At 63.5% G+C, this 57671-nt stretch carries 42 protein-coding genes, 1 tRNA gene, 3 rRNA genes and 4 pseudogenes (2 of these 50 only partly in view); 40 read left to right on the forward strand and 10 right to left on the reverse strand.

Annotation, left to right across the window (positions count from 1 at the left end):
- The 16 genes from ACQCSV_RS08250 to ACQCSV_RS08325 form a co-directional block, all read left to right on the forward strand.
- A protein-coding gene (locus tag ACQCSV_RS08250) for a DNA-3-methyladenine glycosylase (RefSeq protein ID WP_354156100.1) crosses the window boundary here: on the forward strand, positions 1–154 show its final stretch. The gene continues 497 nt to the left of window position 1, outside the view; only the last 154 of its 651 coding nucleotides appear in the window; the start codon falls outside the window, past its left edge; it ends in the stop codon at positions 152–154.
- Between the two features lie 131 nt (positions 155–285).
- Positions 286–2514, forward strand: a complete 2229-nt coding sequence (locus ACQCSV_RS08255; protein ID WP_354159077.1) for an AAA family ATPase — start codon at positions 286–288, stop codon at positions 2512–2514.
- Between the two features lie 79 nt (positions 2515–2593).
- On the forward strand, positions 2594–3907 hold the full coding sequence (tyrS, locus tag ACQCSV_RS08260; RefSeq protein WP_354156098.1) for a tyrosine--tRNA ligase: 1314 nt from the start codon (positions 2594–2596) through the stop codon (positions 3905–3907).
- Between the two features lie 504 nt (positions 3908–4411).
- Positions 4412–5935: ribosomal RNA gene (locus ACQCSV_RS08265) — 16S ribosomal RNA — on the forward strand.
- A 548-nt stretch (positions 5936–6483) separates the two neighbouring features.
- Positions 6484–9632: ribosomal RNA gene (locus ACQCSV_RS08270) — 23S ribosomal RNA — on the forward strand.
- A gap of 215 nt (positions 9633–9847) precedes the next feature.
- Positions 9848–9964 (forward strand): 5S ribosomal RNA (gene rrf, locus ACQCSV_RS08275).
- The 16S, 23S and 5S rRNA genes sit together here, the layout of an rRNA operon.
- A 326-nt stretch (positions 9965–10290) precedes the next feature.
- A complete protein-coding gene (locus ACQCSV_RS08280; protein ID WP_426939462.1) occupies positions 10291–12162 on the forward strand; it encodes a hypothetical protein in 1872 nt (623 codons plus the stop codon).
- A gap of 5 nt (positions 12163–12167) precedes the next feature.
- Positions 12168–13157, forward strand: coding sequence for an HAD-IIA family hydrolase (locus ACQCSV_RS08285; RefSeq protein WP_354154410.1), 990 nt, complete (start codon positions 12168–12170; stop codon positions 13155–13157).
- 9 nt (positions 13158–13166) lie between these two features.
- Entirely contained in the window at positions 13167–13397 is a 231-nt protein-coding gene (locus tag ACQCSV_RS08290; RefSeq protein ID WP_354154409.1) for a hypothetical protein, read from the forward strand.
- Positions 13398–13399: 2 nt separating this feature from the next.
- Positions 13400–14212, forward strand: a complete 813-nt coding sequence (locus ACQCSV_RS08295) for a TlyA family RNA methyltransferase (protein ID WP_354154408.1) — start codon at positions 13400–13402, stop codon at positions 14210–14212.
- A 13-nt stretch (positions 14213–14225) separates the two neighbouring features.
- Positions 14226–15251, forward strand: coding sequence for an NAD kinase (locus ACQCSV_RS08300; RefSeq protein WP_354154407.1), 1026 nt, complete (start codon positions 14226–14228; stop codon positions 15249–15251).
- A 3-nt stretch (positions 15252–15254) separates the two neighbouring features.
- Complete coding sequence (recN, locus tag ACQCSV_RS08305) at positions 15255–16994, forward strand: DNA repair protein RecN (protein WP_354224544.1); 1740 nt, start codon at positions 15255–15257, stop codon at positions 16992–16994.
- Positions 16995–17082: 88 nt separating this feature from the next.
- Complete coding sequence (locus ACQCSV_RS08310; RefSeq protein WP_354224546.1) at positions 17083–18828, forward strand: CTP synthase; 1746 nt, start codon at positions 17083–17085, stop codon at positions 18826–18828.
- 25 nt (positions 18829–18853) lie between these two features.
- Positions 18854–19516 carry an NUDIX hydrolase gene (locus ACQCSV_RS08315; RefSeq protein ID WP_354154405.1) on the forward strand — a complete coding sequence of 221 codons (663 nt, stop codon included), beginning with the start codon at positions 18854–18856 and terminating at the stop codon, positions 19514–19516.
- Entirely contained in the window at positions 19516–20499 is a 984-nt protein-coding gene (gene xerD, locus ACQCSV_RS08320; RefSeq protein ID WP_354224548.1) for a site-specific tyrosine recombinase XerD, read from the forward strand. Before ACQCSV_RS08315 ends, xerD begins: the two co-directional genes overlap by 1 nt.
- 30 nt (positions 20500–20529) lie before the next feature.
- Positions 20530–21015, forward strand: coding sequence for an 8-oxo-dGTP diphosphatase (locus ACQCSV_RS08325; protein WP_282330561.1), 486 nt, complete (start codon positions 20530–20532; stop codon positions 21013–21015).
- 97 nt (positions 21016–21112) lie between these two features.
- Here the strand turns inward: ACQCSV_RS08325 and ACQCSV_RS08330 are convergent, their stop codons facing one another.
- The 4 genes and pseudogenes from ACQCSV_RS08330 to ACQCSV_RS08345 form a co-directional block, all read right to left on the reverse strand.
- Positions 21113–22252, reverse strand: coding sequence for a bifunctional 2-methylcitrate synthase/citrate synthase (locus tag ACQCSV_RS08330; RefSeq protein ID WP_426939463.1), 1140 nt, complete (start codon positions 22250–22252; stop codon positions 21113–21115).
- Positions 22253–22326: 74 nt separating this feature from the next.
- Complete coding sequence (gene prpB, locus ACQCSV_RS08335; protein ID WP_354224552.1) at positions 22327–23232, reverse strand: methylisocitrate lyase; 906 nt, start codon at positions 23230–23232, stop codon at positions 22327–22329.
- Between the two features lie 33 nt (positions 23233–23265).
- Positions 23266–24786: an MmgE/PrpD family protein gene (locus tag ACQCSV_RS08340; RefSeq protein WP_426939464.1), complete on the reverse strand. Its 1521-nt coding sequence runs from the start codon at positions 24784–24786 to the stop codon at positions 23266–23268.
- A pseudogene (locus tag ACQCSV_RS08345) lies at positions 24779–25439 on the reverse strand (GntR family transcriptional regulator). The gene ACQCSV_RS08340 and the pseudogene ACQCSV_RS08345 overlap by 8 nt, the downstream one beginning before the upstream one ends.
- Before the next feature lie 173 nt (positions 25440–25612).
- On the opposite strand from ACQCSV_RS08345, the gene ACQCSV_RS08350 reads away from it, so the two are divergent.
- Positions 25613–27511 (forward strand): AMP-binding protein, encoded by a 1899-nt coding sequence (locus tag ACQCSV_RS08350; protein ID WP_426939545.1) that lies wholly within the window; start codon positions 25613–25615, stop codon positions 27509–27511.
- Between the two features lie 128 nt (positions 27512–27639).
- Positions 27640–28735: pseudogene (locus ACQCSV_RS08355) on the forward strand (pyridoxal-phosphate-dependent aminotransferase family protein).
- Positions 28736–28767: 32 nt separating this feature from the next.
- Here the strand turns inward: ACQCSV_RS08355 and ACQCSV_RS08360 are convergent.
- Together ACQCSV_RS08360 and ACQCSV_RS08365 are read right to left on the reverse strand one after the other, a co-directional pair.
- Positions 28768–29481 carry a response regulator gene (locus ACQCSV_RS08360; RefSeq protein ID WP_354154398.1) on the reverse strand — a complete coding sequence of 238 codons (714 nt, stop codon included), beginning with the start codon at positions 29479–29481 and terminating at the stop codon, positions 28768–28770.
- Positions 29478–31118, reverse strand: a complete 1641-nt coding sequence (locus ACQCSV_RS08365; RefSeq protein WP_354224554.1) for an ATP-binding protein — start codon at positions 31116–31118, stop codon at positions 29478–29480. The genes ACQCSV_RS08360 and ACQCSV_RS08365 overlap by 4 nt, the downstream gene beginning before the upstream one ends.
- Before the next feature lie 146 nt (positions 31119–31264).
- On the opposite strand from ACQCSV_RS08365, the gene ACQCSV_RS08370 reads away from it, so the two are divergent.
- The 10 genes from ACQCSV_RS08370 (at position 31265) to ACQCSV_RS08415 (ending at position 40940) form a co-directional block, all read left to right on the forward strand.
- Entirely contained in the window at positions 31265–32608 is a 1344-nt protein-coding gene (locus ACQCSV_RS08370) for a cation:dicarboxylate symporter family transporter (RefSeq protein ID WP_354154396.1), read from the forward strand.
- A 242-nt stretch (positions 32609–32850) separates the two neighbouring features.
- On the forward strand, positions 32851–33750 hold the full coding sequence (locus tag ACQCSV_RS08375; protein WP_185263190.1) for a ParA family protein: 900 nt from the start codon (positions 32851–32853) through the stop codon (positions 33748–33750).
- A 7-nt stretch (positions 33751–33757) separates the two neighbouring features.
- On the forward strand, positions 33758–34570 hold the full coding sequence (locus tag ACQCSV_RS08380) for a ScpA family protein (protein WP_354224556.1): 813 nt from the start codon (positions 33758–33760) through the stop codon (positions 34568–34570).
- A complete protein-coding gene (gene scpB, locus ACQCSV_RS08385; RefSeq protein ID WP_354154394.1) occupies positions 34567–35217 on the forward strand; it encodes an SMC-Scp complex subunit ScpB in 651 nt (216 codons plus the stop codon). The genes ACQCSV_RS08380 and scpB overlap by 4 nt, the downstream gene beginning before the upstream one ends.
- Before the next feature lie 110 nt (positions 35218–35327).
- A complete protein-coding gene (locus ACQCSV_RS08390; protein ID WP_354154393.1) occupies positions 35328–36617 on the forward strand; it encodes a pseudouridine synthase in 1290 nt (429 codons plus the stop codon).
- Positions 36618–36620: 3 nt separating this feature from the next.
- Positions 36621–37730 carry a prephenate dehydrogenase gene (locus ACQCSV_RS08395; RefSeq protein WP_426939465.1) on the forward strand — a complete coding sequence of 370 codons (1110 nt, stop codon included), beginning with the start codon at positions 36621–36623 and terminating at the stop codon, positions 37728–37730.
- The gene (cmk, locus tag ACQCSV_RS08400; RefSeq protein ID WP_354154391.1) at positions 37730–38443 is read left to right on the forward strand and encodes a (d)CMP kinase; all 714 of its coding nucleotides are present in this window, start codon (positions 37730–37732) and stop codon (positions 38441–38443) included. The genes ACQCSV_RS08395 and cmk overlap by 1 nt, the downstream gene beginning before the upstream one ends.
- Before the next feature lie 31 nt (positions 38444–38474).
- Entirely contained in the window at positions 38475–39155 is a 681-nt protein-coding gene (locus tag ACQCSV_RS08405) for a lysophospholipid acyltransferase family protein (RefSeq protein WP_354154420.1), read from the forward strand.
- Positions 39156–39165: 10 nt separating this feature from the next.
- Complete coding sequence (gene der, locus ACQCSV_RS08410; protein ID WP_193340025.1) at positions 39166–40716, forward strand: ribosome biogenesis GTPase Der; 1551 nt, start codon at positions 39166–39168, stop codon at positions 40714–40716.
- Positions 40717–40863: 147 nt separating this feature from the next.
- Positions 40864–40940 (forward strand) — tRNA-Pro (locus ACQCSV_RS08415).
- A 78-nt stretch (positions 40941–41018) separates the two neighbouring features.
- Here the strand turns inward: ACQCSV_RS08415 and ACQCSV_RS08420 are convergent.
- Positions 41019–41888, reverse strand: a complete 870-nt coding sequence (locus ACQCSV_RS08420; protein ID WP_354154390.1) for a DNA-formamidopyrimidine glycosylase family protein — start codon at positions 41886–41888, stop codon at positions 41019–41021.
- 4 nt (positions 41889–41892) lie between these two features.
- A complete protein-coding gene (locus ACQCSV_RS08425; protein ID WP_354154389.1) occupies positions 41893–42510 on the reverse strand; it encodes a hypothetical protein in 618 nt (205 codons plus the stop codon).
- 118 nt (positions 42511–42628) lie between these two features.
- On the opposite strand from ACQCSV_RS08425, the gene gcvH reads away from it, so the two are divergent.
- The 10 genes and pseudogenes from gcvH to ACQCSV_RS08475 form a co-directional block, all read left to right on the forward strand.
- Entirely contained in the window at positions 42629–43015 is a 387-nt protein-coding gene (gcvH, locus tag ACQCSV_RS08430) for a glycine cleavage system protein GcvH (protein WP_354154388.1), read from the forward strand.
- A gap of 145 nt (positions 43016–43160) precedes the next feature.
- On the forward strand, positions 43161–43637 hold the full coding sequence (locus ACQCSV_RS08435; protein ID WP_354154387.1) for an FHA domain-containing protein: 477 nt from the start codon (positions 43161–43163) through the stop codon (positions 43635–43637).
- 23 nt (positions 43638–43660) lie between these two features.
- Positions 43661–44377: a MerR family transcriptional regulator gene (locus tag ACQCSV_RS08440; protein ID WP_354154386.1), complete on the forward strand. Its 717-nt coding sequence runs from the start codon at positions 43661–43663 to the stop codon at positions 44375–44377.
- On the forward strand, positions 44377–44880 hold the full coding sequence (locus tag ACQCSV_RS08445) for a bifunctional nuclease family protein (protein WP_282330579.1): 504 nt from the start codon (positions 44377–44379) through the stop codon (positions 44878–44880). Before ACQCSV_RS08440 ends, ACQCSV_RS08445 begins: the two co-directional genes overlap by 1 nt.
- 239 nt (positions 44881–45119) lie before the next feature.
- A complete protein-coding gene (locus ACQCSV_RS08450; protein WP_354154385.1) occupies positions 45120–45716 on the forward strand; it encodes a MerR family transcriptional regulator in 597 nt (198 codons plus the stop codon).
- Positions 45717–45940: 224 nt separating this feature from the next.
- Positions 45941–46941, forward strand: a pseudogene (locus tag ACQCSV_RS08455) (IS3-like element ISAar46 family transposase); the annotation flags it as partial.
- A gap of 144 nt (positions 46942–47085) precedes the next feature.
- Positions 47086–48300 carry a tyrosine-type recombinase/integrase gene (locus ACQCSV_RS08460; protein ID WP_426938917.1) on the forward strand — a complete coding sequence of 405 codons (1215 nt, stop codon included), beginning with the start codon at positions 47086–47088 and terminating at the stop codon, positions 48298–48300.
- A 215-nt stretch (positions 48301–48515) separates the two neighbouring features.
- Positions 48516–49256 carry a tyrosine-type recombinase/integrase gene (locus ACQCSV_RS08465; protein ID WP_426938916.1) on the forward strand — a complete coding sequence of 247 codons (741 nt, stop codon included), beginning with the start codon at positions 48516–48518 and terminating at the stop codon, positions 49254–49256.
- Positions 49253–50293 (forward strand): tyrosine-type recombinase/integrase, encoded by a 1041-nt coding sequence (locus tag ACQCSV_RS08470; RefSeq protein WP_426938915.1) that lies wholly within the window; start codon positions 49253–49255, stop codon positions 50291–50293. Before ACQCSV_RS08465 ends, ACQCSV_RS08470 begins: the two co-directional genes overlap by 4 nt.
- 117 nt (positions 50294–50410) lie before the next feature.
- Positions 50411–50848 (forward strand): annotated as a pseudogene (locus ACQCSV_RS08475) (transposase); the annotation flags it as partial.
- Between the two features lie 46 nt (positions 50849–50894).
- On the opposite strand, the gene ACQCSV_RS08480 reads toward ACQCSV_RS08475, so the two are convergent.
- Positions 50895–51716 (reverse strand): ParA family protein, encoded by an 822-nt coding sequence (locus tag ACQCSV_RS08480; RefSeq protein WP_354154384.1) that lies wholly within the window; start codon positions 51714–51716, stop codon positions 50895–50897.
- A 301-nt stretch (positions 51717–52017) separates the two neighbouring features.
- Here ACQCSV_RS08480 and ACQCSV_RS08485 point away from each other — a divergent pair, with 301 nt between their 5' ends.
- The gene (locus ACQCSV_RS08485) at positions 52018–55419 is read left to right on the forward strand and encodes a pyruvate carboxylase (RefSeq protein WP_354154383.1); all 3402 of its coding nucleotides are present in this window, start codon (positions 52018–52020) and stop codon (positions 55417–55419) included.
- 82 nt (positions 55420–55501) lie between these two features.
- Here the strand turns inward: ACQCSV_RS08485 and ACQCSV_RS08490 are convergent, their stop codons facing one another.
- Entirely contained in the window at positions 55502–57310 is a 1809-nt protein-coding gene (locus ACQCSV_RS08490; protein WP_354154382.1) for an AMP-dependent synthetase/ligase, read from the reverse strand.
- 179 nt (positions 57311–57489) lie between these two features.
- Between ACQCSV_RS08490 and ACQCSV_RS08495 the strand changes: the two genes are divergently transcribed.
- On the forward strand, positions 57490–57671 hold the beginning of the coding sequence (locus ACQCSV_RS08495; protein ID WP_354154381.1) for an ROK family glucokinase. Its footprint extends 907 nt past the window's final position; only the first 182 of its 1089 coding nucleotides appear in the window; the start codon lies at positions 57490–57492; its stop codon lies off the right edge, out of view.

Raw genomic sequence — 57671 nt, forward strand, 5'->3', positions numbered from 1 at the left:
CCGGCTGCCTTCGGCGCCGGCTACCGTGTTTAGTTCCGGGCCGAGGGTAGGCGTCTCCGGCGACGGCGGTTCCGCAGAGTATCCGTGGCGCTTCTGGCTGCCAGGCAATCCCACCGTGTCCCGCTACAAGGCGGCTAAGGTGCGCCGGGCATAATCCGTCCCGCACGTGTGGCCGTCCGCCGGAAAATCAACAGCGGACGACTTCCGGGGCAGGGGACCGGCGGGCGCGTTAACCGAAATGGTTGTAGAATGGACGGTCTGTCTTTTGCGATAGGGGAACGTTTAATGCTCGACGCCGATTTGGCCCACGAACGGAACTATGTTGCCGGCCTGTACTCGCGGCTGGAAGAGCTCCGCGCGGAAAAGCGCCTGCAGTTGGCACAGGTCCGCCGGGCCGGTGCCGTGGGCACCATGCAGAATGTCTCCGAACGCGACGCCTTCGCCGCGCTCTACGAGGACCGCCTCGCCCAGCTCGACGCCGTCGATGACCGCTTGGTCTTCGGCCGCCTTGACCTGGATTCCGGTGAGGCCCAGTACATTGGGCGCATCGGACTGACCACCGATGACCTCCAGCGGCTCATGGTGGACTGGCGCGCGCCCGAGGCCGGCCACTTTTATCAGGCAACGGCGTTTGACCGGCAGGGCGTCCGCCGCCGGCGGCACCTGATTCTGCAAGGCCGGGAAGTCAAGGCCATCGAGGACGACGTCCTTGATGCGGATATGCTCGCGGACGATGCCTCGCTGCAGGGCGAAGGCGCATTGCTGGCGGCTCTGGATTCCAAGCGCACCGGCCGGATGTCCGACATCGTCGGCACCATCCAGTCGGAGCAGGACCGCATTATCCGGTCTTCCATGTCCGGCGCCCTCGTGGTGCAGGGTGGTCCCGGTACCGGCAAGACTGCTGTGGCGCTGCACCGGGCCGCGTACCTGCTCTACACGCACCGGGAACGGTTGAAGACTGCCGGCGTGCTCCTGGTGGGCCCGTCGTCGTCGTTTATGAAGTACATCGAGCGTGTTCTTCCCTCGCTCGGTGAGACCGGCGTGGTCATGGCCAGCGTGGGTCGCCTGATGCCGGGGATCAAGGCGGTTGCTGAACCCGAGGCCGAGGTCGCGGCCATCAAGGGGCGGCTGGACATGGTGAAGGTTGTCGCCAATGCGGTGGCGAACCGGCAGCGGATCCCTACCGAAGACCGTGTCCTGGACGTCGACGGCCGCAAACTGGTGCTGACGCGGCGGCAGGTGAGCCGTGCGCGTGAACGTGCGCGGTCCACCGGCAAGCCGCACAACGAGGCACGCCTGACGTTCATCAAAATTCTGCTCCGCGAACTGACCGAGCAGATGACCGATCTCGTGGAAGCCGGAAGCATCGGCAACAACGCCGACCGTTCGTATCTGGCCGAAGATGTCCGCACGGCCCGCGACGTCCGGATCGTCCTGAACCTCTGCTGGATGCCCGTGACTCCGGAGAGGCTGATTACCGAGCTGCTGAGCAAGCCCGCAGTACTGGCGGCCTGCACACCGCACCTGTCCCTTAAGGAGCAGTCACTGCTGCTGCGCCCCGCGGATGCTCCCTGGACCGAGGCTGATGTCCCGCTGCTGGATGAAGCCGCCGAGCTCCTTGGCGACCTGGACCCGGCAGCCGGCCGTGGACTTGCACAGCAGGAGCACGACCGGGCCCGTGACCTTGCCAACGCCAAGCAGACGCTTGTGAACATGGGGGACATGGGTGTCGACGTCCTCATCACCGCCGAGGAACTCGCCGACCAGAACCAGGAGCGCGAGAACCGCCAGACGGCAGCCGAGCGCGCCACCAGCGACCGCACGTGGGCCTTCGGCCACATCGTGGTGGATGAGGCGCAGGAACTTTCGCCGATGCAATGGCGCCTGCTGGTCCGCCGTTGCCCGCTGAAGTCCTTCACCATCGTGGGCGATATTGCGCAGACCAGTTCTGTTGCCGGTGCCAACTCGTGGCAGGGGGCCCTGGCGCCGATGTTCGGTGACCGCTGGCAGTTGGAGGAGCTGACAGTCAACTACCGGACGCCGTCCCAGATCGCCGAGGCCGCCGCCCGTATGGCCAACGCTGCCGGACTGGTGGTTTCCGCGCCGAAGGCCGTCCGCGAGGGGCGCTGGGCCCCGGTCATCGACAAGGTGGACCACGGACACGTGGTGAGCCGTTTGGTGGAGGTGCTCCCCGAGGAACTGGCAGCGCTCGACGGCGGCCTCCTGGCCGTGATTGCCGACGGCGACCTTCTGCCCGCGGCAACGTCAGCCCTTCGTGCTGTATATGGCCGGCGGATCGGCAATGGGGCAGGCAGCTACGAGCAGGACATCGTGGTCATCAGCCCGCGCGAGGCCAAGGGCCTGGAGTTCGACGGCGTTGTGGTCCTCGAGCCCTCCGTCATGCTCAACCACGAGCACGGCCGCGTGGGCGATCTGTATGTCGCCATGACCCGGCCCACGCAGCGGCTCCGGCTGATCGCCGCGGAAGGTATTCCGGCCGGCATCGAAGGCTGAGCCGGTTCGCTTTACCCCTTGACGCCCGGCGCCGTTCATTTCGGCGCCGGGCGTCGTCGATCCTGCTAACTTAGAAGTCGTGTCAGAACTCAACGATTTCGAATCCCAGCAGAACGACCCCACCTTCGCCAATGTCTGGCAGGAGCTGAAGTGGCGCGGCCTGGTCCACGTCTCCACCGATGAAGAGGAACTGGAAAAGCTCCTCGCCGGTGATCCGATTACCTATTACTGCGGATTCGATCCCACCGCGCCGAGCCTGCACCTGGGCAACCTGGTCCAGCTCCTCGTGATGCGCCGGCTGCAGCTGGCCGGGCACAAGCCGCTGGGCCTGGTGGGCGGATCCACGGGACTGATCGGCGATCCGCGGCCCACCGCAGAACGCACACTGAACACCAAGGACACCGTTAACGAATGGGTGGGCTACCTGCAGGCCCAGGTTCGCCGATTCCTCAGCTTCGATGGCCCCAGCGCCGCCCGCATGGTCAACAACCTCGACTGGACCGCACCGCTGAGCGCCATCGACTTTCTGCGCGAGATTGGCAAGCACTACCGGGTCGGCACCATGCTGCGCAAGGATGCTGTCGCTTCCCGGCTCAGCTCGGACGAGGGCATCAGCTACACGGAATTCAGCTACCAGATCCTGCAGGGCATGGACTACCTCCAGCTGTTCCGCGACTACGGCTGCATGCTGCAGACCGGCGGCTCGGACCAGTGGGGCAACCTCACCAGCGGCACCGAACTCATCCGCAAAGTTGAGGGTAAGAGTGTGCACGCCCTGGGCACGCCGCTGATCACCAACTCGGACGGCACGAAGTTCGGCAAGAGCGAAGGCAACGCCATCTGGCTCGACGCCGGCATGTGCAGCCCGTACGCCTTCTACCAGTTCTGGCTGAACACCGCCGACTCTGACGTCGTGGACCGGCTCAAGGTCTTCACCTTCCTGAGCCGCGCAGAGATCGAAGGGTTGGCAGCGGCTGTGGCAGAACGTCCCTTTGCACGGGAAGGCCAGCGGAAGCTGGCGTTCGAAGTGACCTCCCTGGTGCATGGTGTGGAGGCAACGGAGAAAGTCATCGCGGCGTCCGCTGCCCTCTTTGGCAACGGTGACCTGACCGCCCTGGATCGGCCAACGCTGGAAGCAGCCACATCGGAGCTTCCGTCCGCACGCATCCAGGTGGATGGCCTCGGGATCATTGACCTGCTTGTGGCATCTGGCCTGTCGGAGAGCAAATCCGCGGCCCGGCGGACTGTCGGTGAAGGCGGCGCCTACGTAAACAACGAGAAGGTGTCCGACCCGGAAGCTGTCATCTCCGAGTCGGAGCTGCTGCATGGCCAGTACTTGCTCCTGCGCCGCGGCAAGAAGAATCTCGCGACTGTCGAAGTCCTGGTTCCCTAGCCTTCCAAAACGATATTCGCGCTCCTCCGCAGCCGATTTGCAAGGCCGCGGGGGAGCGTGTATTGTTTTCTGAGTCGCCGCCACTGAGTGGCGACAAACCCCCTTCACAAAAGAAGCGATTCATTGTGTGCAAAGCACGATAATGATGAAAAGCTTCACTTTTTTGATGGGCGGATTCGTTCCACAGAGTGAATATCGGGAACATAACCCGGATTTGCAAAGTGAATAAGAATGAAATAAGCTATAAACATCGCAGCGAAGAAAAGCGAAACAAGAGAATTCATTCAATATGAATTGTTTCGAGAATTATTCGAATGTGTCTGTTGTTTGAGAACTCAATAGTGTGCCAAGTTTGTTGATACCAATTGTTTTATTGATTGGTTGTTTTGGCCAGGCCTGTCCACCCCGTGGATTGGGTTTGGTTTTTACAGCTGGTTTCAAATTTTGCAGCTTTCTTCTTCCGTTATTTCCGGGGGTGTTGGTTGTGTTCGTTTTTGTTTTACTTCAACGGAGAGTTTGATCCTGGCTCAGGATGAACGCTGGCGGCGTGTTTAACACATGCAAGTCGAACGATGAACCTCACTTGTGGGGGGATTAGTGGCGAACGGGTGAGTAACACGTGAGTAACCTGCCCTTAACTCTGGGATAAGCCTGGGAAACTGGGTCTAATACCGGATATGACTCCTCATCGCATGGTGGGGGGTGGAAAGCTTTATTGTGGTTTTGGATGGACTCGCGGCCTATCAGCTTGTTGGTGAGGTAATGGCTCACCAAGGCGACGACGGGTAGCCGGCCTGAGAGGGTGACCGGCCACACTGGGACTGAGACACGGCCCAGACTCCTACGGGAGGCAGCAGTGGGGAATATTGCACAATGGGCGAAAGCCTGATGCAGCGACGCCGCGTGAGGGATGACGGCCTTCGGGTTGTAAACCTCTTTCAGTAGGGAAGAAGCGAAAGTGACGGTACCTGCAGAAGAAGCGCCGGCTAACTACGTGCCAGCAGCCGCGGTAATACGTAGGGCGCAAGCGTTATCCGGAATTATTGGGCGTAAAGAGCTCGTAGGCGGTTTGTCGCGTCTGCCGTGAAAGTCCGGGGCTCAACTCCGGATCTGCGGTGGGTACGGGCAGACTAGAGTGATGTAGGGGAGACTGGAATTCCTGGTGTAGCGGTGAAATGCGCAGATATCAGGAGGAACACCGATGGCGAAGGCAGGTCTCTGGGCATTAACTGACGCTGAGGAGCGAAAGCATGGGGAGCGAACAGGATTAGATACCCTGGTAGTCCATGCCGTAAACGTTGGGCACTAGGTGTGGGGGACATTCCACGTTTTCCGCGCCGTAGCTAACGCATTAAGTGCCCCGCCTGGGGAGTACGGCCGCAAGGCTAAAACTCAAAGGAATTGACGGGGGCCCGCACAAGCGGCGGAGCATGCGGATTAATTCGATGCAACGCGAAGAACCTTACCAAGGCTTGACATGAACCGGTAATACCTGGAAACAGGTGCCCCGCTTGCGGTCGGTTTACAGGTGGTGCATGGTTGTCGTCAGCTCGTGTCGTGAGATGTTGGGTTAAGTCCCGCAACGAGCGCAACCCTCGTTCTATGTTGCCAGCGCGTTATGGCGGGGACTCATAGGAGACTGCCGGGGTCAACTCGGAGGAAGGTGGGGACGACGTCAAATCATCATGCCCCTTATGTCTTGGGCTTCACGCATGCTACAATGGCCGGTACAAAGGGTTGCGATACTGTGAGGTGGAGCTAATCCCAAAAAGCCGGTCTCAGTTCGGATTGGGGTCTGCAACTCGACCCCATGAAGTCGGAGTCGCTAGTAATCGCAGATCAGCAACGCTGCGGTGAATACGTTCCCGGGCCTTGTACACACCGCCCGTCAAGTCACGAAAGTTGGTAACACCCGAAGCCGGTGGCCTAACCCCTTGTGGGAGGGAGCTGTCGAAGGTGGGACTGGCGATTGGGACTAAGTCGTAACAAGGTAGCCGTACCGGAAGGTGCGGCTGGATCACCTCCTTTCTAAGGAGCACCTACAGCCACCGCGCCGGATGTACTGTCCGTGTGGTGGGGTTGTCAGGAGTATATGCCCGTTGCGCAGACGATTGTTCTGCGGCGGGTGCTCAAGGGTGGAATATCAACGGATAGCGGCTGCTTGTTTCTTTCCTTGCCTAGTACGGATGTCCTCTTGAGGGTGTCCTGGAACGGTGTGGGTTGGGGGTGGGTGGTTTAGTGTTTGGCACACTGTTGGGTCCTGAGGCAACAGGGCCGGTGGGATGTGCTGCGGCCTTTTGGGTTGTGGTGTGTTTTGTCGGGTTTGTTTGTTTCTGGTTTCCTGGCTGCATCGATCGCATGGTTGACCTTTTGGGGTTGTGTGTGGGGTGTGTGGTTTGGGGTTGTTGTTTGAGAACTACATAGTGGACGCGAGCATCTTTTATAAGAAGCAATTTCCAAGAATATATGAACCTGGATCTGTCCGGGCGTCTGTTGCTGTGGCCTTTTGGGGTTGTGGTGGTGGTGTCCGGGTGGTTTTCGTGGTTCTCTCGAAAATTAGCGTTTTGATCTTTTGTGGTCAAGTTTTTTAAGAGCACACGGTGGATGCCTTGGCATTAGGAGCCGAAGAAGGACGTAGGAATCTGCGATAAGCCTGGGGGAGTCGATAACCGGACTTTGATCCCAGGGTCTCCGAATGGGGAAACCCCGCCAGGGGAGCGATCTGCCTGGTGACCCGCATCTGAACACATAGGGTGTGTGGAGGGAACGCGGGGAAGTGAAACATCTCAGTACCCGCAGGAAGAGAAAACAATAGTGATTCCGTTAGTAGTGGCGAGCGAACGCGGATCAGGCTAAACCGTTCCATGTGTGATAGCCGGCGGGCGTTGCATGGGCGGGGTTGTGGGACTTTCCGTATCAGTTCTGCCGGACTGGTGAGGTGTGATGTGCAGGCATAGGTGAACGGTCTTGAAAGGCCGGCCAGAGAGGGTGTGAGCCCCGTAACCGAAATGTTTTGTGCCGCCTGGAGAGTATCCCAAGTAGCACGGGGCCCGAGAAATCCCGTGTGAATCTGTCAGGACCACCTGATAAGCCTAAATACTCCCTAATGACCGATAGCGGACCAGTACCGTGAGGGAAAGGTGAAAAGTACCCCGGGAGGGGAGTGAAACAGTACCTGAAACCGTGTGCTTACAATCCGTCGGAGCATCTGCAGCTTGTCTGTATGGGTGTGACGGCGTGCCTTTTGAAGAATGAGCCTGCGAGTTAGTGTTACGTCGCGAGGTTAACCCGTGTGGGGAAGCCGTAGCGAAAGCGAGTCTGAATAGGGCGTTGCAGTGGCGTGATCTAGACCCGAAGCGAAGTGATCTACCCATGGCCAGGTTGAAGCGACGGTAAGACGTCGTGGAGGACCGAACCCACTTCAGTTGAAAATGGAGGGGATGAGCTGTGGGTAGGGGTGAAAGGCCAATCAAACTTCGTGATAGCTGGTTCTCCCCGAAATGCATTTAGGTGCAGCGTTGCGTGTTTCTTGCTGGAGGTAGAGCTACTGGATGGCTAATGGGCCCTACAAGGTTACTGACGTCAGCCAAACTCCGAATGCCGGTAAGTGAGAGCGCAGCAGTGAGACTGTGGGGGATAAGCTTCATAGTCGAGAGGGAAACAGCCCAGACCACCAACTAAGGCCCCTAAGCGTGTGCTAAGTGGGAAAGGATGTGGAGTTGCGAAGACAACCAGGAGGTTGGCTTAGAAGCAGCCATCCTTAAAAGAGTGCGTAATAGCTCACTGGTCAAGTGATTCCGCGCCGACAATGTAGCGGGGCTCAAGTACACCGCCGAAGTTGTGGATTTCAGATATTAGCTAAGCCGCCCCTTGTGGGTTGGTTCAGGCGTCTGGAGTGGTAGGGGAGCGTCGTGTGGGCAGTGAAGTCGCGGTGTAAACCAGCGGTGGAGCCTACACGAGTGAGAATGCAGGCATGAGTAGCGAAAGACGGGTGAGAAACCCGTCCGCCGAATGATCAAGGGTTCCAGGGTCAAGCTAATCTGCCCTGGGTAAGTCGGGACCTAAGGCGAGGCCGACAGGCGTAGTCGATGGACAACGGGTTGATATTCCCGTACCGGCGAAAAACCGTCCATGTTGAACAGGGGATACTAACCGCCCGATACCTGCCCGCCCACCCTTTTGGGGTGATGTGGGTTTTGGTGGAGCGCGGGACCTGATCCTGGGAGGCAAGCGTATTAACAGGTGTGACGCAGGAAGGTAGCCAAGCCGGGCGATGGTTGTCCCGGTCTAAGGATGTAGGGCGAACGGTAGGCAAATCCGCTGTTCATGATGCCTGAGATCTGATGGGACCCCCTCACGGGGGGATTTGGTGATCCTATGCTGCCGAGAAAAGCATCGACGCGAGGTTTTAGCCGCCCGTACCCCAAACCGACACAGGTGATCAGGTAGAGAATACTAAGGCGATCGAGAGAATTATGGTTAAGGAACTCGGCAAAATGCCCCCGTAACTTCGGGAGAAGGGGGGCCCCAACCTTGAACACCACATGCTGGTGGGAGGGGATCGGGGCCGCAGAGACCAGGGGGAAGCGACTGTTTACTAAAAACACAGGTCCGTGCGAAGTCGCAAGACGATGTATACGGACTGACTCCTGCCCGGTGCTGGAAGGTTAAGAGGACCGGTTAGCCTCACGGCGAAGCTGAGAATTCAAGCCCCAGTAAACGGCGGTGGTAACTATAACCATCCTAAGGTAGCGAAATTCCTTGTCGGGTAAGTTCCGACCTGCACGAATGGAGTAACGACTTCCCCGCTGTCTCAACCATAAACTCGGCGAAATTGCAGTACGAGTAAAGATGCTCGTTACGCGCAGCAGGACGGAAAGACCCCGAGACCTTTACTATAGTTTGGTATTGGTGTTCGGAGTGGCTTGTGTAGGATAGGTGGGAGACGTTGAAGCCCGGACGCCAGTTCGGGTGGAGTCATCGTTGAAATACCACTCTGGTCACTTTGGACATCTAACTTCGGCCCGTAATCCGGGTCAGGGACAGTGCCTGATGGGTAGTTTAACTGGGGCGGTTGCCTCCTAAAAAGTAACGGAGGCGCCCAAAGGTTCCCTCAGCCTGGTTGGCAATCAGGTGTCGAGTGTAAGTGCACAAGGGAGCTTGACTGTGAGAGAGACATCTCGAGCAGGGACGAAAGTCGGGACTAGTGATCCGGCGGTACATTGTGGAATGGCCGTCGCTCAACGGATAAAAGGTACCTCGGGGATAACAGGCTGATCTTGCCCAAGAGTCCATATCGACGGCATGGTTTGGCACCTCGATGTCGGCTCGTCGCATCCTGGGGCTGGAGTAGGTCCCAAGGGTTGGGCTGTTCGCCCATTAAAGCGGTACGCGAGCTGGGTTTAGAACGTCGTGAGACAGTTCGGTCCCTATCCGCTGCGCGCGCAGGAAATTTGAGAAGGGCTGTCCTTAGTACGAGAGGACCGGGACGGACGAACCTCTGGTGTGTCAGTTGTACTGCCAAGTGCACCGCTGATTAGCTACGTTCGGATGGGATAACCGCTGAAAGCATCTAAGCGGGAAGCTCGCTTCGAGATGAGATTTCCATACACCTTGTGTGTGAGAGGCCCCCAGCCAGACCACTGGGTTGATAGGCCGGATGTGGAAGCGAGGACTAACGACTCGTGAAGCTGACCGGTACTAATAGGCCGATAACTTACACCACACACCAATGCGTGAACGGCATTCAAAAGACGTTCACACCAAGCACTGGTACGAAGATAACAAGACTGCTTGCGTCCACTATGTGGTTCCCAAACAACAAACCCGTCCACGGACGGTTCGTTGCAGGGAACAAAAAACACAACACAATAACAACACCACAATGTTGTAACCAGATTTCCCACACACCCCCTTTTCGGGTGTGACGGGTAGAAGGGTTACGGCGGTCATAGCGTGGGGGAAACGCCCGGTCCCATTCCGAACCCGGAAGCTAAGACCCACAGCGCCGATGGTACTGCACCCGGGAGGGTGTGGGAGAGTAGGTCACCGCCGGAACATCATTACAGGTCGAGAGCCCCCCAACCACCAGGTTGGGGGGCTCTCCCACATTAACCACCCAACCCACAAAACCCACCCACCCAAGACCACAATCCCGTCCAGGGAACGCCGCAGAAACTGTGCGGGCGGCCGCTGGGAGTGTGAACATTCCCACGACGGCGGCCTGGAAACGGATCCATGTCATCTGCCGGTGGGCTCTCGCCTAGAATTGACTGAGATGTACGGACTTCGAAGCGCTTGATTTCGGGTTGCGTAGGATAACGAAACACGGAACGAGCGGCTGCGATTGCGCCAGTGGTCGGCTCATAACAGGAGGAATCCCCATGGCTGAGCACAACGGCGGCAACCGCGGCGGTAACGACCGCGGTCCTTTCCGCGGCAACAACAATTCCGGCGGCGATCCGCGTGGATTCCGTTCCCGGGAAGACCGTAATTCCGAGTCTCCGAAGCGTGCGCCTGGTTCCGGTGAGCGTAAGCCCTTTAGCGGTGGCGGGGAGCGCAAGCCGTTCAGCGGTGGCGGCGACCGTAAGCCGTTCGGTGGTGGCGGCGACCGTAAACCTTACGGCGACCGCGACAACAAGTCCTTCGGTGACCGTCCCCGCCGTGAGGGTGACGGTGAGCGTCGTACCTTCGGCGGTGGTGAGCGTAAGCCGTTCGGTGGTGGCGGCGACCGTAAACCTTACGGCGACCGCGACAACAAGTCCTTCGGTGACCGTCCCCGCCGTGAGGGTGACGGTGAGCGTCGTACCTTCGGCGGTGGTGAGCGTAAGCCGTTCGGTGGTGGCGGCGACCGTAAACCTTACGGCGACCGCGACAACAAGTCCTTCGGTGACCGTCCCCGCCGTGAGGGTGACGGCGAACGTCGTACCTTCGGCGGTGGTGAGCGTAAGCCGTTCGGTGGTGGCGGCGACCGTAAACCGTTCGGTGGTGGCGGCGACCGTAAACCTTACGGCGACCGCGACAACAAGTCCTTCGGTGATCGACCCCGTCGTGAGGGTGACGGTGAGCGTCGTGGATTCTCCGGCAGCGACAACCGCAAGCCGTTCGGCGACCGCCAGGACCGTGCCCCACGCAGCTTCGACCGTGGAGACTCCGGCCCCCGCCAGTTCGGCGGGGAACGTGCCGAAGACCGCCCGGCCCGTGTACCCAACGCGCGCGATCTTCGCAGCGCCAACCGCCCGGACCGCGAGCGTTCGCCGGAAATCGATGAGGATGTCACAGGCAAGGAGCTCGACCGCGCTACCCAGCACCAGATCAAGACCCTTGAGGACAAGAGCGCTGAGTGGGTGGCCCGACACCTGGTAATGGCCGGACGCCTGATCGACGAAGAGCCCGAACTGGCCTTCCAGCACGCCCTCGCCGCGAGCCGGCGTGGTGGCCGCCTGGCTGCCGTCCGTGAAGCCGTCGGCCTGACCGCTTACGCGGCAGGACACTACGGCGAAGCACTGCGCGAATTCCGGACCTACCGCCGCATCAGTGGTTCGAACGTCCATCTGCCCGTGATGGCAGACTGCGAACGCGGACTGGGCCGGCCTGACCGCGCCCTCGACGTAGTGCGGTCCGAGGAAGCCAACGATCTGGACGCGCCCGGCAAAGTCGAGCTGGCCATCGTTGCCGCCGGGGCACGGTCTGACCTTGGCCAGTTGGAGGCTGCCGTGGCGGAACTTGAAATTGCCCAGTTGGACATCAACCGTGCGTTCTCCTACAGCCCAAGGCTCTTCCGGGCCTACGCAAACGCCCTGGCCGCCGTCGGCCGCGAAGATGAGGCAGCAAAATGGCAGAGGCAGGCCGTCGTGGCTGAAAATGCCTTGGGTATTGGTGCCGATGAGGAACCGGACATCGTGGACCTGGGCTGGGACGAGGAAGAGGAAGCCCGCGAGGAAGCACAGCACCGGCGCCTGTTGGAGCGCGCTGCCGCAAGTCCCGAGACCAGCGCGTCCACGCCTGCTGCCCGCTCCCAGGTAGCCTCGGACAAGACTGTCGTTGAGACCGCCGGTGTTGATGTAGCCATCGACGACGTGGAATCGGATTTCTTCGAGTCCGATGACGCCGAGTCTGACGAGGATTCCGTCGAAGCAGACGAGCTGGAAGCCGGTGACGCCAAGCAAGATGAAGAAGAGCGTGACGCCGAGCCCACCGACGCAGACGACAGCACCAACGGCAGCGATGCCCACTCTGATGGACGGGACAACTAGCAGCTATGACTGAAGTTCCACTGATTTCCCTGTTCGACGCCCTTTTGGCGGACCTGGACGGTGTGGTCTACACCGGACAGCACGCCATCCCCGGCGCCGTGGACTCGCTACGGCAACTGGAAGGTTTGGGCATTGGCCTCGGCTATGTCACCAACAATGCTTCCCGCACTCCGGCGCAGGTGGCGGCGCATCTCCGCGAACTGGGTGCGCCCGCCGACGACGAGCAGGTGGTCAGTTCCTCGCAAGCCGCGGCAGAACTCCTGGCATCGCTCTTCGCCCCCGGCGCTCGGGTGCTGATCACCGGCAGCCCCGCTCTGGCACAGGAAATCGAGCTGGTGGGACTCACTCCTGTCTACAGCCAGGATGAGAATCCGGTCGCCGTGGTCCAGGGATTCAATCCCGGGATCGGCTGGAAGGATCTGGCCGAGGCATCGTTCGTCGTGTCGGCCGGAGCCCTGTGGATCGCTACCAACACCGATATGTCCATTCCGCAGGCTCGCGGCATGGCCCCGGGAAACGGCACGCTGGTGGCAGCCGTGGCCGCCGCTACCGGACTGACTCCGAGGGTTGCCGGCAAGCCGGAGGCTCCGCTGTTCCACGCCGCCGCCAAACGGCTCGCGGCTGACCGCCCGCTGGTGGTGGGGGACCGCCTGGACACGGACATTCTCGGTGGCAACAACGCCGGGTTTGCCACGGTGGCGGTGCTGACCGGCGTCGACACCACGGCCAGCATCCTGGCCGCACGTACGGCCGAGCGTCCGGACTACATCATCAATTCCCTCAGCGACCTCCACCGTCCCTACCCGGCCGTGCACCAGACTGACGGCACACACCGCTGCGGGGCGTCCGCCGCGCGGGTCAGCGGTGACACGGTCCAGATCAGCGGCAGCGAGAGCGACCTGGATTCGTGGCGGGCCGCTTGCGCCGCCTGGTGGACTGCGGTTCCTGACGCCGCGCGGCCCACCGAGCCCAAACTCGAGTGGCGCGATCATTAGACTGGCCCGATGACTGAGCTGAACGAAGCGCATCATCCGGAAGCAGCCCAGCCAATGCCGGAATGGCCGGACGCAGCTGCACCGGCAACCACCGATCCGTCCATTGCGGCCCTTGTGGCCGCACTGGGCGGCGTCGAAAAGTTGCCCGTATCGGAGCATGAAGCTGTTTACAGCGACCTCCACGATGCCCTGCTGCACGCGTTGAACGAAGAGGCCCCAAACGGCGAAGGAGAAGCTTGAGCATGGCACGACTTGACCAGGCGCTTGTCGCCCGCGGCCTGGCCAGGTCCCGGACCCATGCTGCATCGCTGATTGCCGAAGGCAAGGTGAGCTCGGCCGGCCAGGTTCTGTCCAAGGCGTCACTCCAGGTCGACGACGGCAAGGACCTGTCGGTCGAGCACACGGAAGCGGACAGCTACGTCAGCCGGGCCGGGCACAAGCTGGCGGGCGCTCTGGACGTCTTCCCGGAGATTACGGTTGCGGGCAAAAGGTGCCTGGACGCCGGGGCCTCCACCGGCGGCTTCACCGAGGTGCTGCTGCGGCGCGGTGCGGCACACGTGGTGGCGGTCGACGTCGGCCATGACCAGCTGGTCGCGCAGCTCCGCGCCGATGACCGGGTAGCCGTTCATGAGGGCCTCAACGTACGGTACATGGCGCCAGCGGACATCGGCGGACAGGCCGAACTCACGGTGGCCGACCTCTCGTTCATCTCGCTGACCCTTGTTGTCCTGCCCCTGGCGCTGTGCACGCAGCCGGGCGGTGACCTGGTGCTGATGGTGAAGCCCCAGTTCGAGATCGGCAAGGACCGGCTGGGCCGCACCGGCGTGGTCACCTCCGAGCGCGAACGCCGGATGGCCGTGGAAAAAGTGGCCAATGCAGCGCTCGACGCCGGACTGGACTTACGCGGCTTAGCGGCCAGCCCCCTGCCGGGCCAGGACGGAAACGTCGAATACTTCCTGTGGATAAAGCGCAGGATGGCCCAAGAACTGCCTAAGATCGAAGAGCGCCCCGCAGCCATTGACGGTTTGCTGGGCCGAATCTGGCCGAACCACTAGAAAGCGGAACCCGATGAGCAGGCGAGTACTTGTCCTTGCCCACACTGGCCGCGAGGAATCACTGAAGGCCGCTTGGGAAGCCTGCGCCCAACTGCATGACTCCGGCATTGTCCCGGTCATGCAGGAGTCTGAACTTCGTGACATGGAAAGATTCTTCGGGCAACTTACCCAGCCGGTGGAGATCCTGCACGACCACGTACAGTTGCCGGACGTTGAGCTGGTAATGGTCCTGGGCGGTGACGGCACCATCCTGCGCGCCGCAGAGCTGGTGCGCGAGGTGGACGTTCCCTTGCTGGGCGTCAACCTTGGCCACGTCGGCTTCCTGGCCGAAAGCGAGCGGGCGGACCTGGCGCAAACGGTGGAATGGATTGCCCGCCGCGACTATACGGTGGAAGAACGCATGACCATCGACGTCCAGGTCTGGGTCCGCGGCCAGAAAATCTGGCACACCTGGGCCCTGAATGAGGCCGCGATCGAAAAAGGCAACCGCGAACGCATGATCGAAGTGGTGACCGAAGTGGACGAGCGTCCGCTGACTTCCTTCGGCTGCGACGGTGTGGTGGTGGCCACCCCCACAGGATCCACCGCGTACGCGTTCTCCGCCGGCGGGCCCGTCGTCTGGCCGGAGGTGGAGGCCCTGGTGATCGTGCCCATCAGCGCCCACGCGCTCTTCGCCAAACCGCTGGTGGTATCGCCTCGGTCCCGGCTGGCCGTGGAAGTCCTCACCCGCACCGGTGCCCAGGGCGTGCTCTGGTGTGATGGCCGGCGTTCCGTGGATTTGCCGCCCGGCGCCCGCATTGAAGTGACCAAGTCCGCCACGCCGGTCCGGCTGGCCAGGACGCACCAGACGCCCTTTTCAGCGCGGCTGGTCCGCAAATTTGAACTTCCCATCCATGGCTGGCGCGGGCCCGTGCCGCAGTCGGAGACCATCCACACCGGACCCATTCCGATCGTCCGGACGCCGCGGCCCATGCCGCCGCTCCAGCTTGCCTCCGGCGACCAGCCGGAGGACGAAACCGATTCCGCGACCGCAAAGTGAACCATGCTTGAAGAACTGAGAATCCGCGATCTGGGCGTCATCACCGATGCCACGCTGCCGCTGGGCCCCGGGCTGAGCGTCGTTACCGGCGAAACCGGTGCCGGCAAAACGATGGTGGTCACCGCCGTCGGCCTCCTGCTCGGGGCGCGGTCCGATGCCGGGGCGGTCCGGAGCGGCGCGAAGAGCGCCACTGCGGAGGCTGTCCTCAAGCTTGACGCCGGGCATCCGGCGATTGCCCGGGCCGTGGAAGCGGGTGCCGACGTGGAGGAGTTCGACGGCGGCGCCGAGCTCATCCTTGCGCGTCGCCTCGGTGCCGACGGGCGCAGCCGGGCCTTCCTGGGCGGGCGGGCAGCCCCGGTGGGCGTCCTGGCGGAGATTGGAGAAACCCTCGTGGTGGTCCACGGCCAGTCGGACCAGATCAGGCTGAAAGGCGCAGCCGCACAGCGCGGCGCGCTGGACAAATTTGCCGGCGATGCGCTGGCGGGCCCAATGACCTCCTACCAGTCGCTCTACAGCCATTGGAAGGCCAGCCAGGCGGAGCTGGAAACTCTGCGCAGCGCCGCCCGCGACAGGCTCCGCGAGGCCGAATCGCTGGAAGTTGCCCTGGCCGAAATCAGCACCGTGGATCCGCAGCCGGGGGAGGACGAGTCCCTCAAAGCCGAGGCCGTGAAACTGGCCAACGTCGAAGAGCTCAGGATTGCCGCGAACACGGCGCACCAGGCGCTTATCGCGGAGGATTACGGTGACTCAGGTGATGCCACCACCCTCGTGGACGTGGCGAAAAGAACCCTGGAGTACGTGGCCGAGCACGACGCCGAGCTGGGGTCCGCCGCAACGCGGTTGGCCGAAGTGGGCTTTCTACTCAACGACATCGCTACGGAGCTGGCCAGCTACCAGGCCGGCCTGGACTCGGAGGGCCCCGAACGCCTGGCCGAGATCGAGGACCGGCGGTCCGCCCTGGCCACCCTGGTCCGCAAGTATGCCCCCAGCATCGACGAAGTCCTGGTGTGGGCGGAAAATGCCCGGGTCCGTTTCGACGAGCTGCAGGACGACTCCACCAGGATCGAAGCCCTGGATGCCGACGTACTCCGGACCGAAGCGGAACTGCAGAAGCAGGCAGCCGCCGTCAGCAAAATCCGGGCCAAAGCTGCCAAGGACCTGTCCGCCCGGGTCAGCGGGGAGCTGAAGGCACTCGCCATGGCCGACGCCACCCTGCTCATCACCCGTGACGCGGCCGGTCAGTTGACACAGCATGGAGCGGACGAGATTACGTTCCTCCTCCAGCCGCACTCCGGAGCCCCGGCCCGTCCGCTGGGCAAGGGCGCCTCCGGCGGCGAACTGTCCCGCGTGATGCTGGCCATCGAAGTGGTGCTGGCCGCAGTGGATCCGGTGCCCACTTTTGTGTTCGATGAGGTGGACGCCGGCGTCGGCGGGCGCGCCGCCGTCGAGATCGGACGCCGGCTGGCCATGCTGGCACAGCACGTTCAGGTCCTGGTGGTCACGCACCTGCCGCAGGTGGCAGCTTTCGCGGACCAGCACATCACCGTCACCAAGACATCCGCCAGAGGGTCCGACGGCGGTACCGCCACCGGCTTCACGTCCAGTGATGTTCGCCTCCTCGACGGTCCCGAGCGCGTGCGGGAACTCGCCCGGATGCTGGCCGGCCAGGAGGATTCAGAATCGGCCCAGGCGCACGCCCAGGAGCTGCTGGACGACGCAAAAATGCTGCCGCAGCGGGCCTGACCGCGGCTGCCCCTTGATCGGAGGGCGCCTTGCCCTGCACACTGGATCATTTGGGGAGACAGTTCCTGATCGGGGAAAGGCTCAATTGATGATAGGCTCGAATTCCGTGGTGCAGCGATCAAATTCCCGTGTAAATTCCCGGTTCCCGGGCTCGTCCAAGACGACCAAACACATCTTCGTAACCGGTGGTGTGGCGTCCTCGCTCGGTAAGGGACTGACGGCTTCGAGCCTCGGTCACCTCCTGCGAGCACGCGGCCTGTCTGTAACTATGCAGAAGCTCGATCCTTACCTGAACGTGGATCCGGGCACGATGAACCCCTTCCAGCACGGCGAGGTCTTCGTCACTGACGACGGCGCCGAGACGGACCTGGACATCGGGCACTACGAGCGGTTCCTCGACGAAAACCTCGAGGGTTCAGCCAACGTGACCACCGGCCAGGTCTACTCCACGGTGATCGCCAAGGAACGCCGCGGCGAATACCTCGGCGACACCGTCCAGGTCATCCCGCACATTACCGATGAGATCAAGCGGCGGATGCGGCTTCCGGCCGAAGGCAAAAACGCGCCGGACGTCATCATCACCGAAATCGGCGGCACCGTCGGCGACATCGAGTCGCAGCCCTTCCTCGAGTCAGCCCGCCAGGTCCGCCAGGACATCGGCCGCGGCAACGTCTTCTTCGTCCACGTCTCCCTGGTGCCCTACATCGGGCCCTCCCAGGAACTGAAGACCAAACCGACGCAGCACTCCGTGGCGGCCCTGCGCTCTATCGGCATCCAGCCTGAGGCAATCGTGATCCGCTCGGACCGCGAAGTACCCGAACCGATGCGCGCCAAGATCGGCCGCATGTGCGATGTCGATATCGAGGCCGTCATCGGATGCCCGGATGCCCCCAGCATCTACGACATCCCCAAGACCCTGCACACCCAGGGACTGGACTCCTACATCGTCCGAGCCCTGGACCTGCCGTTCAAGGACGTTGACTGGACCAGTTGGGACAAGCTGCTCGAAGCAGTCCACAACCCCAAGCACCTCGTGGAAATCGCGCTGGTGGGCAAGTACATCGACCTGCCGGACGCTTACCTGTCCGTGACCGAGGCCCTGCGTGCCGGCGGCTTCGCCAACGACACCAAGGTCAAGATCCGCTGGGTACCGTCAGATGAGTGCGAAACCCATGAAGGCGCCGTGGCGTCCCTGGACGGCGTGGACGCCATCTGCGTTCCCGGCGGCTTCGGCATCCGCGGCCTCGAAGGCAAGCTGGGCGCCCTGAAGTACGCCCGTGAAACCAGGCTGCCGGTCCTGGGCCTGTGCCTGGGCCTGCAGTGCATGGTGATCGAATATGCACGCAACGTGGTGGGCCTGGAAGGCGCGTCCTCGAGCGAGTTCGAACCGGATTCGAAGTACCCGGTGATCGCCACCATGGAAGAGCAGCTGGACATCGTGGACGGCAAGGGCGATCTTGGCGGCACCATGCGCCTGGGCCTGTACGAAGCCAAGCTCGACGACGGCTCGGTGATCGCAGAGACCTACGGCAAGACCACGGTCAGCGAACGGCACCGGCACCGCTACGAGGTCAACAACAAGTACCGCGACCAGATCGCCGCCGAGGGCCTCGTGTTCTCCGGAACGTCGCCGGACGGCAAGCTCGTGGAATTCGTTGAGCTGCCCCGCGAGGTCCACCCGTTCTACGTGGCAACCCAGGCGCACCCCGAACTGAGCTCGCGGCCCACGCGGCCGCACCCGCTCTTCGCCGGGCTCATTAAGGCCGCCCTGGACCACCAGAACGCACAGGACGCGCCGGCAGCCAAGCCGTTGCGTACGGTTGCCGCGAAATAGAACCGACTAAGCAGAGGACGGCGCGATGCCCGGCACACCTGAAACCCCCCTAGCTGCATGGCAGGTTTCGGATGCACCGAGCCCGCGCCGTCTTCTGTCTACGGAGAAGGTCTATAAAGGCCGGATCTGGGATGTGGTCAGCGACAGCTTCCAGCTGAGCGAGACGGGGGAGTCCCTGACGCGCGACTACATCGACCATCCTGGCGCCGTGGCCGTCCTGCCCATGAACGACGCTGGTGAGGTTCTGCTGATCAGGCAGTACCGGCACCCCGTGGGTATGGACCTGTGGGAAATTCCTGCCGGCCTTCTGGACGTGGAAGGCGAGGATTTTGTGGCCGGGGCTGCCCGCGAACTCGCCGAGGAGGCGGACCTTGCGGCCGGCGAATGGAATGTCCTGGTGGACTTCTTCAATTCGCCCGGCTCCTCCAGCGAGGCCATCCGCATCTACCTCGCCCGCGGCCTCACTGAGGTGCCTCACCACGAACGCCACGAGCGGACCGATGAGGAAGCCGAAATTGAATTCCACTGGATCGCTTTGGACGACGCCGTGGCCGCGGTCCTGGAAGGCAGGCTGCACAACCCGTCCGCCGTCGTCGGAATCCTGGCAGCCGCCGCGGCGAAGGCTGACGGCTTTGCGGGGCTGCGTCCCGCGGATGCATCCTGGCCTGCGCACCCCAGCCAGCGGTGATGACGCCGACTGCTGAGGCAGAAGCTCCGGCACCGCCCGTGCGGCCACAGACGGCCATCGACGGCGCCATCACCGAGTATCTGCAGCATATGGGCGTGGAACGCGGCCTGGCCGCCAACACACTCTCCGCCTACCGCCGTGACCTGGCGCGGTACTCCCGCTTCGTGACCTCGGAGGGTTGCCACAGCCCCGGCCAGATCACCCGCCACCACGTGACGGGGTTCGTCATGGCCCTCAACGACGGATCCGACGGCGGCACAGCCCTGGGCGTCAGGTCTGCCGCCAGGACCGTGGTGGCGGTCCGGGGGCTCCACAAGTTCTGGGCCCTGGAGGGGATCACCACGACGGACCCCGCCAGCGACGTCCACCCGCCGATGCCGGGCAAGCGGCTGCCCAAGGCCATCAGCGTGGACGAAGTCACCCGGATCCTTGAAGCCGCAGGCGAGGACACCGCCACAGGGCTCAGGGACCGCGCCCTGCTCGAATTTCTCTATTCCACCGGGGCACGGATCAGCGAGGCCGTGGGCCTGGACGTAGATGACATTGCCCTGCAGGAGGCCGAAGCCGGACCCGCCGTGGTCCGCCTGTTCGGCAAGGGATCCAAGGAACGGCTGGTGCCGCTGGGATCCTATGGGGCAAGGGCTGTGGACGCCTACCTGGTCCGCGGACGTCCGCTGCTGGCGGCGAAGGGCAAGGGGACTCCCGCCCTGTTCCTGAACGCCCGCGGCGGAAGGATCAGCCGGCAAAGCGCCTGGACCATCCTGAAGGCGGCCGCGGATAAAGCCAACATCAGGAAGGATGTCTCCCCGCACACACTGCGGCACTCCTTCGCGACGCACCTGCTCGAAGGCGGCGCGGATGTCCGCGTGGTGCAGGAGCTGCTGGGGCACGCCTCGGTCACCACAACGCAGGTTTACACCCTGGTCACCGCTGACACGCTCAGGGAAATTTACGCAGCAGCCCACCCCCGGGCGCTGGGCTGACGTCTGGGGTCAGGCTATAAGGTTGTGGGCATGACGTTTACCCCTGTCACGTTGTGCTTCCTCACCCGTGAGTCCGCCGGTGTGCCACAGGTCCTGCTTGGCCTGAAGAAGACCGGCTTCGGCCGCGGCAAGGTGGTGGGGCTCGGCGGGCATGTTGAGCCGGGGGAGACGGATGAAGAGGCTGCCTGCCGTGAAGTCCACGAGGAAGCCGGCATTGTGGTCCGGCAGGAGGATCTGCGCGACGCCGGTGTAGTGGCCTTCGATTTCCCGTTCCGCCCGGAATGGAACATGAGCACCCGGCTCTTTGTCGCCGCGCGCTGGACCGGGCAGCCGGCCGAAAGTGCCGAGATCCGGCCGGAATGGTTCGACGTCGGCGCCTTGCCGGTTGACCGGATGTGGCAGGACGCAGCGCACTGGCTGCCGCTGGTCCTTGGCGGCTCCAGGCTGCGCCTCACCATAGTCCTTAATCCGGACAACGAAACCGTCCGCGAAGTGCTGGACTCCTCGAGCCGCTGAGTTTTTGTCCACTTATCGCCGTTTTAGGGCCCGGTTGGGCCCACGCCGGCGAGGGACCCGAACCGAGCTTGCGAGGTTTGGGAGCCGGTGGGGAGGATCAGGGTACGTGCCGTTCTTCCGGTCCGTTGTACTCGCTCAGCGGGCGGATCAGGGAGTTGCTGGCTGCCTGTTCCATGATGTGGGCGGTCCACCCGGTGATGCGGCTGGCCACAAACAGGGGAGTGAACGTGGCAGTGTCGAAGCCCATCAGGTGGTAGGTGGGGCCGGCCGGGTAGTCGAGGTTCGGTTTGATGGCCTTGGCCTCGTCCATGGCCTGCTCGAGGCCGTTGTACAGCCCCAGGAGTTCGGGGCGGCCGTAGTGGGCGATCATCTTGTCCAGCGCGGCCTTCATGGTGGGCACGCGGGAGTCACCGTGCTTGTAGACGCGGTGGCCGAAGCCCATGACTTTTTTCTTCTGGGCCAGGGCGTCCTTCATCCAGGCCTTGGCCCGGGTGGCGGCGTCGTCCAGTGATTCCTCGGGCCGGATGCCGATCTCGTCGAACGTGTGCATCACGGCTTCGTTGGCGCCGCCATGCAGCGGGCCCTTGAGTGCGCCGATCGCGCCCGTTACTGCCGAGTGCAGGTCGGACAGGCTGGACGTGATCACGCGGGCGGTGAAGGTGGAGGCGTTGAAGGAGTGCTCGGCGTACAGGATCATCGAGACGTTGAAGGCGTCCACAACTTCCGGGACCTGGTCTTCGCCGAACGCCATCCACAGGAAGTTTTCCGAGTAGCCCAGGTCGTCGCGGGGCTCAACGACTTCCTGGCCGCGCCGGCGTCGCTGGTCGTAGGCAACAACGGCGGGCATGGCGGCGAAGAGATCCACGGCCTTGGCCATGTTGGCCTCGGGTGAGGAGTCTTCGGCCAGAGGGTGCCGGGCGCCCATGACGGAGGCCGCGGTCCGGCAGACATCCATCGGGTGGGCGCTGGTGGGAATTGTGTCGACGATCTGCTTTACCACGGGATCAAGGGCTCTGCCGGCGCGCTCGCGGGCAGAGAACGCGGAGAGCTCATCGGGGGTGGGCAGTTCGCCGTTCCACAAGAGGAATGCCACTTCCTCGAAGCTGCATTTGGCGGCGAGCTCCTGGACGGGATAGCCGCGGTACAGTAGCGAATTGGTGTCCGGGTTGACCTTCGAAACCGCGGTGTAGTCCACCACGACGCCGGCCAGGCCCTTCTTGATATCAACAGCTTCCATGCTGTCCTCCTTCGTTCATTGGGCAAGCCCGGGTGTGCCGGAATGCTTGCAGTCTCCTCGGTGGCTCCCGGGTCCTAGCGGACGCCGGGAACGTGGAAGTTGAAAACGCCGGTATCGAAGTGGTTGTAGGCCTCATAGTCCACAAGGTCATAAAGCCGCGCACGGGTGAGCATGTTCTCCACCTGTGCTTCCTGCGACCCTGTTGCCTTGATCGATTCCAGAGTACGCTCTGCTGCGCCCATGGCAATGCGTAGCAGCGTGACAGGATAAATGACCATGTTGACGCCTACTCCCTGCAGCTCGTCCACGGTGAACAGGTCGCTCTTGCCGAACTCGGTCATGTTGGCCAGGATGGGCACGTCCACGGCGTCGCGGATGGCCTGGAACTCGGACAGGTCCTTCATAGCTTCCGGGAAGATGGCGTCCGCTCCGGCATCAACCAGGGCCCGTGCCCTGTCCGTGGCGGCTTCGATCCCGTCCATGGCCCGGATGTCGGTCCGGGCCATAATGAGGAAGTTCGGATCCCGGCGGGCATCAGCCGCGGCACGGATGCGCTTGGTTGCCGTTTCCAGGTCCACCACGTTTTTACCGTCCAGGTGCCCGCAGCGTTTGGGGTTGAACTGGTCTTCGATGTGGCAGCCGGCCAGGCCGGCGTTCTCCAGTTCCTGGATGCTGCGGGCTACGTTCATGGGCTCGCCGAAGCCGGTGTCCGCGTCCACCAGCGTGGGTAGATTGGTCATGCGGGCGATCTGACCGGCACGGGTGGCCACCTCGGTGAGGGTGGTCAGCCCGATGTCCGGCAGGCCAAGGTCATTGGCCAGCACGGCACCGGAGACGTAGACACCGGCGAAGCCCTTTTCCTCGATCAGCCGCGCCGAGAGCGGGTTGAACGCGCCCGGGAACTGCTGGATGGTGCCGGACGCGAGCATGTCGCGCAGCGCGATCCTCTTCTGTTCCGGGGTTGTCGTGGAATACAGCATCTGATTCTCCTGTACGGGGTGGGTAGGCAGAGCTTAGAAAAGGCCAGCGGGTGCGTTGCTGAGGTCGATGACGCCCGGGGCGGCCGTGATGTTCAGCTGGTCCAGTTCGCCCGGGCCCAGGTCCGGGAGGCATTCGGCGGCGGCGAGGAAACGCTCTATTTCCGCCTCGGCGACCAGGCCTGCTGCCAGGGTGCGGAACTTATTGATGTACTGCTGGCGGGCGAACGGCCGGGCGCCGAGTGGGTGGGCGTCGGCTACGGCGATCTCATCGGTGATGACGGTGCCATCGTTCAGGGTGATCTCCACGGAACCGCCGAAGGCCTTCTCGGCGATGTCCAGCGAGTGGTAGCGGCGGGTCCATTCGGGGTCTTCCACGGTACTGACCTTGTTCCATAGCTCCACGGTGTCGGCGCGGCCGGCACGTTCGGAGCTGTACGAGTCCGCGTGGTGCCAGGAGCCGTCCTGGAGTGCCACGGTGAAGATGTACGGAATGGAGTGGTCCAGGGTTTCCCGGCTTGCCGTGGGGCTGTACTTCTGGGGATCGTTGGCACCGGAACCGATTACGTAGTGCGTGTGGTGGCTGGTCTTGATCAGGACTGAGGCCACGTTGGCCGGGTCGGGGGCCTCCGGGTGCTCGGTGTGCAGCTTGCGGGCGAGGTCGATCCAGGCCTGGGCCTGGTATTCGGCAGAGTGTTCCTTGGTATACGTGTCCATGATGGCGCGCTTGGCTTCGCCGGCCTCTGGCAGCGGGACCTCGTAGGAGGCGTCCGGACCGTCCAGCATCCAGGCGATCACACCGTCTTCGCCCTCGTAGATCGGCACGGGGGAAGTCTGGCCGCGCATGGAGCGGTCCACGGCTTCGACGGCCATCTTGCCTGCAAACGCGGGTGCGTGGGCCTTCCAGGTGGAGATTTCGCCTTTGCGGGACTGGCGGGTGGCAGTGGTGGTGTGCAGGGCCTGGCCCACCGACTGGAAGATGGTTTCGACGTCGAGTCCCAGGAGTGTGCCGATGCCGGCAGCGGCGGACGGGCCGAGGTGGGCCACGTGGTCGATCTTGTGCTGGTGCAGGCAGATCGCTTTGACCAGATTGACCTGGATCTCGTAGCCGGTGGCGATGCCGCGGATCAGGTCTTTCCCGCTGGATCCGACGTGCTGGGCAACGGCGAGAATCGGCGGGATGTTGTCGCCCGGATGGGAATATTCCGCGGCCAGGAAGGTGTCATGGTAATCGAGCTCGCGGACGGCCACGCCGTTCGCCCAGGCTGCCCACTCGGGGGAGACCCGGTCCGTGATGCCGAAGACGCCGGAGCCCTTGCCGTTGGTGGTCGGTGCGTGGGTCAGTGCCTGGGCCCGGGCAGCGACAATCGGTGCACGGTTCAGGGAGGCGATGGCTACGGAAGCATTGTCGATGACACGGTTGATGACCATCTCGGTGACCTCGGGCGTGACCTCGACGGAGTCAGCGGCAACGACGGCGATCTTGTGCGCCAACTGGTCTTCACGGGCGAGGTTCTCTTCGCTCTTGTAGACGCGGACGTGGTTGAGCTTAACCATGGTGCTCCTTCTTAGTGCTGTGGGTGGGTAGCTTTGACGTGGGAAAGGCTGCGGTGCAGGTGCAGGGTGGTGGCTGCTTCGGCGAGCCTGGCGTTGCCTGCGGCGATGGCCTCGGCAATGGCCGCGTGTTCGACGGCGGCCGCGTTCAGTCGCGGTGCGTCATCGGCCGCGAGGCGGCGGACCCGGACCAGATGGACCCGCAGGCTGCGCATCGCCTGCGCGAGGTAGGAGTTTGAGATGGCAGCGTCGATCGCCTCATCCAGCCGGCCCACCAGGGCGTAGTACTCATGGCGGGCAGGATCGGTGTCGCTGATCAGCTCCTGCGCCCGCAGGAGATCGGCGTGGAGCTTCGCAAAGACAGCGCGCTCGCCGCGTTCGGCAGCGAGGGCAGCAGCCTTGCCTTCCAGGGTTTCGCGGAGCTCGAACATCTCATCGATGTCCTCCAGCGAGATATCGGTGACGACGACGCCGCGGCCGCCCGCCGCCGTCGTCAGCCCTTCTGCGCTGAGCCGGCTCAGCGCCTCCCGGACCGGAGTGCGTGAGACGCCCAGCCGCTCTGACTGCTCCACTTCGGCGAGGACCGTTCCGGGCGTCAGGCGCCATTCGATAATGTCTTCGCGAAGCGTTGCATAGGCTTTGTCGCTGGCCCGCACAGTCCCTCCCGTCAATCTGCTCATAGGCCCCAGTGTATACAAAATTTGCTAAATAGCCCAGTAAAAGCCGGTTAGTGGGGGAAATTATCGCACGTATGTATACATAGGTCTTGTCTGGGGAGGGTTGCCCGCATAGCATGGTGGCAACACAGCGACGTGAACTGGAGCCCATGATGGTCAGCGGAAATTACCGGGAAGCATATTCGCGCAGCATCGAACAGAAGGACGCCTTCTGGCTCGAGGCAGCAGGCGGCGTGACCTGGTCCAGGACTCCGGAAACGGCGCTTGATGGATCGGCCGCCCCGCTGTTCCGCTGGTTTCCCGATGGCATACTCAATACGAGCTACAACGCCCTGGACCGCCACGTTGAGGCCGGCCGCGGGGACCAGGCTGCCCTCATCTACGATTCCGCGATGCTGGGGATCAAGCGCACGTACAGTTACGCCGAACTGACAGACCTCGTGGCACGGTTCGCGGGTGTGCTGCGCTCGCAGGGAGTCCGCAAAGGGGACAGGGTAGTCATCTACATGCCCATGATTCCCGAGGCCGCCATCGCGATGCTGGCGACGGCCCGGCTCGGGGCCGTGCATTCGGTGGTCTTCGGCGGGTTCGCGCCCAAGGAACTCGCCGCCCGCATCAAGGATGCTGGTCCGGCAGCGATTGTGACGGCATCGGGAGGGATTGAGCCCTCACGAAGGGTGGAGTATCTTCCGGCGGTTGCCGAAGCGCTCGAACTCGCCGGTGCCGGGCAGACGCCCGTCATCGTCAAGGGCCGGGAAGGCTTTGCGCACCACGCCTCCGAGTATCCGGACTGGCTGGACTGGGGCCGGTGCATTAAGGCTGCCGCCCCGGCGGCAGCAGTGGACGTCGCAGCAACCGATCCCCTGTACATCCTGTACACCTCGGGCACCACCGGCACGCCGAAGGGGGTGGTTCGGGACAACGGTGGCCATGCTGTCGCGCTCAGCTGGACCATGGCAAACATCTACGACGTCGGTCCGGGTGACGTGATGTGGACCGCGTCCGACGTCGGCTGGGTGGTGGGGCATTCCTACATTGTCTACGGCCCGCTGTTGTCCGGTGCCACCACTGTCCTCTTCGAGGGCAAGCCCGTGGGGACCCCTGATGCGGGAGCATTCTGGCGCGTCGTGCAGGACCACAAAGTCAACGTCCTGTTCACTGCGCCCACTGCCCTCCGCGCGATCCGTAAGGCAGACCCACATGCTGCGGAACTGGCCCACTACGACATTGAAACCCTTCGATCGCTGTTTGCCGCCGGCGAGCGGCTGGACACGGACACCTACCGCTGGGCAGGTGAGGTCCTGGGTGTTCCGGTGGTGGACCACTGGTGGCAGACCGAAACTGGCTGGGCCATCTGCGCCAACCCGCGCGGGCTGGAGGACCTTCCCTTCAAGCCCGGGTCACCGACAGTGCCCATGCCCGGCTTCGACCTGAAGATTGTGGACGGCTCCGGAGCTGCGGTGCAGCCGGGGGAGGAGGGCAACATTGTCCTGCAGCTTCCCTTGCCTCCCGGCACCCTGACCACCCTCTGGCAGAACGACGACCGTTATGTATCCTCGTACCTTGCGGCCTTTGAAGGCAGCTACGCCACAGGCGACAGCGGCTACCAGGATGCCGACGGCTACGTCTTTGTGATGGGCCGGACCGACGACATCATCAACGTGGCTGGCCACCGGCTGTCCACCGGCGCGATTGAGCAGGTCATTGCCAGCCACCCCGCAGTCGCCGAATGTGCCGTGATCGGTGTGGCGGATCCCCTCAAGGGTCAGCACGCCAGCGGCTACGTGGTACTCAAGGCAGGCGTGACCGCCAACGGGAACGAGGTGGTCCGCGAGCTGATCGCCCTTGTCAGGAAGGACATCGGGCCGGTGGCCGACTTCAAGCACGCCGCGGTGGTCGAAGCACTCCCCAAGACCAGGTCAGGCAAGATCCTGCGCAAGACCATGCGCCAGATTGCCGACGGCGACGACTACATTGTGCCCTCAACGATTGAGGATCCGGAGGTGATCGGGCAGTTGCTGGGCGTGCTCCGGCCGGAAAGCGCCGTCTAATACCCGCTGTAATACCCCAAGACCCAAAGAAGTCTAGGCTGTGAGCCCCCGGCAATGTTCTTCTTCGCCGCCATTGTGGTTGTGATCGGCCCGACAGGGGCAAAGCGTCCCCCAACGAAGGAGTTCCAATGCCACAGGCTTTGACGTCGCGGTTCCTGTTCGGTCCGGGACCGAGCAACTGCTACCCGGAAGTGACCGCCGCGTTGGCGCATCCGGTGATTGGGCACCTGGATCCCGTCTTCATTGAACGGCTCGACAACACCTGCGAGGGCCTCCGCACGGTCTGGGGGACTCGGAATGCCCGCACTCTGCCTTTGAGCGTCACCGGTTCCGGTGGTATGGAAGCGGCTTTTGTGAACACCGTGGATGACGGTGACGTGGCAGTGATCGCCGTCAACGGGCTCTTCGGTGAACGCATGTGTGAGGTGGCCCGCCGCTGCGGCGCGACTGTGGTGCGCGTTGACCACGAATGGGGTACGCCCATCGACGTCGAGCGCGTTCTGACCGTTCACCCACAGCCGAAGGTGATTGCGGCAGTCCACGCCGAAACGTCAACGGGCGTCCTGTCCGACGTCGCTTCGCTCGGGCAGAACAAGGGTGATGCGCTGTTGATTGTTGACGCCGTCACATCCATCGGCGGGCTGGAGCTGCGCGCCGACGACTGGGGAATCGACGTCGGCTATGCCGGCACCCAGAAATGCCTCGGTGTGCCGCCGGGACTCTCCCTTCACAATGTCGGGCAGGGCCTTCGAGCGAAGAATCAAGGATCCCCGCTCCTGGTACCTGGACGTCGGCCTGCTGGGCGGTTACGCCGGGGCCGCCACCGGCAGCGGACGAACGTACCATCACACGCCACCGGTGACAATGATCGCCGGATTGGAGGCGGGATTGCAAAGAATTCTGGCCGAGGGACTGGACACGGTCCAGGCGCGCCACCGCGCGGCAGGGGCCGCGTTGCAGGCGGGGCTCCAGGAGATGGGACTTGAGCTGTTCGCGGCCGAGGGCCACCGGCTGCCCAGCCTTACCACTGTCAAGGTCCCGGACGGCGTCAACTCCGCGGCCGTACGCCATTATCTTCTGGAGCATTTCAGCATCGAGATTGGCTCAGGGGCGGGCAAGTACGCTTCCAGCATCTGGCGGATCGGCCTGATGGGCCCCAACGCAAACGCCGCGTCGGTGACCCTGGTGCTGGGGGCTCTGAAGGAAGCCATCTCCGCTGCCTAGCCTGGGGCTCCAGGGAAAACATGCCTGTAGTATCAGGGCCGCTTCCAGGCGTACTCGTTTTCCGGCCGGCCGGGCGTGCCGTAGCGGGGCGCCCGGGAGGCGATGCCGGCGTCGGCGAGGTATTCGAGGTAGCGGCGGGCCGTCACCCGGGACATTCCAAGCGCCACCATGACCTCTGTGGCCGAAACGGATCCCGAGTTGTGTTTCAGGTAGTCCCGGACCGAGCCCAGCGTGGAGACGGAAAGGCCCTTCGGGAGGGGCATTTCAGATGGCGCCCGGAGGCTTGCGAAGGCCTGGTCAACCTCGCTCTGGGATGCGCCGGTCCTCCCGGCTCCGGACCCAGGGGTTGCCAGCTGCTGCCGGAACAACCGGTAGCTCGAGAGTTTGTCTTCGAACGTGGCAAAGGTGAAGGGCTTGATCAGGTACTGCACAACACCGATGGCCACCGCGCTCCGGACAATCGCCACTTCCCGAACCGCGGTGATCGCAATAATGTCCGCGAGGATTCCTGCCGCACGCATCCGCCGGGCGATGTCCAGGCCGTGCAGGTCCGGCAGGTTCATGTCGAGCAGGACCAGTTCCACCGGCTCGCCAGCAGCGGCGAGCTCGCCCAGCAGCCTGAGGGCGGACTGGCCGTCAGGGGCCGTTCCGGCCAGCATAAATCCTGTCATCCTGCCCACGTAGGCTGCGTGCGCGGCCGACGCCACCGGCTCGTCTTCCACAACGAGGACGCGGATATCGGTCACTGGAACTGCTCCTCTTTGTCGGTTCCGGCGGCCATGGCCGGCAGGAAGACCTGGAAGCGTGCGCCATCCGTGCCTGTGATGCTCATGGTACCGTCCAGTCGCTGCACGGCCTGGCGGACGAGGGCCAGGCCAATGCCGCGTCCGAAGGGGCCGGATGCCTTGGTGCTGAAGCCGTGCCGGAAAATATCCTCCACGGCTGCGGGGTCCACGCCCGATCCGGAATCCTCCACGGTGATGTCCAGCCCCTCGGCGTCTGACTCAACGGTCAGTTCCACAGTCCTGGGGGCCGCGCCGTCCGCGGCGGCGTCGATCGCGTTGTCCAGGAGGTTTCCCAGGATGGTGACGAGGTCCTGGACCGCGAGGCCCGCGACGGACGCGGACCCGTCGGTGGAGAGCGTCAGCTTCACCCCGCGCTCGTTCGCTTCCGCAGCTTTGCCCATGATCAGGGCGCTCAGGACGGGTTCGTCCACGGAGCTCACCATCTCGTCAGTCAGTTGCTGGCTCAGTTCGAGATCCTTGGTGGCGAATTCCAGGGCCTCCCGGGTCCGCCCCAGCTCCAGCAGGGAAACCATGGTGTGCAGCCGGTTGGCGTGCTCATGGGTCTGGGCACGGAGGGCGTCGGACAGCGTCCGCATCGTTTCCAGCTCGCTGCCCAGTGATTCGATCTCTGTCCGGTCGCGGATGGTGGCCACGGTGCCGAACACCGGCGCCCGGCGGAGGCCGCGGGAGTCGGGCCCGACGGCCGGGCCCTGGTTCACCACCACAATCCGCGGGCCTGTCAGGTGAATTTCATCGTGGGCTGCACGGCCGGATTCGAAGAGTTCTTTCAGGCTGGGGGCCAGCGGAAGGTTCGTCAGGAAGGGCGGCCGCGACGGGTCGTCTGCCGAATCGCGGGGCTGCAGTCCCAGCAGCTCGGCTGCCTGGTCGTTGTACATCACCACCCGGCCTTTGGTGTCGATCAGGATCAGACCCTCACGCACGGAATGCAGGACCGATTCGTAGTAGGCGAACAGCTGCGCCAGCTGCTCCGGACCCCACCCCCTGGTCACCCGGCGCAGGTAGTGGCCCAGCAGCCAGGAAGCCAGGGATCCGCCTACCAGCAGGGCCAGGCCGAGACCCAGCAGGGCGGGCAGCCGGCCGGAGAGCGCCACGTCCACAGTCCGGACCGTAACGCCGGCAGCGACCAGTGCCTTGACGTTGCCCGCCGCATCCTTAACCGGAACAACCGTGCGTACCGACGGGCCAAGCGTTCCTGCTGTGACCTCGGTGAACACCTCCCCGCGCAGGGGAGCCTCAATCGAGCCGATGTACGGCCTGCCCAGCTCCTCGTTCCGGGGATGCGTCCAGCGCGTCCTGTCCGGCGCCATGATGGTGAGGAAGTCCACCCCGGACCCGGCCATAACGTCCAGGGCGTAGGGCTGGAGCAACGCGGACGGATCCGTCTGGTCTGCGGCCTGGCGGACCAGTGGATTAGCGGCGACGGCGGCAGCAACACCCGTCATCCGCCGGCCGGCTTCCTCATAGCTCCGGTCCCTGGCATCTACGAACGCAACGGTGCCCGCAATCGCAATGAAGGCCAGCACAATGAGCAGATTCGCCACAAACAGCCGGCGCGCGATACTCCAGCGGTGGATCATCAAGCACCTCCCATGACCAATATGAACGCAACCGTGAGCTAAGTCACGGTATGGCCAATGATGGATATCACACCGGACCGACGCGAAGAGCCCAGAGAATGCGCCGCAGCGTCTACCAGATTATCCATATATCAAGGAGACACATCATGGCTTCTCAACGAGGAGAGTCGCTCGGCACCGTGAAAACGCGTCGCAAGGGCCTGGACAAATCCCATTACCTATACATTGCCGTTATTGCCGCCGTTATCCTGGGCGCCGTCGTCGGCCTGCTGTTTCCCGAGGTTGGCAAATCACTGAAGCCGCTCGGCGACGGCTTTATCAAGCTCATTAAAATGATGATTGCACCGATCATCTTCTGCACCATCGTCCTGGGCATCGGCTCCATCGCCAAAGCCGCGACGGTCGGCAAGGTGGGCGGCCTGGCGCTGGGCTACTTCTTGCTGATGTCCACGTTCGCGCTCGGCATCGGCCTGGTAGTGGGCAATCTGATCCACCCGGGTGAGGGCCTCAAGCTCACGCCCTACGACCCCACCAAGAAGGCTGCTACGGACAGCACTGTGGACTTCCTGCTGGGAATCATCCCTTCCGACGTCCCGGTCCTGCCGACGCTGTTCGCAGCGATCCTGGTCGGCTTTGCGCTCCAGAAGATGGGCACGCAGGGCGCCCCGATCCTCAAGGCCATCGGCCACGGCCAGGTGCTGGTGTTCCGCATCCTCATCATGATCATGTGGCTCGCCCCCGTGGGTGCCTTCGGCGCCATCGCCGCCGTGGTCGGTGCGACGGGCTTCCAGGCGATCGTCAGCATGTTTACCCTGATGATGGCCTTCTACATCACCTGCGCCCTGTTCATCGTCGTCATCCTCGGCGGACTCCTGCGGCTGGTTGCCGGTGTCAACATCTTCAAGCTCATGAAGTACCTGGCCCGCGAGTATCTGCTGATCTTCTCGACTTCCTCTTCGGAAGCAGCCCTGCCGCGCCTGATCGCCAAGATGGAACACTTGGGCGTCTCCAAGCCAGTTGTCGGCGTCACCGTCCCCACCGGCTACTCGTTCAACCTGGACGGCACGGCCATCTACCTGACCATGGCCGCCCTGTTCGTAGCCAACGCGATGGGCACCCCGCTGGATTTGGGCGCCCAGATTTCCCTGCTGGTCTTTATGATCATCGCCTCCAAGGGCGCTGCCGGCGTCACCGGTGCCGGCCTGGCCACCCTTGCTGCAGGCCTCCAGGCGCACGCGCCGCAGCTGCTGGGCGGCGTCGGCATGATCGTGGGCATCGACAGGTTCATGTCCGAGGCACGTGCGTTGACCAACTTCACCGGCAACGCCGTCGCCACCGTACTGATCGGCACCTGGGTCAAGGAAATCGACAACCAGCAGGTCGGCAAAGTCCTCTCGGGCCAGGCCCCCTTCGACGAGCAGACAATGATCGCAGGACACGGCGAGCCGTTGTCCGATTCCCCCAAGGCGCCGGCGCTGGCCAACGCGTAAGCGGCCGTCGGCACCGAATCATGAACACGCAGGAATGCCCGCACAGCCCCGGCTTGCGCGGGCATTTTCTGCGTCCGGCGGCCTAACCTTCGACCTCTAGTAGAAGGTAAAGGCTCAGATTCCCGCTAAAGTCAAGTTCCCTCGAATACCGTGTCGGGGCCTGTAGCCTAGGTTGAAAGCAGGATCAGCGCTGGAGCTCCAGCGGCAGGAAAATCACCGTCATCGAAAGTGTGGATAGATACGTGAGCAGCGAACAGGGTTCGGCAACTCTGGAAGGCACGGAACTCGATCTGGAAGACGCCGTGATGGGCCCCACCGGGCGCCCCCACCGCGAATTTCCGGAACCCGCCCCGCTGTCGTCCCACGGTCCCGCGCGCGTGATCGCAATGGTGAACCAAAAGGGCGGCGTTGGTAAGACCACGTCCACCATCAACCTGGCAGCGGCCCTCGCCGAATACGGCCGCAAGGTACTGCTGGTTGACTTCGATCCGCAGGGTGCGCTGTCCGCGGGCCTCGGCATCAACCCGCACGAACTGGACCTGACGGTGTACAACGTCCTCATGGATCGCAAGGTGGACATCCGCGACGCCATCCACCGGACCGGCGTTGAAAACGTGGACCTGCTGCCGGCCAACATCGACCTTTCCGCCGCAGAAGTGCAGCTGGTCAACGAAGTGGCCCGTGAACAGGTCCTGGACAGGGCGCTGAAAAAAGTCGAAGACGATTATGACGTTGTGCTGATTGACTGCCAGCCCTCCCTCGGCCTGCTGACGGTCAACGCCCTGACCGCCGCCCACGGCGTGATCATTCCGCTGATCTGCGAGTTTTTCGCCCTCCGGGCGGTAGCCCTGCTGGTGGAAACCATCGACAAGGTCCAGGACCGGCTGAATCCGGGCCTGCAGGTTGACGGTGTCCTCGCCACGATGTACGACGCCCGTACGCTCCACAGCCGGGAAGTCATCACCCGCCTGGTGGAAGCCTTCGGTGACAAAGTCTTCGAGACTGTCATCAAACGTTCCATCAAGTTCGCGGACGCCACCGTCGCGGCCGAGCCGATCACCAGCTACGCCGGCAGCCACATCGGTGCCGATGCCTACCGCCGCCTGGCCAAAGAGCTGATTTCGCGCGGCGGAGCGCCCTAGCCAGGCCGTGGCCGAGTCCAAACCCGGCTTTGAGGTGCGGCTGGCCAACTTCACCGGCCCGTTCGACCTCTTGCTGGGCCTGATCGCCAAGCACCAGCTGGATATTACCGAGGTGGCCATTGCCACCGTCACTGATGAGTTCATCAAGTACATCAGGAAGCTGCAGAAGCTCGGCGCGGAATGGGAACTGGACGAAGCCAGTGAATTCCTGGTCATCGCCGCCACCCTCCTGGACCTCAAGGCGGCGCGGCTCCTGCCCGCCGGCGAGGTGGAGGACGATGAAGACATCGCACTGCTGGAAGCGCGGGACCTCCTTTTTGCGAGGCTTCTCCAATACAAGGCATTCAAACAGGTGGCGGCCCTGATGGCTGGAACCCTTGAACGGGAAGCCGGCCGGTTCCCGCGTCAGGTGTCCTTGGAGGAGCACTTTGCCGCCATGCTCCCGGAACTGGTGTGGAGGCACTCGCCGGAACAGTTCGCCCGCCTGGCCGAGTCCGCCCTGAAGCCCAAGGCGCCGCGGCCCACCGAGGTGGGCCTTTCCCACCTGCATGGCAGTGCCGTCAGCGTGAAGGAACAGGCCGAGATCCTCGGGCTCCGGCTCCAGCTGGGAAAGCCCCTCTCTTTCCGCGCGCTGATCGCCGACGCCGCTTCCACGATGATAGTGGTGGCCAGGTTCCTGGCCTTGCTGGAGATGTTCCGGGACAGGGCAGTGTCCTTTGACCAGGTGTCGCCGCTTGGCGATCTCACCGTGCACTGGACAGTGGATGGCCGGGAATGGTCAACAGAAAACCTAAGCGAAGAATACGAGGAACTGCCGTGAGCCAAGAACTTCCGGATCCGGGCGTCGACGTCCGGGATCTTCCCGGCGGCGCCGGGGCTGCACTCGAGGCGGTCCTGATGGTCCTGGACCAGCCGGCCACCGCCATCGAACTGGCCGCCGGCCTGAATCTGACCGTCGCCGTCGTCGAGCAGTTGCTGGCGGAACTGCAGCGGGAGTATAGCGGCTATACTGTTAAAGCCCCGGACATGGACGATGCCAGCGATGCTGGTTTCAGCGCCAGCCCCCGGGGTTTCGAATTGCGGAACATCGCCGGTGGCTGGCGGATCTACTCCCGCGCAGACTTCGCCGAGATCGTCGGACGGTTTGTGCTTGAGGGTCAGACGGCCAGGCTCACACAGGCAGCTTTGGAAACACTGGCCGTCATCGCGTACCGCCAGCCTGTCTCCAGGGCCAGGGTGTCCGCAATTCGAGGAGTCAATGTCGATTCTGTCGTACGGACATTGACCCAGCGCGGGCTGATCGAAGATTCAGGACATGATCCTGAGTCGGGTGCCATCCTCTACCGGACCACGTCGTATTTCCTGGAACGGATGGGAATCGGCTCCGCAGCGGAACTGCCTCAGCTTTCACCCCATCTTCCGGGGCTTGAGGGCATCGCGGAGTTCTACAACGCCGACAGAATGTAGGCGGGAAATCCCGCGTGCGCACACGAATATTCATAAGTGCAGATAATTTCTGCATGGCTGGCTAGGGTTGTCCTTGGGCAACCAGCCGGCCAAATAACGAAGGACGGGTCATGACACAGGCGGGACGCCAGGGTTCACCACGTAATAGTTCGGGACGCAACAGTTCAGAACGCAATGCCGGACAGGGCGGCGCGAGCCGCAATCCAGCGGCCAGCCGTAACCCTGCACAGGGCGGCGCCAGCCGTAACCCTGCACAGGGCGGCAGCGGCCGCCCCAGCGCGGCAGGCGGCGGTTTCCGTGCCGGCGCCGGCAAGCGCAATGCTGGATTCGGCGGCGGAGACCGCCCGCACAAGGCCCCGAGGCCGCGCGAGGAGCCATTTGTCGATCCCGGTGATGCCCCGGCGTCGCCGCCGGCCGGCCGCGGTGCCTCCGACTGGAAGCCTGCCGGCAGCACATCAGCGCGCAAGCCTGCCGCCCGCAAGCCGGGCGCCAACAAGGCTCCCGGCACTCCGGGCGCGCTCAAGCCCAAGCCGCGCACCGGCCGGCCCGGAGCCGCGGCCTCCCGCGCCTTTGGCAGCGAACGTTTCGGCCAGAACCTTGGTCCCGTGCGCAAGCCTGCCCGCCAGCGCGGACCCCGCGGCTCGGTTCCGCAGTCTGAAATGCACGACGCCGATGGCACCCGCCTGCAGAAGGTCATGGCACAGGCCGGCGTGGCGTCGCGCCGCGTCTGTGAAGAGATGATCTCCGAAGGCCGGGTGGAAGTCGACGGCCAGCTGGTCACTGAGCTTGGTGTCCGCATTGACCCCAAAACAGCCGTCATCCACGTGGATGGCCTGCGCATCCAGCTGGATGAAAACCTCGTCTACATGGTCTTCAACAAGCCCAAGGGCGTGGTGTCCACCATGGAGGACCCCGACGGCCGTCCCTGCATCAGCGATTTTGTGCGGAAGACCCACCTGGGCGAACGCCTGTTCCACGTGGGCCGGCTGGACGTTGCCACCGAAGGGCTGCTGCTGCTGACCAACGACGGCGAACTGGCCAACCGGCTGACCCACCCGTCCTATGAGGTCCCCAAGACCTACCTGGTCCAGGTCCGTGGTCCGTTCCCGCAGGGCGTCGGCGCCCAGCTCAGGGAAGGTGTGGAACTTGAGGATGGCTTCGCCTCCGTTGACTCCTTCAAGCTGGTGGACTCCACTCCGGGCCACGTGCTGATCGAAGTGGTCCTGCACTCGGGCAAGAACCGGATTGTCCGGCGTTTGTTCGACGCCGTCGGATTCCCGGTCCTGCGCCTGGTGCGCGTCAAGGTGGGCCCCATCGGCCTGGGTGACCAGCGCCAGGGCAGCATCCGCAACCTTGGCAAGCAGGAAGTCGGCCACCTGCTGGCATCCGTAGGACTCTGAGGCATGTCCGCATTTCGTTCCCACGGGCGGGGACACCTCAACGGACCGGTCGTGGTGATTGGCACCGGCCTGCTCGGTGCCAGCATCGGGCTTGGCCTGCGTGGACGCGGCGTGCCAGTGTTCCTGTCTGACCCGTCGCCCACCAACCAGGCGGTGGCCGTCGATATCGGTGCCGGCCAGCCCCTGGACCAGCTCGGGGACGCGGCGCCGGAGCTTGTGGTGGTGGCGGCACCGCCGGACGTGACCGCCGACGTCGTGGCGCGGGCGCTTGCCGACTACCCGGATTCCGTGGTGGTGGACATCTCCAGCGTCAAAGCCGCCATCCTGGCGGAGCTGGGCGGCCGCGGCGCGGGCCTCAGCCGCTATGTGGGCACCCATCCGATGGCCGGGCGCGAAAAGTCCGGTCCGGTTGCGGCCCGCGGCGAGCTCTTCACGTCCATGCCGTGGGTGGTTTGCCCGGGCCCGGAGTCATCCGCAGCGGCCGTGCAGACGGCGCGTTCCTTGGCGACCGACCTGGGCGCTGTGGTTTCCCAGTTCACCGCCGACGAACACGACGAAGCCGTGGCCCTGGTGTCGCACCTGCCCCAGATCATGTCCTCCCTGCTGGCCAGCCGGCTGCAGGGGACGCCGCTCAATGCGCTGTCCCTCGCGGGCAACGGGCTCCGGGACGTCACTCGGATCGCCGCGAGCGATCCCACGCTGTGGGTCCAGATCCTGGGCGGTAACGCGGGGAAGGTCGTGGAGATCCTTTACGGGGTCCGCGCGGACCTGAACCGGCTCATCGGCACGCTCGAGGAACCGTTGGCGCCCGGCGCCAGGCTTGACCTGGCCCAGCTGATCAGCGAAGGCAATGCCGGGCAGGCCCGTATCCCGGGCAAGCACGGTGGGCCGCCGCAGGCCTACTCCTGGCTCACGGTCCTGGTTGATGACCGGCCGGGACAGATCGCGCAGCTCCTCACCGAAATCGGTGAGATCGGCGTGAACGTGGAAGACCTGCGGCTGGACCATTCCTCGGGCCAGAACGTGGGCATGGTGGAACTGTCCGTGCTGCCGAACAAGCATGACCATCTGATCGAAGCACTCAACGACCGCGGATGGCGGGTATTGCAGTAATGACACAAGAACTTCTTGACACCCTTCCGGCCTTGCGCCTCGGCAGACCCCTGGTGGTGGCCATCGACGGGCCGTCAGGCTCTGGCAAGTCCAGCGTGAGCAAGGAAGTGGCCCGCCGGCTGCACCTTGCCTACCTGGACACGGGCGCCATGTACCGGGCCCTGACCTGGTTCTGCGTCACCACCGGAATCGAACTCAGCGACGCCGCTGCCGTGGAGCAGGCTTCCCGGGACCTGGTCCTGGAACTGAGCACCACACCGCGGGAGGACTACGTCCGCGTGGATGGGGCAGATGTTACGGACGCCATCCGCGAACCGGCAATTTCTTCAGCGGTCAGTACGGTGGCCACCACCCTTGGTGCCCGGACCGAACTTATCCGCCGGCAGCGTGAGCTTATTGAAAAGCACCACCGCCGCATCGTGGTGGAGGGCCGGGACATCACCACCGTCGTCGCGCCGGGCGCTGAAGTCCGCATGCTGCTCACGGCCAGTGAGGAAGCCCGGCTTCGCCGCCGCGGCATCCAGCTGGGCGGCACGCAGAATGCGGAGCAGCTCACCGCCCAGGTAACCCAGCGCGACGCCAAGGATTCCACGGTGGTGAACTTCACCCAGGCTGCCGACGGTGTTGTCACCCTCGATTCTTCCGATCTGGACTTCGCCGAGACCGTGGATGCGGCGCTTGTGATCGTCACGAAGGTGCTCAACCGTGACTGACGGCGGCGTGCGTCTTCCCTCCGGCTGGACCATGACCTGGAGCCGGCCCGTCGGCTGGCTGCTTGATCATGTGGTGTACCGGACGTCCGTCACTGGCCGGGACAACGTGCCGACAGGCGGGCCGGTGATTTTTGCAGGCAACCACATCAGTTTCCTGGACGGGCCCGTGATGTTCGGTGCGTCGCCGCGCCCCATGCACATTCTGGTTAAGAAGGAGATGTTCAAGGGAGTGTTGGGAGGGGTCCTTCGGGCCTCAGGCCAGCTGCCGGTGGACCGCTCCGGGGACCGGGCAGCGCTGCTGCTGGGCAAAAACATGCTCGACGCCGGCCGTTGCATCGGGATTCTTCCGGAAGGTACCAGGGGGAGCGGCCAGGCAACGGACATCAACAACGGGGTGGCCTGGCTGGCGCTGAACTCCGGCGCCCCAGTGGTTCCCGTGGCGATCCTCGGCACCCGGACTGGCAACGAACACCTCGACACAGTACCCAGGCCGGGGCGGCGGTTCCACGTCAGCTTCGGCCACGCGCTGACCCTCAGCCGAAACCCCGGCGAAACGGGCCGTGCTTCAATGGACAGGGCGGGAATGGAAATCCGCGCTGCGCTTTCGGGGCACGTCCAGGAGACCATCCAACACAGTGGGCAGCCTTTGCCCCACGCGGATTTCCGCACGAACTTCACAGCAGTAGCCGGGACGCCGGCAGATGACCACTAAGGAAAGTGCAATGAGCGACACGACTCAAACCTCCGGCCACTCCGGCGCCGGCGAAGACGAATACACGCCCACCGGCACGGACCAGGTGGCCGAGCGGCTGGCTGCCCTGGACGACGACGAAGCGGAGCTGCGTGCCGCGTCGCTCCGCGCCGGCCTGGCCGACTACGAACTCGACGACGAAGACGCCGCCCTTCTGAGCGGGGAATTCGACGACGAGGACTTTGACGGACCGGTCAAGCTCGATCCCGTGCTGGCCATCATCGGCCGTCCCAACGTGGGCAAATCCACTCTCGTAAACCGTATCCTGGGCCGACGCGAAGCCGTGGTCGAGGATACTCCCGGGGTGACGCGGGACCGGGTGATGTACTCGGCACACTGGAACGGACGCAACTTCACGGTCGTGGACACCGGCGGCTGGGAGCACGATGCCCGCGGCATCCACGCCCGGGTGGCCGAACAGGCGGAAATGGCCGTGGAAATGGCCGACGCCGTGCTCTTCGTCGTCGACTCCGCGGTGGGCGCCACCGCGACGGACGAGGGCGTCATGAAGATGCTCCGCCGCAGCAAGAAGCCGGTCATCATGGTGGCCAACAAGGTGGACGACTTCGCCCAGGAAGCGGACTCCGCCACCCTGTGGGGCCTCGGCTTCGGCGAGCCTTACCCCGTTTCCGCCCTGCACGGCCGCGGCGTCGCCGACCTCCTGGACCACGTGATGGACACCCTGCCGGAGTTCTCCACGATTGAGGGCCTGGAACGCTCGGGCGGCCCGCGCCGCATCGCGCTGATCGGCCGCCCGAACGTGGGCAAGTCATCGCTGCTGAACAAGCTTGCAGGGTCCGAACGCGTAGTCGTGGACAACACCGCCGGTACTACCCGTGATCCGGTGGATGAGTTCATTGAACTCGGCGACCGCACCTGGCGCTTTGTGGACACGGCGGGCATCCGGCGCCGCCAGCACATGGCTCAGGGCGCCGACTACTACGCCTCGCTCCGGACGCAGGCCGCGCTCGAGAAGGCGGAGGTCGCCGTCGTTCTTCTCGCCGTTGACGAGGTGCTCAGCGAGCAGGACGTCCGCATCCTGCAGCTGGCCATCGAGTCGGGCCGTGCCCTGGTGCTGGCTTTCAACAAATGGGACCTGCTCGACGACGAACGCCGCACCTATCTGGAGCGCGAAATCGAGCAGGACCTGGCCCACGTGGCCTGGGCGCCGCGGGTCAACATATCCGCGCTGACCGGCTGGCACAAGGACCGCCTGGTTCCCGCCCTGGACCTGGCGCTGGAGAACTGGGACCGGCGCATCCCCACCGGCAAGCTCAATGCCTTCCTCGGCGAGCTTGTGGCCGCGCACCCGCACCCGGTGCGCGGCGGAAAGCAGCCGCGCATCCTCTACGGCACGCAGGCGTCCAGCCGGCCGCCGAAGTTTGTGCTGTTCACCACCGGGTTCCTGGACCCGGGCTACCGCCGTTTCATCACCCGCAGGCTCCGCGAAACATTCGGTTTCGAGGGCACGCCCATCGAGGTCAACATGCGGGTCCGCGAAAAGCGTGGCAAGAAGCGTTAATTAGGACACGCGGGGGACGTGCAGGCGGCCAAGTGTCACTTGCACCCTCCGGAATCGTGTAAGCTTTTCAAGGTGGTTCGGCCGGACTGCTGAGTTGAAATCCTGGCTAACATCAGGAGTAAACGCAGCGGAGAACGGCGGAACTAACGGGCTGTAGCGCAGCTTGGTAGCGCACTTGACTGGGGGTCAAGGGGTCGCAGGTTCAAATCCTGTCAGCCCGACCAGAACAGAAGCGTCCCGGAGAATTTTCTCCGGGACGCTTCTGTTTTGTGCCGTCCTTTTTGCATGTCTCGTCGCCTGGCCTATTTCAGGAACTTCGATGTCCTGCGGTCCGCCAGGAGTTTTCCCTTGGTCTGGCACGTTGGACAGTACTGCAGGGACGTATCGGCGAAAGACACCTCCCGGACTGTGTCACCGCACACCGGGCAAGCCTCGCCGGTCCGGGCATGGACGCGCATATGGCCGCGTTTGACGTCCTTGAGCTCGCTGGGTGGTTTCCCCTTGGCTTCAGCCAGGGCGGTTCCGAGCACGCTGTGGATGGCGTCGTACAGCGACTGCACCGTGTCGCGGTCCAAGGACTTGGCGGTAGCAAAAGGGGAGATCCTTGCAGCATGCAGTATCTCGTCGCTGTAGGCGTTTCCGATCCCCGCGATCACGCCCTGGCTCCGCAGGGCTCCCTTGATCTGCTGGGACGTTGAGCCAAGAATTTCAGCCAGCATGTCGGCGTCGAACGCTGCGCTGAACGGGTCCGGCCCGAGGGCCGCGATGCCCGGCACATCCTGGGGATCGCGCACCACGTACACGGCCAGGCTCTTTTTGGTGCCCGCCTCGGTCAGATCCATGCCATGGGCACCGTCCGGCCCGCTGAACGCCAGCCGGGCAGCGATGTAGCCCTTTCCCATCCGGAGCTGGGTGCCGGTGGGTGAGTCCGTGAAACGTACCCATCCTGCCCGGGCGAGGTGGAAGACGAACGAAGGTCCGTCGGTGTCAAGGCTGACAAACTTTCCGAACCGGCGGACGCCGCTGATGGTGCACTCCTCCAACGCGGTGAAGGGCGGATCCGCTGTCTTCAGCACCGCAAAGGAGACGATCTGGATCTTCCGCACCACCGCTCCGCGCAAGTGCTCGTCCAGGAAACCGGCCAGGCCTGCAACCTCGGGTAGCTCCGGCACGGCTTTACCTGCGGTCAGCCTGGCTGTCGGCGGGGGCCGGTGCCTCAGGAACAGGTGAGCTGGCCGCGGTGTCATTGGCCGCCTTCGCCGCCATGGAGCGCTCGGCATCTGCCTTCCTGAGCGCCCTCATCTTTTTGCCGCGCTGCCGCCAGACCCTCCACAGGACCAGGCCAACAACAAAGCTGACAGCGGCGGCGATGGCTGAGATTTGCGTCCACATAGCGAACCAAGTGGCCTCGGTGCCAAGGATCCGCTGTCCGTTGTGGGCGGCCTGCGAGCTGCCGAACATGATTCCGGCGGTCAGCAAATTAGGGGACGCGAGGGCCACAGCGGAGACGAGGATGGTCAGTTTCCAGGGCCAGCTCACCGATTTGCGCGTTGCCTGCCAGGCCACCAGAAGGGGGACGAACGTGAAAACAAACCCGTGAAACATTCCCACCAGGATGCCGGCCCCGAGTTTGCCCTGGACCTGGTTGCGGATAACATTCGCCCACCAGACCGGGAGGATAGCCGCAAAGGCAAAGTAGGCGGCTGTAAGGACCACAAGCGCCACCACAACGAGGATGATCCGCGCAGTCCAGTTCGCCTGTTTCGCGGGCGATTCCTGTGAGTGTGTTCTCATGCGTCTCATCATGTCAGAATCCTCCTCGAACGCCCGTGGAGTTGTGCCTATACTTTCAGCGGCGGCTTGTTTTCCAGGCCCCGTTGACATTGGTGATTGACCCGATGAAAGGCCCCTGATGAGCAACATTCCCGAAGACCTGTCCTACACTGCCGAGCACGAGTGGGTATCCGCACCGAGCGCCGACGGCGTGGTCCGGGTGGGCATCACCGACTTCGCGCAGGACGCACTCGGAGATGTTGTCTACGCCCAGCTGCCGGAAGCGGGTACTAAAGTCACCGCTAACGACGTCGTTGGCGAAGTCGAATCCACCAAGAGTGTCAGCGATATCTATGCTCCGGTGAGCGGCGAAGTCGTCGCACGCAACGAATCCCTCGATACCGATTCGGCTTTGATCAACTCCGATCCGTACGGCGACGGCTGGCTGATCGAAATCCGGCTTGCCGAAGCAGACGCTGTGGAATCCTTGCTCAGTGCATCCGAGTACGAACAGCAGGTAGGCTGAAGCTACCGGGTTCATCCGGTCCGGCCAGCGGGCGTCTTCGCACGTCAGTGGCCGGATCGGTGCCCGGCAACGGATCCGCGAGGCGGGTCCGTCAGGGCAAATATTGATTGCAGGCGTGAGAGCTGCAGCGAAAGAGGAGGAATCCATGGTTGGCCACGAACAGGTCCCTGCCGAAGGCGAGCACGGCACAGGTGCAGCCAGGGCTTCGGAGACCACCTCGATTCATCTCACCCCCGTCACGGACGAGCCCACGATCGCCCCCAAGCTGTCCATGGACGAGCATTCGTCCGTGGAGGCACTGCCGGCCGGTTCCGCGCTTCTGGTTGCCCACAGCGGTCCGAACGCGGGTGCCCGCTTCCTGCTTGATACGGACACCACCACGGCCGGCCGTCATCCTGACGCGGACATCTTCCTGGATGACGTCACCGTATCGCGGCGCCACGTCGAGTTCCGCCGCACAGCGCGGAGCTTTGAAGTGGTGGATACCGGCAGCCTCAACGGCACGTACGTTAACCACGACCGCGTGGACAGTGTTGAGCTGAAGTCCGGGAACGAAGTCCAGATCGGCAAATTCCGTCTCACCTTCTACCTGAGCCCTGCCCGCGCAGCAGGCCGCGCCTGATCCCGGGACACTTGCCTGTGGCAATGGCACAACCGGAACGCCGGGGGCCCCAAGTTCTGAACATCGGGGAAGTCCTCGCGCAGCTGAGCGGCGACTTTCCGGGTATGACCGCGTCGAAAATCAGATTCCTGGAGGAAAAAGGCCTGATTAATCCGCGCCGCACTCCGGCCGGATATCGGCAGTACTCGGACGGCGACGTCGAGCGTCTCCGTTTCGTGCTGGCGCTGCAGCGGGACCAATACCTGCCACTGAAAGTCATTAAGGACTACCTTGATGCGATTGACAGGGGAGAACGGCCGGAGAACCTGCCGCCCGGCGTCGTGGTTTCGCCTCGGATCGTTTCGGATGAACTGGCCGTGGAGCTTCAGAACCGCGGCCGGAAATTCAGCGAGGAACAGCTGCGGACTGAATCCGGTGCCAGCATTCCGTTGCTTCATTCCCTGCTGAGCTTCGGACTGATCAACCACAGCAACGGCAAGTTCGACGAGCACGCCCTCCAGGTTGCCCGTGCCTGCGTGCTACTGGAGAGCCACGGCCTTGAACCGCGCCACCTGCGTCCGTTCCAGGCCGCCGCGGAACGTGAATTCGGGCTCGTGGAGCGGGCAGTTGCACCGCTCGCGTCCCGGCGCGATTCCGCGTCGCAGGCGCGGGCTGCGGAAGCCGCCCGCGAAATCAGCGACCTCTGCCTGGTCCTGCACCGGGCTCTGGTCCAGGACCGCATCTCACGTATGGACATCTGATGATCGAAGTGGAGATAGTCGGCGTTCGCATCGAACTGCCGTCCAACCAGCCGCTCGTCCTGCTGCGCGAGATCCACGGCGAACGCCACGTTCCCATCTGGATCGGGACTCCGGAGGCAAGTGCCATCGCCCTGGCCCAGCAAGGGGTGGTGCCTCCGCGCCCGATGACCCACGACCTCCTGGTGGACGTGGTGGAATCCCTGGGCCACTCGGTTGTCAGCGTCAACATTGTGGCCGTTGAGGACAACATTTTTTATGGCCAGCTCCAGTTCGAGAACGGCACCACCGTCAGCTCACGCGCATCGGACGCCCTCGCGGTCGCGTTGCGGGCCAAGTGCCGAATCTGGTGTGCCGACTCCGTGATGGATGAAGCCGGAGTCCGCATCACCGAGCATGACGAGGGTGAGGACACTGACCCGGGCCCCACGGTCGACGAGGAGCGCGAACTGCGGCGGTTCCGTGAGTTCCTGGACGATGTTGAGCCGGAAGACTTCGACGGCTGAGGTCACGTTAAGGTTAAAGTTGAGCCTGAAACTTCCGACACGCCTGCACAAAGAGGCCTGGATCTTTGACCTTGGGGCGCGGCGGGCCTAACGTCGAAGGTATCAAGCTCCCATTGCTTAGAGCAGCCGCGCAAGTCACACTGTAAAAGTACGACCCCCGCGAAATTACATGCATGGACTTCATGCGTGCACCGGCTGATGCAGTGGTCCCCCGGGAGCTTATATGAAGGAGGATCCAGGTGAGTCCCAAAGGCGAAGCAGGCGGGCTGAAACAGCCCACAACGGCTGGTGTGGCTGTGCCCGCGAGCGGTGCCCAGGGCCTCCTGTTTACCGAAGACCTTCCCGTCCTTGATGAGGACGCCGGATACCGCGGCCCCACCGCCTGCAAGGCGGCCGGGATCACGTACCGCCAGCTGGACTACTGGGCACGGACCGGGCTCGTTGAGCCAGCAGTCCGCGGCGCCGCCGGCTCGGGCTCACAGCGGCTCTACGGTTTCCGGGACATTCTCGTCCTCAAGGTAGTCAAACGGCTCCTGGACACCGGTGTTTCCCTCCAGCAGATCCGCACCGCGGTGGAACACCTGCGCGAACGCGGTGTGGAAGACCTGGCGCAGATCACCCTTATGAGCGATGGTGCGAGCGTCTACGAATGTACATCCGCTGACGAGGTCATCGATCTTGTCCAGGGCGGCCAAGGTGTTTTCGGCATCGCCGTGGGCAGGGTCTGGCGCGAAGTCGAAGGCAGTCTGGCTTCCCTGCCGAGCGAACACGCCGTCGAACAGTCCTTTCCCGACGACGAACTGGTCAAGCGGCGCGCCGCCCGCAAGATCGGCTGACACCACAGGCTGACACATAGCAACGAGAAGAGGCCACCCCGACGGGTGGCCTCTTCTCGTTGTCCGCGGAACCGGTGGGTGCAGCGGGACGCTGCAGCCCTACGTGTCAGGCTGGAACGGTACCAGGGGCTCGTAGCAAGTCCGTTTAATCGCGTGGGGCGAGAGCCAGGAATCCAGTCATCATGTCCAGTCCAGTTTTGAGTGCAGTACGCGAAGATAGTGCTGTGAGTAGTAGTAGTAGTAGTAGTAGTAGTAGTAGTAGTAGTAGTAGTAGTAGTTCTGGGCCGCGGGCCGGCGGGCCGCGGCCTCGCCGGTCATTCACCCCGGCCCAGAAGCTCGAGTTCTTGGCGGCATATGAGAATGCCTGCGAGAGCAATGAGGGTGGTGCTTTCCTGCGCACAGAGGGCCTGTACTCGTCGCAGATGACCGAATGGAGGCGGCTGAGGGACGCCGGCGTCCTGGCCGGAAAGAAGGCCGGGGAATCGATCGGGAAACTCTCGGCGGACCAGGCCGAGAACGCGCGTTTGCGCCGCCAGTTAGAGGTGAGCGAGAGCCGGTTGAAGAAGACCGAGGCAGCCCTGGACCTGATGGGAAAACTACAGGCGTTCTTAGAGAGCGCCTCAGAGGATATGCCGGACGAGCCCCGATCCAAGAAACGCTGATGGCAACGTACCGGTCGATGCTGGAACTGAAGATTCCATCACGCCGGGCGGCGGCATTGACCGGCGTTTCCAGGACGACCGCGAACCGCAAACCGGCACCGCCGCGGGACCACCATGCGGTGTTGCCGCAGAACAAGCTCAGCGCCGCTGAGCGGGCGGAGATCCTGGCCGCGCTGAACTCGCTGGAGTTCGTGGACCTGGCACCCATGCAGGTCTATACGAAGCTGCTGGACGAGGGAATCTATCTGGGATCCCTGTCGACCTTCTATCGTGTGCTGGAGGAAAACAAGCAGGTCAAAGAACGCCGCCGGCTGGCTAAGCACCCGCCCCGGACGGTTCCTGAACTGGTCGCCACCGCCCCGGGGCAGGTGTTCACGTGGGATATTACAAAGCTTGCGGGCCCGGTCAGGGGCAAGTACTTCGACTGCTACATGATGATCGATATCCATTCCAGATTCATAGTCGGCGCGCACGTCCACGCCACCGAATCCGGGGCGCTGGCGGTGGAAATGATGAAGGGAATCTTCGGAATCCACGGCATCCCCCAGGTCGTGCACGCGGATTATGCCGAGGAAAACGCTAAGCCGAGGAACTGTGTTGTGGGCCGTGCTACTCGGGGAATCGGGATTCTTTCTTCGGCTTAGTGCTGGGGACTCATTGCGGGGTTACCGTCGTCGTATCCATAGACCCGGTGAAAGGGGAATGTCATGGATACGAAGGTCAGAGAGATTGGCGAGCGGGTTGTTGCTGCGTTGGAAGCCGACGGCCATGCGAAGCTAACGATTGTCCAGTACCGCAACGCAATTCGGTGGTTGGAAATACTCGCTCAAGATCGTGGTGAAGAATATTCGCCTGCGTTAGGTGCCGACTTTGCCGTGATGACTGCAGACCCACGCACTGGAAAGGTATTCAGTCCGAGGCCGCGTGCGGACTTTGCCCGCTTGGCTGGAGTCTTCGACTCCTACGTGTTCACCGGGCAGGTGGACCTTTCGGCGAAAAGGCACGGCGGTGGTCGGGTTGTTCCGCAGTCAAAGGATTTCACCGTGCTCTTGGCTGCGTGGTCGGCGGAGATGGAGCAGCGCGGTCTGGCAGTGGCCACCCAGAGCGCTTACAGTCGTGCCGCGTGCGATTACCTCCTCTATTTGGAGGCCAACGGAATCATGTCCCTTCAGGAGGCCGACGGGGCCAGTGTATTTGGGTTCCTGGAATCATTGAGCGATCGCTGGGCGAAAACTGCGTTGTGGTCTGCGGTCACGAGTTTCCGTCCGTTCCTGAACTTCACCCAACGTGTCGACCTGCTCAATGCACTGAAAATGGCCGGGGTGAAACGTCACCACGGCATCGTTCCCTTGCTGGGCAACGACGAAGAAGAAATTGTTGTTCAAGCCTGCATGAATGGGCAAGTTTCCGCACGTGACGCAGCGATCACACTGCTGGCGCTGGTGACCGGCCTGAGGGCGTGTGATCTTGTTTCCCTGCGTTTGCAGGACATCGACTGGCGAGGGCGGACGGTCGGGATCGTCCAACAGAAGACCAGCAATCCGCTGACAATGCCGTTGCCTCCTGCGATCGCGGGGAAACTTGCAGAGTACGTCCTTGGTGAGCGGCCGAACGTTGTGGACGAGCACGTGTTTTTGCGTGTGGTGGCGCCCCATACTGAACTGGCGGGCCACGCGGCGATTTATCGAGTGACCGCGCGGGTGTTCAAAACAGCAGGGTTGGAACGTACAAGGGTGGGGACAAGGTTGCTACGCCACAATGCGGCCTCCAAGCTCCTGCGTGCAGGGACACCGCTGCCAACGATATCGGCGGTTTTGGGCCATTCAAGCCCTGATTCCACCGACGTCTATTTGAGTACTGACACCGAGCATATGCGCGCGTGCGTGCTCCCGCTCCCGATCCGGCAAGGAGTCATCCGGTGAACGGGCCCAGGTTCACCAGTGTGTTCGCGCCCGATCTTGAACGTTTCCTTGGCTTCAAGGAAAGCATGGGCATTCATTGCGCATCCCGGCTGTGGTATTTGAAGAATTTCGATCGCTACTGCACAGACCACGGCCTGCAGAATTTTGACCGGTCCGCCCTTGAAGGATGGGTCACCTCAAGGCTTTCGGGCCGGCCGAATTCCTGCCGGTCGTGGATGTCATACATCAGAGACTTCGGGCGCTGGGAGCGCATCAACGGCAACGAGAATGCGTACGTGTTATCGGATCAGTGGAAGAGCAAACGCATCCGCATCCAGCCGTATCTGTTCTCGCACGAAGAAGTCAGCAGGTTCTTCGATGCCGCGGCACGGTTGGAAAGCATCTCGCCATGGAAGTGGCAGGGGCTCGCGTTCTTCGCCCTCATGCATTCGTGCGGGCTGCGCACCTGCGAGGTGCGCCGCCTGGCAGTAAACGATGTGAACCTTGATGAAAGGTTCATCGACGTGCGCTGGTCCAAGGGCAACCGCAGCCGCCAGCTTCCGATCACCGATCAGGTCGTTGGCATCCTGGCTGAATGCGATCGGGCGTTGGAGCGGACCCTGGGCAAAAAACGAGCCGCATTCTTCGCTTCCTCCACCGGCAACCCGGTAGACCCGGTATCCGTTGGGGTGATGTTCACCAGGATCTGGGACCAGGCCCGGCTGCCGCGGCCCCTTGAAGGGAAGCAACCGAGGCCCTATGACCTGAGACATCACTATGCCTATGCCAACATCGAGCGGTGGATGGCCGAAGGCGTTGACGTCAATGCCATGCTGCCCTACCTGGCCCGGTACATGGGCCACGCGTCGCTAGACAGCACCTATTACTACATCCATACATCCGCGGATTTCATGGGCGGCTACGCCGACATCGTCCGTGAAGGCCAGAAGATACTGCCTGAGGTGGGATTCGAATGAAACGAGACACCAGCAGCGATACCCCGAACTTCTGGGGATACGCGCGTAACTATTTGCACGAATACATGCCCAAAGTCAGGGACCTGTCCCCAAAAACCATCGAAGCCTACCGGATCTCATTGGAGTGCTTCGTGGACTACCTCGTCACCGAGCAGCATATCCAGCACGAGGACATCGGCTTTGACCACTTCGAACGACGCTTCCTCAAGGGCTGGCTGATCTGGATGCGGGAGAGCAAAAACTATCAGCCAAAAACCCTGGGTCTGCGTCTGACCGCGATCAGGGCGTTCCTGCGCTACGCCTCCCAAGAGGACCTTCGGTTGGTGGCGTTGCATGATGCGGCCAAGACACTCAAGGCCCCAGCCGTGGCGAAGAAGCCCATCGAATACTTGGAGCAGCACGAAACCGCGGCGATCCTTGCGGCCTTCACCGGCGCAAGCGTGAAGTCGCGGCGCAACCGCATGCTCCTGATACTCCTCTACGAGTCCGCGGCACGCGTCAGTGAAATCACCGGTCTGACCCTCGGGGACCTGCAGCTGGCACGGTCGGCGCACCTGACGCTGACCGGTAAAGGGAACAAGAGCCGCGTCGTCCCCCTGGGCGATAAAACGGTCGAGCACCTGCAGGTCTATCTGGAGGAGTTTCATTCCCGGCGGGCGAGCCTGCCGGCCACGCGCCCGCTGTTCAACAGCACCCATTTCGGGGAACCTACCAGGCTCTCGGAAGACAGTGTCTCGGCGATCCTCAAGAAGGCCGGGGAAATCGCGCGGGGATCCTGTCCGTCAATTCCGGACAAGCTAAATTGCCACATGCTGCGCAAGACCAAGGCCATGGACCTCTACAAGCAAGGGATTCCGCTGCCGATCATCATGCAACTGCTCGGACACGAAAGCATGAGCACCACCTCGGCCTTCTACGCCTTTGCCACCCTGGACATGATGACGAAAGCCATGAACGCCGCAACCCCCGGAATCAGCCACGCTGACACCGAATGGCTCAGCGAAGAAAGACTACAAATCCTCTACACGCTCCGGTAACCTCAAAAATGCTAAGCCGAAGAAAGAATCCCGATTCCCCGAGTAGCACGGCCCACAACACAGTTCCTCGGCTTAGCGTTTTCCTCGGCATAATCCGCGTTAAGCCGAATTCGGTTTAACGCGGACCGTGGAACGTCCATGACATCCAAAACCGTCGCCGCGCTGCTCTCGGATCTGGAAGTCACCCGATCCCATTCCAGACCCCGGGTGAGCAATGACAATCCCTACAGCGAGGCGCTGTTCAAGACGCTGAAATACGGTCCGGAATTCCCCGAACGCTTCGCCTCAGTCCACGATGCCGGCGCATTTATCAGCGGGTTCGTGGACTGGTATAACCATCATCACCAGCACTCCGGCATCGGCTTCCACACGCCCGCCAATGTCCATTACGGCCACGCCTCCACCGTGGCCAAGGAACGCTCTGCAACCCTCGCTGCAGCCCGCGCGAGACACCCCGAACGCTTCACCAAGAAAACAGATCCCAAAATCCTCGCACTCCCAGGACCAGCCTGGATCAACCAGCCAAAGGAAATCACCGAACAGTCAGCCGCCTAACTCCCACTGGTACCGCTCAGCTTGAAAAATTCCGCAGCCACCGGAGTTACCGCTGGGTTCGGTTCCGCAGGCCGCTTCCGGTCGCCAGGATGTTGGCAAGGAGCGCGTCGAACAGTGCAGCTGAAGACTTCGCGGATTCGCCGGGCCAGTGGTGCACGGGGTGGGCCGCGCCCTGGATCTGCTGCCAGTTCGCCTGTTCGGGGATGCGCGGGCTCAACAGGAGGTCACCGAACATCGATTCCATTTCCGCGAGCCGGTAGGTGTGTTCGGAGGAGCCCGTGCGCACGCGGTTGGCCACGATGCCGGCGGGGGACAGGTTCGGCGCAAATTCCTGCTTGAACAGCTGGATGGCGCGCATGGTCCGCTCCGTTCCCGCCACGGAGAAAAGTCCGGGCTCGGCCACCAAGGCCACCTTGTCACTCGCGGACCAGGCCATCCGTGTCAGCCCGTTCAGCGACGGCGGGCAGTCTATGAGGACCAGCTCGTAGCGGTCGGCGCCGGCCAGGACTGCGGAAAGCCTGCGGAGGTCGCGGCGGCCAAGGTCGGGACGGTCGTAGATGCCGGTGTAGGCCGAACCCACAGCGACGTCCAGTACGGCCGGTCCGGACACGTTGGCGTGCGCCCGTGCAGTCCAGGAGCTGCCTGCGACGTTGTCTGCCAGTTTGGCGCGGCGGGGGCTCTTGAGCATCCTGCCGATGTCCAGCTGATCGCCGGCCAGGACGCCCAGCGCAGTGGTGGCGTCCGCATGCGGATCGAGGTCCACCACCAGTGTGGGGATTCCTGCGGCAAGCGCCGCAGACGCCAATCCTGTGGTGACGGAAGTCTTCCCGACTCCGCCCTTGAGGCTGCTGATGCTGACTACTTGCACGTGTGAGACCAAAACCTAACGCCGGCTGCCGTGTTGGGGGTAATGTTTGCTCCGGCAGTGCCGAAGCCGGCGGCTTGAGCCGCCTTACTCATCATATGTGGCTGCGCCTGTGAATCCCGCCTTATGGGGACGCGGCATGGCACGGCGATGGTGTGGGTGGCAGGTTCTGCCAGCCTCCGTTGATGTACGCGGGACATGACGGAGGTTTCTGTCACTGTGGCCACAGTGATTTGTATTTCTAAGCGCGGGTCTTAGACACTGTGACCACTTACCGATACACCCGCAAAGATGCAGGAGAATTATGTTTTCCAAGATTCTGGTGGCCAACCGCGGCGAAATCGCGATCCGGGCCTTCCGTGCCAGCTACGAGCTCGGCGCCAAGACCGTTGCTGTCTTCCCCAATGAGGACCGAAACTCGATCCACCGCCAGAAGGCCGATGAGGCATATCTGATCGGCGAAGTGGGGCATCCCGTCCGGGCCTACCTCGATGTTGCCGAAGTGGTACGCGTCGCCAAGGAATCCGGCGCCGACGCGATCTACCCCGGCTACGGCTTCCTCTCGGAAAACCCGGACCTCGCCCGCGCGGCCGAGGAAGCGGGCATCACCTTTGTAGGCCCGCCGGCTGAGGTGCTTGAGCTGGCGGGCAATAAGGTTGCAGCACTGAAGGCTGCCCGTGAGGCCGGTGTGCCGGTCTTGAAATCGAGTGAACCCTCCAAGGACATGGATGAGCTGATCGCCGCGGCCGATGAGATCGGGTTCCCCATCTTCGCGAAGGCCGTCGCCGGCGGCGGGGGACGTGGCATGCGCCGCGTTGACACCCGGGAGGGCCTTCCTGAGGCCCTGCAGGCCGCCATGCGTGAGGCCGATGCCGCCTTCGGTGACCCCACCATGTTCCTCGAGCAGGCAGTGCTCCGCCCGCGCCACATCGAGGTCCAGATCCTGGCCGACGCCGAGGGCAACGTCATCCACCTCTTCGAACGTGACTGCTCCATCCAGCGCCGGCACCAGAAGGTCATCGAAATTGCCCCGGCACCCAACCTGGACGAAGGCATCCGCCAGGCGCTTTACCGTGACGCGGTGAAGTTCGCCAAGGCCCTGAACTACGTCAACGCCGGAACCGTGGAGTTCCTGGTGGACACCGTCGGCGAACGCGCCGGCCAGCACGTCTTCATCGAAATGAATCCCCGCATCCAGGTGGAGCACACCGTTACTGAGGAAGTGACGGACGTTGACCTGGTGCAGGCACAGCTTCGGATCGCCTCCGGCGAGACGCTCGCGGACCTCGGCCTCTCCCAGGAGACGGTCCAGCTCAAGGGTGCAGCGCTGCAGTGCCGCATCACCACCGAGGACCCGGCCAACGGGTTCCGGCCCGACGTCGGGAAGATCACCGGCTACCGCTCCGCCGGCGGTGCGGGTGTAAGGCTCGACGGCGGCACCGTCTACTCGGGTGCCGAGATCAGTCCCCACTTTGACTCAATGCTCGTGAAGCTGAGCTGCCGCGGCCGTGACTACCCTGCCGCCGTGGCCCGCGCCCGCCGGGCCCTCGCAGAGTTCCGCATCCGAGGTGTGTCGACCAACATTTCCTTCCTCCAGGCCGTCCTCGATGATGCCGACTTCATTGCCGGAAACGTTGCCACGAACTTCATCGACGAGCGTCCCCAGCTGCTGCAGGCCCGGGTCTCCGCCGACCGCGGCACCAAGCTCCTGACCTGGCTGGCCGAAGTCACCGTCAACAAGCCCAACGGCGAGCTGAAGGTGCACTCGGATCCGGCTGCCAAACTCCCCGCCGTTGGCGATCGGCAGGCCGCACCCGGATCACGCCAGCGCCTGCTGGAGCTAGGCCCCGAAGGATTCGCCAAGGCCCTGCGTGAGCAGACCGCCGTGGCCGTCACCGACACCACCTTCCGCGACGCCCACCAGTCCCTGCTGGCCACCCGCGTACGTACCCGGGACCTCGTGGCCGCCGGACCCGCGGTCACGGCCCTCCTTCCGGAACTCCTGTCCGTTGAGGCCTGGGGCGGCGCAACCTATGACGTTGCGCTGCGCTTCCTCGGCGAGGACCCCTGGGACCGCCTGGCCGCCCTGCGGAAGGCGCTGCCCAACGTCTGCCTTCAGATGCTGCTGCGCGGCCGGAACACGGTGGGCTACACACCGTACCCGGAGGAGGTTACGGTGGCTTTCGTCAACGAGGCCGCCGCCACCGGTATCGACATTTTCCGCATCTTCGATGCCCTGAACGACGTGAACCAGATGGCACCCGCCATCCGCGCTGTCCGGGCCACCGGCACCGCTGTAGCCGAAGTAGCACTGTGCTACACCGGCGACATGCTGAACCCGGACGAGAAGCTGTACACGCTGGACTACTACCTGGAACTGGCCCAGCGGATTGTGGACGCCGGCGCGCACATCCTTGCCATCAAGGACATGGCCGGGCTGCTCCGCCCGGCAGCGGCCGCCAAACTGGTCGCCGCACTGCGCGAACGCTTCGACCTCCCGGTCCACCTCCACACCCATGACACGGCCGGCGGTCAGCTGGCTACCCTGCTGGCGGCAGTCGACGCCGGCGTCGATGCTGTTGACGTTGCCTCCGCCTCGCTGGCCGGGACCACCAGCCAGCCGTCCGCCTCCGCCCTCGTGGCGGCGCTGGCGCACACCCCGCGGGACACCGGCTTGAGCCTTGACGCAGTCAGCTCCCTTGAGCCGTACTGGGAAGCCGTGCGCCGCGTCTACGCGCCGTTCGAGTCAGGCCTTCCGGGCCCCACCGGCCGTGTCTACCAGCACGAAATACCGGGTGGCCAGCTCTCCAACCTTCGCCAGCAGGCCATGGCTCTGGGTCTGGGGGAGCGCTTCGAAGCGATCGAGGACATGTACACCGCGGCGGACCGGATCCTGGGCCGCCTGGTGAAGGTCACGCCGTCGTCCAAGGTGGTGGGCGACCTCGCCCTGCACCTCGTGGGCCTCAACGCAGATCCGGCGGACTTCAACGAAAATCCGCAGAACTACGACATCCCCGACTCCGTCATCGGCTTCCTGTCCGGCGAACTTGGTGACCCGCCGGGAGGATGGCCGGAGCCCTTCCGTACGAAGGCTCTCAAGGGCCGCAGCATCAAGGTCCGCGATGCCGACCTCAGCCCCGAGGACAGCACCGCGCTCCAGGGTGATTCCAAGACCCGCCAGAACACGCTGAACCGCCTGCTCTTCGAGGGCCCCACCAAGGATTACCTCAAGAGCGTGGAGACCTACGGCAACATTTCCGTCCTCGACACCCGCGATTACCTTTACGGCCTTCAGCGCGGCGCCGAGCACGAGATCCAGTTGGAGAAGGGTGTCCGGCTGATCGCCTCGCTGGAAGCCGTTTCCGAGCCCGACGAGAAGGGCATGCGCACGGTGATGTGCACGCTCAACGGCCAGTCCCGCCCCGTTGTGGTCCGTGACCGCTCCGTGGTGAGCAACGTCAAAGCCGCCGAGAAGGCAGACCCGGCCCAGCCCGGCCACGTTGCCGCGCCGTTCGCCGGCGCCGTCACCGTGACCGTCAAGGCCGGCGACACGGTCAATGCCGGCGACACGGTGGCCACCATCGAAGCGATGAAGATGGAAGCCTCCATTACGACGCCGGTGGCAGGCAAAGTCGCGCGGCTCGCCATCTCCGCCGTGGAGCAGGTCCAGGGCGGGGACCTCCTCCTGGCCGTAGAGCAGGGCTAAGGAATCCAGGCTTAAAGGCAGGGGGCCCTCCCGGCGGAAGTTTCCACTTCCGCCGGGAGGGCCCCTCGTTTTGCAGTGCCGCTTAGACGCGCGGTGCGCCGTACATTTCCTCGATGACCGACTCGAAGTCCTTCATCACCTGCGCCCGCTTCACCTTCATGGACGGTGTCAGATGGCCTGACGCTTCCGTGAAGTCCGAAGCGACGATCCGGAATGACTTGATGGCCTCCGCCTGCGACACCGAGGCGTTGGCCTGCGTGATGAGGTCCTGCACGGCGGCCTTGACCACCGGGCTCTCGACCGCCAAGTCAGGCGTGGTGGTGGCGGGCAGCCCGTGCCGCTGGAGCCAGCCCGGCAGAGCTTCCGGGTCCAGAGTCACCAGGGCGCCGATGAACGGCCGGTTGTCGCCCACCACCAGGACCTGGGAGACCAGCGCATCCGCCCGGATCTGATCCTCCAGCAGGGCCGGAACCACGTTCTTGCCGCCTGCCGTGACTATGATTTCCTTCTTACGGCCGGTGATCCACAGGAAGCCGTTCTCGTCGAGCCTTCCGATGTCGCCGGTGCGGAACCAGTCATCGGCAAACGTATCGGCCATGAGGTCTTCGCGCTGGTAGTAGCCGCGCATCACGCAGACACCCTTGGCCAGGATCTCGCCGTCTTCGGCGATCTTGACTGAGTTGCCCGGCAGCGGCTTGCCGACGGAACCGATCTTGATCAGGGCGGGGGTGTTGACCGAAATGGGGGCGGTGGTCTCGGTAAGGCCATACCCTTCAAGGATCTGCAGGCCGATGCCCTGGAAGAAGTGACCCAGCCGTTCCCCGAGCGGGCCGCCGCCGGAGACGGCATGGGCCACGTTGCCGCCCATGGCCGCGCGCAGCTTGCCGTAGACGAGTTTGTCGAACACCGTGTGCTTGAGTTTCAGCCCCAGGCCAACGTGCCCGGCCTGGCGGGCTTTGGAGAACGCGATGGCGGTCTCCGTGGCTTTGTGGAAGATGGCACCCTTGCCGCCGTCCTCTGCCCTTGTCAGGGCCGAGTTGTAGACCTTCTCGAAGACGCGCGGCACGGCCAGGATGAACGTGGGCTGATAGCTCTGCAGGTCGGCCAGCAGGTTCTTGATGTCCGGGGTGTGCGCCACCGTGGCGCCGGCGGCCACTGCCAGGACCGAAATGAACCGTGCAAAGACATGGGCCAACGGCAGGAACATGATGGTTTTGGCCTGCTCGTTCACCACGTCGCCAAGCAGCGCCAGGGCGTTGTCGGACAGTTCAACGAAGTTGCCGTGGGTCAGCTCGCAGCCCTTCGGCGGGCCGGTGGTGCCCGAGGTGTAGATGAGGGTGGCCACGTCGCTGAGCTGTGCCGTTGAGCGGCGGGCCTCCAGGTCGGCGTCGCTGACGTCCTGGCCCGCCTCACGGACGGCGTCCAGTCCGCTGCCTTCGAGCTGCCAGACGTGCTGCAGGGCGGTGAGGCCTTCGGACGTGGCCGCCTGCCGGATGATGTCCTCATGGTGGGCGGCCTCGCCGAATGCGGCAACCGCCCCGGAGTCACCGAGGTTCCAGGCAACCTGCGAAGGCGATGAGGTCTCATAGATGGGCACCGAGACGGCGCCGGCGAACCAAATGGCGAAGTCGAGGAGCGCCCACTCGTAGCGTGTGCGGGACATGATGCCCACCCGGTCGCCGGCTCCCACGCCACTGGCCATCAGGCCCTTTGCAAGGGCTTGGACGTCCGCCAGGAAATCCGTAGCCGAAACGTCCCGCCAGGCGCCTGCGGAGTCCAGCCGCGAGAAGAGTGCGGGGTTGCTGGGCTTGGCTGCCTGCCGAAGCACAAGATCGGTGATGTTGGTTTCCGGTGGGACAACAACCAGGGGCGGAACACTGAATTCGCGCACTATAGCTCCTTTGATATCCATAGACCCGCACAGGGTATGCCTAAAGACTAATACGCCCTGTAACTTGGCCGTGCAGAAACAAACCTACTGGCCAGTAACATAGGAGTCAAAGAGGAGTGCGAAGGCCACAGGCCCGGCCTCCGGTGCGGCCCGCCCGGGGCGCCCTAGAATGAAGCACTATGTACGCAATGCCCCCCGGCGAGCCCACCGATCAGCTCCGACGTCCAGCCCCCTGGCGGCGGCGGCCGCTGGGATTGAGGGCCCGGCCCAGGCAGGTGGAAACGTTCCGCGAGCACCTGCGTCTCGGGCGCAAGGGACTGGCGATCGGCATCGATATCGGCGGCACCAAGGTCGCCGCCGG

It is taken from the genome of Pseudarthrobacter sp. S3 (assembly GCF_050156905.1).
In the GTDB taxonomy this organism is placed as follows: Bacteria; Actinomycetota; Actinomycetes; order Actinomycetales; family Micrococcaceae; genus Arthrobacter.

Coding starts and splice junctions, on each gene's coding strand:
- ACQCSV_RS08255 (WP_354159077.1), top strand. CDS start 286: ATGCTCGACGCCGATTTGGCCCACGAACGGAACTATGTTGCCGGCCTG.
- ACQCSV_RS08280 (WP_426939462.1), top strand. CDS start 10,291: ATGGCTGAGCACAACGGCGGCAACCGCGGCGGTAACGACCGCGGTCCT.
- ACQCSV_RS08285 (WP_354154410.1), top strand. CDS start 12,168: ATGACTGAAGTTCCACTGATTTCCCTGTTCGACGCCCTTTTGGCGGAC.
- ACQCSV_RS08290 (WP_354154409.1), top strand. CDS start 13,167: ATGACTGAGCTGAACGAAGCGCATCATCCGGAAGCAGCCCAGCCAATG.
- ACQCSV_RS08295 (WP_354154408.1), top strand. CDS start 13,400: ATGGCACGACTTGACCAGGCGCTTGTCGCCCGCGGCCTGGCCAGGTCC.
- ACQCSV_RS08300 (WP_354154407.1), top strand. CDS start 14,226: ATGAGCAGGCGAGTACTTGTCCTTGCCCACACTGGCCGCGAGGAATCA.
- recN (WP_354224544.1), top strand. CDS start 15,255: ATGCTTGAAGAACTGAGAATCCGCGATCTGGGCGTCATCACCGATGCC.
- ACQCSV_RS08310 (WP_354224546.1), top strand. CDS start 17,083: ATGATAGGCTCGAATTCCGTGGTGCAGCGATCAAATTCCCGTGTAAAT.
- ACQCSV_RS08315 (WP_354154405.1), top strand. CDS start 18,854: ATGCCCGGCACACCTGAAACCCCCCTAGCTGCATGGCAGGTTTCGGAT.
- xerD (WP_354224548.1), top strand. CDS start 19,516: ATGACGCCGACTGCTGAGGCAGAAGCTCCGGCACCGCCCGTGCGGCCA.
- ACQCSV_RS08325 (WP_282330561.1), top strand. CDS start 20,530: ATGACGTTTACCCCTGTCACGTTGTGCTTCCTCACCCGTGAGTCCGCC.
- ACQCSV_RS08330 (WP_426939463.1), bottom strand. CDS start 22,252: ATGGAAGCTGTTGATATCAAGAAGGGCCTGGCCGGCGTCGTGGTGGAC.
- prpB (WP_354224552.1), bottom strand. CDS start 23,232: ATGCTGTATTCCACGACAACCCCGGAACAGAAGAGGATCGCGCTGCGC.
- ACQCSV_RS08340 (WP_426939464.1), bottom strand. CDS start 24,786: ATGGTTAAGCTCAACCACGTCCGCGTCTACAAGAGCGAAGAGAACCTC.
- ACQCSV_RS08350 (WP_426939545.1), top strand. CDS start 25,613: ATGGTCAGCGGAAATTACCGGGAAGCATATTCGCGCAGCATCGAACAG.
- ACQCSV_RS08365 (WP_354224554.1), bottom strand. CDS start 31,118: ATGATCCACCGCTGGAGTATCGCGCGCCGGCTGTTTGTGGCGAATCTG.
- ACQCSV_RS08370 (WP_354154396.1), top strand. CDS start 31,265: ATGGCTTCTCAACGAGGAGAGTCGCTCGGCACCGTGAAAACGCGTCGC.
- ACQCSV_RS08390 (WP_354154393.1), top strand. CDS start 35,328: ATGACACAGGCGGGACGCCAGGGTTCACCACGTAATAGTTCGGGACGC.
- ACQCSV_RS08395 (WP_426939465.1), top strand. CDS start 36,621: ATGTCCGCATTTCGTTCCCACGGGCGGGGACACCTCAACGGACCGGTC.
- cmk (WP_354154391.1), top strand. CDS start 37,730: ATGACACAAGAACTTCTTGACACCCTTCCGGCCTTGCGCCTCGGCAGA.
- ACQCSV_RS08405 (WP_354154420.1), top strand. CDS start 38,475: ATGACCTGGAGCCGGCCCGTCGGCTGGCTGCTTGATCATGTGGTGTAC.
- der (WP_193340025.1), top strand. CDS start 39,166: ATGAGCGACACGACTCAAACCTCCGGCCACTCCGGCGCCGGCGAAGAC.
- ACQCSV_RS08425 (WP_354154389.1), bottom strand. CDS start 42,510: ATGAGAACACACTCACAGGAATCGCCCGCGAAACAGGCGAACTGGACT.
- gcvH (WP_354154388.1), top strand. CDS start 42,629: ATGAGCAACATTCCCGAAGACCTGTCCTACACTGCCGAGCACGAGTGG.
- ACQCSV_RS08435 (WP_354154387.1), top strand. CDS start 43,161: ATGGTTGGCCACGAACAGGTCCCTGCCGAAGGCGAGCACGGCACAGGT.
- ACQCSV_RS08440 (WP_354154386.1), top strand. CDS start 43,661: ATGGCACAACCGGAACGCCGGGGGCCCCAAGTTCTGAACATCGGGGAA.
- ACQCSV_RS08445 (WP_282330579.1), top strand. CDS start 44,377: ATGATCGAAGTGGAGATAGTCGGCGTTCGCATCGAACTGCCGTCCAAC.
- ACQCSV_RS08460 (WP_426938917.1), top strand. CDS start 47,086: ATGGATACGAAGGTCAGAGAGATTGGCGAGCGGGTTGTTGCTGCGTTG.
- ACQCSV_RS08465 (WP_426938916.1), top strand. CDS start 48,516: ATGTCATACATCAGAGACTTCGGGCGCTGGGAGCGCATCAACGGCAAC.
- ACQCSV_RS08470 (WP_426938915.1), top strand. CDS start 49,253: ATGAAACGAGACACCAGCAGCGATACCCCGAACTTCTGGGGATACGCG.
- ACQCSV_RS08485 (WP_354154383.1), top strand. CDS start 52,018: ATGTTTTCCAAGATTCTGGTGGCCAACCGCGGCGAAATCGCGATCCGG.